General features: G+C 38.9%; 46 protein-coding genes, 1 tRNA gene and 2 pseudogenes. 33 read left to right on the top strand and 16 right to left on the bottom strand.

Annotation, left to right across the window (positions count from 1 at the left end):
- The first annotated feature begins 187 nt into the window (after positions 1–187).
- Positions 188–658 carry a transcription elongation factor GreA gene (gene greA / locus SCALIN_RS17790; protein WP_096895806.1) on the top strand — a complete coding sequence of 157 codons (471 nt, stop codon included), beginning with the start codon at positions 188–190 and terminating at the stop codon, positions 656–658.
- 75 nt (positions 659–733) lie between these two features.
- Here greA and SCALIN_RS17785 read toward each other — a convergent pair whose 3' ends face one another.
- Positions 734–949, bottom strand: a complete 216-nt coding sequence (locus tag SCALIN_RS17785; protein WP_096895805.1) for a hypothetical protein — start codon at positions 947–949, stop codon at positions 734–736.
- A gap of 260 nt (positions 950–1,209) precedes the next feature.
- On the opposite strand from SCALIN_RS17785, the gene SCALIN_RS17780 reads away from it, so the two are divergent.
- The gene (locus SCALIN_RS17780) at positions 1,210–2,826 is read left to right on the top strand and encodes a sodium:solute symporter family transporter (protein ID WP_096895804.1); all 1,617 of its coding nucleotides are present in this window, start codon (positions 1,210–1,212) and stop codon (positions 2,824–2,826) included.
- A gap of 60 nt (positions 2,827–2,886) precedes the next feature.
- Here SCALIN_RS17780 and SCALIN_RS17775 read toward each other — a convergent pair whose 3' ends face one another.
- A complete protein-coding gene (locus SCALIN_RS17775) occupies positions 2,887–4,416 on the bottom strand; it encodes a sodium:solute symporter family transporter (protein ID WP_096895803.1) in 1,530 nt (509 codons plus the stop codon).
- A 464-nt stretch (positions 4,417–4,880) separates the two neighbouring features.
- On the opposite strand from SCALIN_RS17775, the gene thrS reads away from it, so the two are divergent.
- The 6 genes from thrS (at position 4,881) to pheT (ending at position 11,501) form a co-directional block, all read left to right on the top strand.
- A complete protein-coding gene (gene thrS, locus SCALIN_RS17770) occupies positions 4,881–6,803 on the top strand; it encodes a threonine--tRNA ligase (protein WP_096895802.1) in 1,923 nt (640 codons plus the stop codon).
- A gap of 56 nt (positions 6,804–6,859) precedes the next feature.
- Positions 6,860–7,390: a translation initiation factor IF-3 gene (infC, locus tag SCALIN_RS17765; protein WP_320410428.1), complete on the top strand. Its 531-nt coding sequence runs from the start codon at positions 6,860–6,862 to the stop codon at positions 7,388–7,390.
- 38 nt (positions 7,391–7,428) lie between these two features.
- Positions 7,429–7,626, top strand: a complete 198-nt coding sequence (gene rpmI, locus SCALIN_RS17760) for a 50S ribosomal protein L35 (protein WP_096895800.1) — start codon at positions 7,429–7,431, stop codon at positions 7,624–7,626.
- 36 nt (positions 7,627–7,662) lie between these two features.
- Positions 7,663–8,016, top strand: coding sequence for a 50S ribosomal protein L20 (rplT, locus tag SCALIN_RS17755; RefSeq protein WP_096895799.1), 354 nt, complete (start codon positions 7,663–7,665; stop codon positions 8,014–8,016).
- Between the two features lie 289 nt (positions 8,017–8,305).
- Positions 8,306–9,325 carry a phenylalanine--tRNA ligase subunit alpha gene (gene pheS, locus SCALIN_RS17750; protein ID WP_096895798.1) on the top strand — a complete coding sequence of 340 codons (1,020 nt, stop codon included), beginning with the start codon at positions 8,306–8,308 and terminating at the stop codon, positions 9,323–9,325.
- A 160-nt stretch (positions 9,326–9,485) separates the two neighbouring features.
- A complete protein-coding gene (gene pheT / locus SCALIN_RS17745) occupies positions 9,486–11,501 on the top strand; it encodes a phenylalanine--tRNA ligase subunit beta (RefSeq protein ID WP_096895797.1) in 2,016 nt (671 codons plus the stop codon).
- Positions 11,502–11,758: 257 nt separating this feature from the next.
- On the opposite strand, the pseudogene SCALIN_RS17735 reads toward pheT, so the two are convergent.
- Positions 11,759–12,768 (bottom strand): annotated as a pseudogene (locus SCALIN_RS17735) (IS1634 family transposase); the annotation flags it as partial.
- Between the two features lie 322 nt (positions 12,769–13,090).
- On the opposite strand from SCALIN_RS17735, the gene egtD reads away from it, so the two are divergent.
- The 10 genes from egtD to SCALIN_RS17685 all read left to right on the top strand — a co-directional run bounded on the left by egtD (position 13,091) and on the right by SCALIN_RS17685 (position 29,252).
- Entirely contained in the window at positions 13,091–14,092 is a 1,002-nt protein-coding gene (egtD, locus tag SCALIN_RS17730) for an L-histidine N(alpha)-methyltransferase (protein WP_162532390.1), read from the top strand.
- A 67-nt stretch (positions 14,093–14,159) separates the two neighbouring features.
- A complete protein-coding gene (locus SCALIN_RS17725) occupies positions 14,160–17,567 on the top strand; it encodes an IscS subfamily cysteine desulfurase (RefSeq protein WP_096895793.1) in 3,408 nt (1,135 codons plus the stop codon).
- Between the two features lie 15 nt (positions 17,568–17,582).
- Entirely contained in the window at positions 17,583–21,503 is a 3,921-nt protein-coding gene (locus SCALIN_RS17720) for a mechanosensitive ion channel domain-containing protein (protein WP_096895792.1), read from the top strand.
- Positions 21,504–21,825: 322 nt separating this feature from the next.
- The gene (locus SCALIN_RS17715; RefSeq protein WP_096895791.1) at positions 21,826–22,332 is read left to right on the top strand and encodes a hypothetical protein; all 507 of its coding nucleotides are present in this window, start codon (positions 21,826–21,828) and stop codon (positions 22,330–22,332) included.
- Positions 22,333–22,480: 148 nt separating this feature from the next.
- Positions 22,481–24,265, top strand: a complete 1,785-nt coding sequence (gene pepF, locus SCALIN_RS17710) for an oligoendopeptidase F (RefSeq protein WP_096895790.1) — start codon at positions 22,481–22,483, stop codon at positions 24,263–24,265.
- A 230-nt stretch (positions 24,266–24,495) separates the two neighbouring features.
- On the top strand, positions 24,496–25,290 hold the full coding sequence (locus tag SCALIN_RS17705; protein WP_096895789.1) for a ribonuclease H family protein: 795 nt from the start codon (positions 24,496–24,498) through the stop codon (positions 25,288–25,290).
- A gap of 84 nt (positions 25,291–25,374) precedes the next feature.
- The gene (locus SCALIN_RS17700; protein WP_096895788.1) at positions 25,375–26,913 is read left to right on the top strand and encodes an SDR family oxidoreductase; all 1,539 of its coding nucleotides are present in this window, start codon (positions 25,375–25,377) and stop codon (positions 26,911–26,913) included.
- A gap of 52 nt (positions 26,914–26,965) precedes the next feature.
- Positions 26,966–27,250, top strand: coding sequence for a hypothetical protein (locus SCALIN_RS17695; RefSeq protein WP_096895787.1), 285 nt, complete (start codon positions 26,966–26,968; stop codon positions 27,248–27,250).
- 181 nt (positions 27,251–27,431) lie between these two features.
- Positions 27,432–27,677: a hypothetical protein gene (locus SCALIN_RS17690; protein ID WP_096895786.1), complete on the top strand. Its 246-nt coding sequence runs from the start codon at positions 27,432–27,434 to the stop codon at positions 27,675–27,677.
- A 300-nt stretch (positions 27,678–27,977) separates the two neighbouring features.
- Positions 27,978–29,252: a pentapeptide repeat-containing protein gene (locus SCALIN_RS17685; protein WP_096895785.1), complete on the top strand. Its 1,275-nt coding sequence runs from the start codon at positions 27,978–27,980 to the stop codon at positions 29,250–29,252.
- A 569-nt stretch (positions 29,253–29,821) separates the two neighbouring features.
- On the opposite strand, the gene SCALIN_RS17680 is transcribed toward SCALIN_RS17685, so the two are convergent.
- Entirely contained in the window at positions 29,822–30,430 is a 609-nt protein-coding gene (locus SCALIN_RS17680; protein ID WP_096895784.1) for an Lcl C-terminal domain-containing protein, read from the bottom strand.
- A 271-nt stretch (positions 30,431–30,701) separates the two neighbouring features.
- On the opposite strand from SCALIN_RS17680, the gene SCALIN_RS17675 reads away from it, so the two are divergent.
- From SCALIN_RS17675 to SCALIN_RS17660, 6 genes and pseudogenes are all read left to right on the top strand, one after another.
- On the top strand, positions 30,702–31,484 hold the full coding sequence (locus SCALIN_RS17675) for a hypothetical protein (protein ID WP_096895783.1): 783 nt from the start codon (positions 30,702–30,704) through the stop codon (positions 31,482–31,484).
- On the top strand, positions 31,472–31,810 hold the full coding sequence (locus SCALIN_RS17670; protein ID WP_096895782.1) for a hypothetical protein: 339 nt from the start codon (positions 31,472–31,474) through the stop codon (positions 31,808–31,810). Before SCALIN_RS17675 ends, SCALIN_RS17670 begins: the two co-directional genes overlap by 13 nt.
- Positions 31,810–31,878: pseudogene (locus tag SCALIN_RS24140) on the top strand (hypothetical protein); the annotation flags it as partial. The gene SCALIN_RS17670 and the pseudogene SCALIN_RS24140, both read left to right, overlap by 1 nt.
- Positions 31,879–31,923: 45 nt before the next feature.
- A complete protein-coding gene (locus tag SCALIN_RS23495) occupies positions 31,924–32,058 on the top strand; it encodes a hypothetical protein (protein WP_261341041.1) in 135 nt (44 codons plus the stop codon).
- Positions 32,059–32,101: 43 nt separating this feature from the next.
- Complete coding sequence (locus SCALIN_RS24135) at positions 32,102–32,218, top strand: hypothetical protein (RefSeq protein ID WP_420885445.1); 117 nt, start codon at positions 32,102–32,104, stop codon at positions 32,216–32,218.
- 58 nt (positions 32,219–32,276) lie between these two features.
- A complete protein-coding gene (locus tag SCALIN_RS17660; RefSeq protein ID WP_096895780.1) occupies positions 32,277–32,828 on the top strand; it encodes a hypothetical protein in 552 nt (183 codons plus the stop codon).
- A gap of 58 nt (positions 32,829–32,886) precedes the next feature.
- Here SCALIN_RS17660 and SCALIN_RS17655 read toward each other — a convergent pair whose 3' ends face one another.
- Positions 32,887–33,597, bottom strand: coding sequence for a 16S rRNA (uracil(1498)-N(3))-methyltransferase (locus SCALIN_RS17655; protein ID WP_096895779.1), 711 nt, complete (start codon positions 33,595–33,597; stop codon positions 32,887–32,889).
- 733 nt (positions 33,598–34,330) lie between these two features.
- Between SCALIN_RS17655 and prfB the strand changes: the two genes are divergently transcribed.
- From prfB to SCALIN_RS17640, 3 genes are all read left to right on the top strand, one after another.
- Positions 34,331–35,441, top strand: a protein-coding gene (gene prfB, locus SCALIN_RS17650; RefSeq protein ID WP_420885444.1) for a peptide chain release factor 2 whose coding sequence is annotated in 2 segments (ribosomal slippage) — positions 34,331–34,393 and positions 34,395–35,441 — 1,110 coding nt in all. Because the reading frame shifts where the segments join, the coding sequence is not laid out codon by codon here.
- Positions 35,442–35,491: 50 nt separating this feature from the next.
- Positions 35,492–36,748 (top strand): serine hydroxymethyltransferase, encoded by a 1,257-nt coding sequence (locus SCALIN_RS17645; RefSeq protein ID WP_096895777.1) that lies wholly within the window; start codon positions 35,492–35,494, stop codon positions 36,746–36,748.
- Between the two features lie 203 nt (positions 36,749–36,951).
- Positions 36,952–37,971, top strand: coding sequence for an NAD(P)H-dependent glycerol-3-phosphate dehydrogenase (locus SCALIN_RS17640; RefSeq protein ID WP_096895776.1), 1,020 nt, complete (start codon positions 36,952–36,954; stop codon positions 37,969–37,971).
- Positions 37,972–38,156: 185 nt separating this feature from the next.
- Here SCALIN_RS17640 and SCALIN_RS17630 read toward each other — a convergent pair whose 3' ends face one another.
- Entirely contained in the window at positions 38,157–38,831 is a 675-nt protein-coding gene (locus SCALIN_RS17630; RefSeq protein ID WP_133112014.1) for a hypothetical protein, read from the bottom strand.
- 537 nt (positions 38,832–39,368) lie between these two features.
- Between SCALIN_RS17630 and SCALIN_RS17625 the strand changes: the two genes are divergently transcribed.
- Positions 39,369–39,447, top strand: a tRNA-Pro gene (locus SCALIN_RS17625).
- Here SCALIN_RS17625 and SCALIN_RS17620 read toward each other — a convergent pair.
- The 5 genes from SCALIN_RS17620 to SCALIN_RS17600 all read right to left on the bottom strand — a co-directional run bounded on the left by SCALIN_RS17620 (position 39,410) and on the right by SCALIN_RS17600 (position 43,496).
- On the bottom strand, positions 39,410–40,543 hold the full coding sequence (locus SCALIN_RS17620) for a tyrosine-type recombinase/integrase (protein ID WP_096895773.1): 1,134 nt from the start codon (positions 40,541–40,543) through the stop codon (positions 39,410–39,412). The genes SCALIN_RS17625 and SCALIN_RS17620 overlap by 38 nt on opposite strands.
- Complete coding sequence (locus tag SCALIN_RS17615; protein WP_096895772.1) at positions 40,536–40,856, bottom strand: helix-turn-helix domain-containing protein; 321 nt, start codon at positions 40,854–40,856, stop codon at positions 40,536–40,538. Before SCALIN_RS17615 ends, SCALIN_RS17620 begins: the two co-directional genes overlap by 8 nt.
- A 294-nt stretch (positions 40,857–41,150) precedes the next feature.
- Positions 41,151–41,393, bottom strand: coding sequence for a hypothetical protein (locus tag SCALIN_RS17610; RefSeq protein ID WP_096895771.1), 243 nt, complete (start codon positions 41,391–41,393; stop codon positions 41,151–41,153).
- A 23-nt stretch (positions 41,394–41,416) separates the two neighbouring features.
- Positions 41,417–42,421, bottom strand: a complete 1,005-nt coding sequence (locus SCALIN_RS17605) for a protein rep (RefSeq protein ID WP_096895770.1) — start codon at positions 42,419–42,421, stop codon at positions 41,417–41,419.
- Between the two features lie 460 nt (positions 42,422–42,881).
- Positions 42,882–43,496 carry a hypothetical protein gene (locus SCALIN_RS17600; protein ID WP_096895769.1) on the bottom strand — a complete coding sequence of 205 codons (615 nt, stop codon included), beginning with the start codon at positions 43,494–43,496 and terminating at the stop codon, positions 42,882–42,884.
- A 479-nt stretch (positions 43,497–43,975) separates the two neighbouring features.
- Between SCALIN_RS17600 and SCALIN_RS17595 the strand changes: the two genes are divergently transcribed.
- From SCALIN_RS17595 to SCALIN_RS17575, 5 genes are read left to right on the top strand one after another with little or no spacing between them, the layout of a single operon-like run.
- On the top strand, positions 43,976–46,870 hold the full coding sequence (locus SCALIN_RS17595; protein WP_096895768.1) for an SNF2-related protein: 2,895 nt from the start codon (positions 43,976–43,978) through the stop codon (positions 46,868–46,870).
- Positions 46,867–47,064, top strand: a complete 198-nt coding sequence (locus SCALIN_RS17590) for a hypothetical protein (RefSeq protein ID WP_096895767.1) — start codon at positions 46,867–46,869, stop codon at positions 47,062–47,064. The genes SCALIN_RS17595 and SCALIN_RS17590 overlap by 4 nt, the downstream gene beginning before the upstream one ends.
- Positions 47,048–49,417, top strand: a complete 2,370-nt coding sequence (locus SCALIN_RS17585; protein WP_096895766.1) for an AAA family ATPase — start codon at positions 47,048–47,050, stop codon at positions 49,415–49,417. The genes SCALIN_RS17590 and SCALIN_RS17585 overlap by 17 nt, the downstream gene beginning before the upstream one ends.
- A 17-nt stretch (positions 49,418–49,434) precedes the next feature.
- Positions 49,435–50,976, top strand: a complete 1,542-nt coding sequence (locus SCALIN_RS17580; RefSeq protein ID WP_096895765.1) for a site-specific DNA-methyltransferase — start codon at positions 49,435–49,437, stop codon at positions 50,974–50,976.
- On the top strand, positions 50,973–53,564 hold the full coding sequence (locus SCALIN_RS17575; protein WP_096895764.1) for a DEAD/DEAH box helicase family protein: 2,592 nt from the start codon (positions 50,973–50,975) through the stop codon (positions 53,562–53,564). The genes SCALIN_RS17580 and SCALIN_RS17575 overlap by 4 nt, the downstream gene beginning before the upstream one ends.
- Positions 53,565–53,667: 103 nt before the next feature.
- On the opposite strand, the gene SCALIN_RS17570 is transcribed toward SCALIN_RS17575, so the two are convergent.
- The 5 genes from SCALIN_RS17570 to SCALIN_RS17550 all read right to left on the bottom strand — a co-directional run.
- The gene (locus SCALIN_RS17570; protein ID WP_096895763.1) at positions 53,668–54,012 is read right to left on the bottom strand and encodes a type II toxin-antitoxin system PemK/MazF family toxin; all 345 of its coding nucleotides are present in this window, start codon (positions 54,010–54,012) and stop codon (positions 53,668–53,670) included.
- The gene (locus SCALIN_RS17565; protein ID WP_096895762.1) at positions 54,009–54,260 is read right to left on the bottom strand and encodes a hypothetical protein; all 252 of its coding nucleotides are present in this window, start codon (positions 54,258–54,260) and stop codon (positions 54,009–54,011) included. Before SCALIN_RS17565 ends, SCALIN_RS17570 begins: the two co-directional genes overlap by 4 nt.
- Positions 54,257–54,664, bottom strand: a complete 408-nt coding sequence (locus SCALIN_RS17560) for a DUF6941 family protein (RefSeq protein WP_096895761.1) — start codon at positions 54,662–54,664, stop codon at positions 54,257–54,259. The genes SCALIN_RS17565 and SCALIN_RS17560 overlap by 4 nt, the downstream gene beginning before the upstream one ends.
- Positions 54,665–55,171: 507 nt before the next feature.
- Positions 55,172–56,227 (bottom strand): tyrosine-type recombinase/integrase, encoded by a 1,056-nt coding sequence (locus SCALIN_RS17555; protein WP_162532389.1) that lies wholly within the window; start codon positions 56,225–56,227, stop codon positions 55,172–55,174.
- 413 nt (positions 56,228–56,640) lie between these two features.
- On the bottom strand, positions 56,641–57,671 hold a 1,031-nt coding region (locus SCALIN_RS17550), incomplete at its 5' end, for a protein rep (protein ID WP_203415553.1).

The following is a 57,671-nucleotide window of genomic DNA, read 5'->3' as shown; positions in this document are numbered from 1 at the left end:
AAGCTCCTTTCAGCCAGTCCGGCTCAACACTAAGACACGAATTGCCCCGATTGGCACGGATAGATAACTACACTACACAAGATATAAAAATAAATCTACTAAATTAAACAGCATAATCTTATTGACATTATGTTTAAAATTATTTTAAATGATCTTTTTATTACCAAATAAATCCAGGAGATATAAGATGGAAAAAGTTTATATGTCACAAGATGGCTTCGAAAAATTAAAAAAAGAGTTAGATGAAATGAAAAATGTAAAGAGGCCTGAGATCCAGGAAGCGATCGCAACAGCAAGAGCATATGGCGACCTTAAAGAAAATGCAGAATACCACGCCGCCAGAGAAGCGCAGGGGATGCTCGAAGCAAAGATCAGACAACTTGAAGACAAACTTGCAAGGACAGAAATTGTAGACTCCTCCAATATCCCAACTGATGCTGTTCATTTTGGAGCAAAAGTAGAGGTCAAGGACCTGGATACAGGAGATATCGAAAACTACGAATTGGTAGGCGCGGGTGACGATGATCCGATAAATGACAAAATACTGGTCTCTTCACCTTTCGCACAGGCATTCTTAGAGCACAAAGTAAATGATGAAGTTGAGGTAAATGCGCCGGCAGGTGTATTGCGTTATAAAATATTGAAGATTGAATACTAATATAACCTTGCAGAACAAGAAAGAAAGAAATAGTTCATTGCACCCGCTAAACAAGCCGCTGGGTGCAATGAATGATTACTCAGTAGACGGCAAATGGTATTTTTCTTTAAGATTATATTCCCGGCAATGATTTTCTGTATTCCATTTCTTTTCTATCTTTGATATCAGTTGTTCAAACTTTACATGTTCCTCCTGTAGAATCTCGTCAAATACCTTATCTTGCTTCTCTTTGATCTCCTCACCAAAGATCTTAGCATTAAATGGACCCAGAAATAACCTGTTTATTCCCACCTCATTCTCCCCTTTCTGTAATTCAGAGTGTTTTTCGTGTTATTACCTGCCTGTTGGCCGACAGGATGCTTAATACATTAAACAGAGTTAAAACTCTTATGTATTTAGTATCGGATATATCCACAAAAACTTAAGGAATAAATCTCAATAACCACCATCATCTTTTTGCCTTGATTTTAAAGATATGCAAACTCATACTACATGTCAATATAGCAAGTTTGAAGTAACTTTAGTACCTGAAGTAAAACCCGCTATGAAACATGACTAATATAGACTGGGTTGTATTGACAACCTATTTGATTGGTATTATTGGACTTGGCGTCTGGCTGGCAAGACGTCAACAATCCACCGATGACTACTTTCTTGGTGGAAGAAAGATGGGACCCACTGTTATTGCCATATCTCTCGCCGCAAACCAGGTAAGTGCGATAAGCCTGGTCAGCGCCCCCGCGTTTGTAGCGCTCAAGACAGGAGGAGGTATCAAATGGCTGCAATTCGAGTTTGCCGTACCGGTTTCCATGATTGCCATAATGTTTTTACTGGTCCCCGTTTTCCGACAGCTCTCCGGTTCATCGGTATATGAATATGCTGAACGACGATTCGGGAAGAGAACACGGTTCACACTGTCAGCCCTTTTTATGTTTTCACGTGGGCTTTCAACAAGCGTAATCCTCTACACATCAGCACTGGTACTTTCTGTAATAATGGATCTGCCTATTGTTACGACTATGATTATTATGGCCATAGTTTCCATTGCGTACACAACAATTGGTGGAATAATGGCAGACGTATACAGCGACATTCTCCAGCTTATCATCCTGTACGGCGGTGTACTTGTCGCACTAATTGTATCTATAAGTATTTTGGGTAAAGATTTTTCCTCCATCTCAATTGATCCGGCCCGCCTGAATTCAATAGATTTTTCCCATCACGGTTTTGGAGACGGCCAGACCTTTGCCTTCTGGCCCATGATTATCGGGTGTATCTTTCTTTATGTAGGCTATTATGGATGTGACCAGAGCCAGGCCCAGAGATTACTTGCCACACCGGATGTCCGCCAGGCACAGAACGCGCTCATGATTAACGGATTAATCAGGTTTCCGATAGTTCTCACCTATATTATTTTTGGAGTTGTCCTGGCGGCCTTTATTCAAAGTCAACCTGACTTTGCCACTAAGATCCAGGACAAAAATCCGGATTACCTGGTACCTACATTTATGATCAACTATCTGCCGGTTGGCGTGGTAGGCCTGGTAATGGCAGGTCTATTTGCCGCTTCCATGTCGAGCATAGATTCAGCTTTTAATTCATTATCTGCCGTAACTGTTTCAGATTTTGTCCTGAAATTCAGACCTGACATTGCACAAAAACCCCTCAAGATGCTTCGCCTCTCAAAACTCATAACACTGTTCTGGGGTATACTCTGTGCGGGAGGGGCTTACTTTGTAGCAAGATCTTCTTCCACCGTAATAGAAATAGTAAACATGATAGGTTCGGCATTTTCCGGCCCGATTCTGGCTACTTTTTTAGCCGGTATTTTATTCAGGTCGATAACAGGTTCCGCTATCATCACCGGCATAATAGCTGGTACTACACTTAACTTCCTCCTGGGGCAATACGTACCTTCAATCTCATGGCTCTGGTGGGGACCAATCGGGTTCTGTACGACACTATGTATTTCACTTATATATTCAAAAATATCCACAACTGCCTCACCAGTCTCTGTAGACTGGACATTAAAAGGAATTTTAAAGAAACACCCGGAAAAGAAGAGCTGGCTTAGAGACAAGAGAGTCTATGCGCTTTTGGTATATACTTTTGTTATAATCATTATCTCAATAATAGTTTCAAGGGTTTTACATTTAATACCAGGGTAAGTGGCTAAAGTTAAAGGAAGGACAATTTTCTTTTTCAACTTCAGGCGTTTTAGTTCACTTTTAACTTTTTAATGGTTTTCCTGAGAAAATAACACCAATACCAAACGTCCATATCGACCCTATAATAATCGACCATTTCCAGGATATTTTCTCAATTCCCAGTGGAGAAAGAAGGGTTGAACGGATTTCCTGTAGCGGCCCAATTGAATCAGCCGTTAAAAACAGGACCATAAGCACACTCGTAACCATTATTGCAACATTGGCAATGTCATTACCGCGTTTATTTGTGAGGACCGCAATGAGGAAAACCCCAATCATAGCACCGTAGGTATAACCAAAGGCTTTGAACCCAAGCCATAAAACAGATTCGGTTTTACCACACTGCATTGCCACAAACGCCAGAATAGCGGCAAATATAATCACAGAGTATCTGGATAAAGTAACAGCTCCTTTCTCATCTGTTTCAGGTCTTATATATCTTTTGTAAATATCAATATAAAATGTGGAAGAGAGAGCATTAAGAGCTGAATCAAGAGATGACATGGCAGCAGCAAGCAGTGCAGCAATCAGTAACCCCCGCAATCCGGGAGTAAGTACTGTTTTTATGAAATGGGGAAAGATATAATCATTATGTTGTGCCGTAGCAAAAGCATCTACCGCAGCGTCAGGAACAACTTTGTAATAGGCAAAAAGGGCAGCACCCACGCTTAAAAAAAGTAATGTTATGGGGAAATTAAGTGCTGCCGTCCATAGTAAGGCCTTTTGACCTTTTTTTACATGGTCGCATGTCAACATCCGCTGTACGAGGTCCTGATCGGTACCTAACACCGCAAATGTTGTGAAACACCCAAATAGCAGACCTGCAGCAAGGGCATTGGGATTGTTGAAATTCAAAAAAAATTCAGGATGGGACGGCGAAGCAGAGACATGAAAAATCCTGAATTTCTCAAATTCAGACCCAATCTGAAAAAACTCATTAAATCCCCCCGGAATTGCAGACCAGATAACAGATAATGTTACAATTGCTCCACCCAGGAGAAGGAAAAACTGAAGCGCGTCTGTCCATATGACCGCCTTAATTCCTCCCAGGGCAGTGTACACAAGCGCTACAACCGCGATTAATACAATTGCTCCGTTAAGTGGAATCTCAAATACAACAGAAAGCGCTATGGCACACCCTGCCAGGCGAACACCACTTGCCACTATACGGGTAAGTATAAAAAACCCTGTCCCGGCATCACGGCTCCTTGGACCAAAGCGCTTTCCCAGAAACTCATAAATGGTAGTTACCTGGCTCTTGTAGTACGCTGTTAATAGCAGGGTTGAGACGAGAATGCGTCCGGCCAGATCACCGATTGCCAACTGAAGATAAACAAAATCACCTCCAAACGCGGCGCCCGGAACACCTATAAATGTAAGAGCGGAAAGCGAAGTGGCGTAAATGGAAACCATAACAGACAACCATGGCATCTTACGACCACCAAGGAAGTAGTCTTCAGATGTACTCTCCTTTTTACCTGCCAAAAAACCAAAGGTGGTAACTACGCCTGCATAGGCCAGAAGTACGAGCCAGTCAAGTGTGGATATCATTTATAATCAATAAATTACACAAAAGTTGCTACCATCCATTAAATAAATCAGAAAATCTAGGCGAAAGATCGGAGTAACAGGCAATATTTCTTCTTACTCTGATCTTTCGCCTCTTATAATGTTATTATATGCAAGAGATTACAATTTGAAAATTTAGTTGTCAACAGAAGAGTAGGCATCGCTGCAATTACCCGTCATTGATCGGCGGGTTTATTTCAGGGACTATATCCCTGTTCATCTTTAGTGTGTTTTATAAGGCTAAAATAACTGGAGCAAATGTTAAATCTCTGGTTTCCATCAACCCTTTCTTAAGGATTGGGTAAAAATTCATATCTATCATTAATAAGTGGTTTATATATGAAATATATAAAATACTCGACTTATTTGTTGAAATGAAGATAAAAATCGGGTAAATTGACTGTTTCCCATAATGTGCGGAAAAATTACTATTAATTGAGAGAAAAATGGTTAAGATAACTCTACCCGACGGTATTGAAAGAAAATATGAAGATAAGGTCACTGTAAAGGACGTGGCTTGCGATATTGCCGGACAGAGCCGAGGTATGGCAATAGCCGGTAAGGTTAACAGCATGCTTGTCGATCTTGAGAGCCAGATCGAAACAGATACGGCCCTGGACCTTGTGATGGCAGACTCTGAAGATGGACTGGAGATACTCAGGCATAGCACCGCCCACGTTATGGCCCAGGCAGTCACTAATCTATATCCGAATGCCAGGCTCGGGATTGGCCCTTCCATCAAGGACGGTTTCTACTATGACTTTGATCTGGACACAACCCTGACAGAAGAAGATCTTGAGAAGATAGAGGCGGAGATGAAGAGGATTATTGAGTCTGACGAGACATTTGACCGTTTTGAAGAGACCAGTGATATTGCCATAAAAATGATGAAAGAGTCTGGGCAGGATTACAAGGTTGAGTTGATTAAGGGCCTGGAAGATCAAACTATTTCCTTTTACAGACAGGGTGATTTTGTGGACTTGTGCAGAGGCCCGCATTTGGCAAGTACTAAGAAGATTACGGCATTTAAACTGCTAAGTGTTGCCGGAGCATACTGGCGCGGTAAAGAAACCAACCCGATGCTTCAGAGGATATATGGTACGGCGTTTACAAATAAGAAGGATTTAAGGGTACATTTGAAGCTTTTAGAAGAGGCTAAAAAACGCGACCACAGAAAAGTGGGTACCGCGTTAGACCTTTACAGCTTCCATGACCAGGGTGGTCCCGGTCTTGTATTCTGGCACCCAAAAGGAGCAAGAATAAGGAGCATTATAGAAACATTCTGGAGAGAAGAGCATTATAAACGAGGATATGAAATAGTTTATAGTCCTCACATTGCAAAAATAGATCTCTGGAAAACAAGCGGACATCTGCACTTCTATAAAGAGAGTATGTTTTCCCCTATAGAAGTTGACGGGCAGGAGTATATATTGAAACCGATGAATTGTCCTTTTGCAATTCTTATGTACCAGACAAAGGTCCGTAGTTATCGCGATCTGCCGCAAAGGTGGGGTGAACTTGGCACTGTTTATAGATATGAGAGATCTGGTGTTTTGCATGGACTTTTGAGGGTCCGCGGTTTCACTCAGGACGATGCCCATGTCTTCTGCAGGCCGGACCAGTTAAAGGATGAAATAGTTGGAATTATAGATCTGGCGCAATATATGCTGGAAAGTTTCGGGTTTAATGAATATGAAATAGAACTTGCGGTGAGAGGTAAAGGAGAATCCGAAAAGTATATAGGTGAAAATGAAAATTGGGACCTTGCCGAAGAGGCTTTAAAAAACGCCCTCGAACAGAAAGAGTTGGAATATACGAGGGAGGAAGGGGAGGCAAAGTTCTATGGGCCGGCAATAGATATAAAAATTAAGGACGCGCTGGGAAGGGGTTGGCAGGGGCCAACTATTCAGGTAGATTTTAATTTACCTGAAAGGTTTGACGTTAACTATATCGCTTCTGACGGCAAAAAGCATAAAGTGGTGATGGTACATCGTACCGTGCTTGGCGCCATGGAGAGATTTGTCGGGTGCCTGCTGGAACATTATGCCGGTGACTTCCCTTTGTGGCTGGCGCCTACACAGGTAAGAATTTTACCAATAACAGATGCCCATGATGAATATAGTAAAAAAATAAAGGATCGATTATCCGAGACAGGGATCCGAGCTGATTGTGATTTAAGAAACGAGAAGACCGGCTTTAAGATCAGAGAAGGTACATTGGAGAAAATCCCTTATCTACTCATTATAGGTGATAGAGAGGTGGATGAAGAGACTGTGTCAGTCAGGAGCCGTAAGAATGGAGATGAGGGATCTCTGCCGTTGTCAGAATTCCTTGTGCGTGTTGAAAGAGAGGCTAAGAATAGAACTTAAGTGTCTCTTTATATTTGGGAGTTTGCGTTTACCGGGTATTTTTGCACTAAATGTAAATTCTGAACCTTTTAAATGGGGGTGTAGAGATCTCGAAATATCAGAGAATTAATGAAAGAATATATGCTAAAACTGTGAGACTTGTTGCTGAAGATGGTACTCAGTTGGGTGTATTAAAGAAACACGATGCACTCAGCAAGGCAATGGAGCTGGGGCTTGATCTGGTTGAAGTTTCACCGGATACTGATCCGCCAGTGTGCCGTCTTCTGAATTATGGTAAATACAAATATAAACTGAGCAAAAAGTCACATCAGAAAAGCCGAGTTGTTCAATTAAAAGAGATCAGGGTCAGACCAAAAATAGGCGCGCATGATTTGCAGACAAAAATCAAGAATGCCAGGAAATTTCTCGCAAGAAAGGACAGGGTCCTGGTTAACATGATGTTCAGAGGTCGAGAGAGGGCACACAGGGATATGGCTAAAGAAATATTTGATGAAATTATCAGGTCTCTGGAAGATATTGCCAAGGTAGAATCTCAGGCAAAGTCAACGGGGAGAAGTATGGGGATTATCTTAACACCGAAAGTATAATAACAGAGTTAAAGCTTAGAAAGCAAAGGAGTATTGGAATGCCAAAATTAAAAACACATAAAGGTCTTACGAAAAGGGTCAAAGTTTCTCCTAACGGTAAGATTAAGAGAAGGAAAGCTTTTGCCGGCCACTTAATGTCAGGGAAAACCGGTAATCGCAAGAGAGCGCTCAAGAGAACTAGCCTTGTATCTAAGGGATTTATCAGACCGTTGATGCGCGCATTAGGAAAAGCATAGTCATTTTTTAGAATAAGCACAAGAAAGGTTTTTAAGATGCCAAGAGTAAGAAAAGGATCAGCAAGGAAACAAGCAAGGAAAAGACTTCTCAATGAAACAAAAGGGTATTGGGGCGGTAGAGGTAACCTATATAGAAAGGCAAGTGAAACGTATGTGAGGGCAATGGCCTTTGCGTATAGAGACAGGAAGTGTAAAAAGAGAAATTTCAGAAAACTCTGGATAATACGCATAAATGCGGCTGCTAAAATGCGCGGGATAAATTATAGTCGTTTTATCAATGGGTTAACAAAAGCCAATGTTGTAGTTGACAGGAAAATATTAGCAGAAGTAGCAGTAAATGATCCTGCAGCTTTTGATGAATTGGTCGAGTTGTCAAAGCAACATGTTTAAAGTCTGGATGCATATACATGCATTCTGGCTTTTCACTCTTTCTGGATTGTTCTTTTGACTGACAATCCTTAATAACCAATCCACAATTTAGAATATTGTTATAGTAAGACTCTTTCTTTTAGCCTGCCTGAAACAAACTGCTCAGACTTGAAGAAACTGGTATGGTCCATGGAACCCCCGTGAAAGCGGGGTTGACACATGGGTTATGCAGCATAAAATCCCACTTAATATTTAACGATTACGATTGCACATTATAATTCCTCCTTGAAAAAATATTTATCATCTGATTATGCAGGAAAAATTAAGCGAAATACAAAATAAGGCGAAAGAAGACCTGGCGAAAGCCGGATCTCCGGAAGAAGTAGAAAAGATAAAGGCAAGATATCTCGGGAGAAAAGGCGGCATTATTAACGAAATAATCAAATCAATTCCCGGTTTGCCTCCCGAACAGAGATCGTCTACCGGAAAGTCGGCAAATATACTTAAGCAGGAAATCAGTAAATATATTGAAGAGGCAAAAGCGAAGTTTGTTGGCAAAGATCAGGCTTTGGGGTCTAAAGAGATTTTTGATTTGTCTCTGCCTGGCGAATACAAACCCTATGGGCATAAACATCCGCTCACACAGACAATCGATGAAATTAAAGAAATTTTCAGAAAGTTATGTTTTGATATAGAATACGGCCCAGAGGTAGAGCACGAATACTACAACTTTGACGCTCTGAATATCCCCTCGGATCATCCTTCCAGAGAAGATTTTGATACATTTTACCTGGGCAATAAACGCCTCTTGAGAAGCCAGACATCAACTGTCCAGATAAGAGTGATGGAAAAGAAAAAACCTCCGATCAGAATGATTGCCCCGGGAAAGGTTTTCAGACCGGATACCGTTGATGCTCGACACGCTTCGATGTTTCACCAGATTGAAGGGCTGATGGTTGATGAAGGTGTCAGCTTCAGCGATCTGAAATATGTTTTAACCCTGTTTGCCCAGTCGTACTTCGGGCAGGATATAAAGATGAGATTCCGTCCTTCATTCTTCCCCTTTACCGAACCCAGCGCAGAAATAGATATTTCCTGTTCTATCTGTAAAGGAAAAGGATGTAGCGTCTGCTCCAACAGTGGATGGGTTGAGGTTCTGGGCGCGGGAATGGTGGATCCCAATGTATTTGACACTGTTGGCTACGATTCAGAAAAATATACCGGATTTGCATTTGGAATCGGCGTGGAAAGACTTACCATGCTAAAGTATGGAATAGATAATATCAGACTTTTTTTTGAAAATGATTTGAGATTTTTATCACAATTTTGAAATCTAAACATGGCAGTACATTCCTCAGAATGACATGCTGACTTGTCATTCTGAATGCAGGCCTGCCCGAATGGCTAGTCCAGGCGGGCCTGCCCGAATAGGTACAGGCACGGAAGCAGAATGAAGTATCTAACTTAATCAATTGTTTATCTGAAAACTTATGAAAATCAGTTACAACTGGCTAAAGGATTATTGTAAACACGATCTTTCCGTAGAGGAATTGGCAGAATGTTTAACGAATGCTGGACTGGTAGTTGACACTATGGACCCTGTAGATGATGATTATTGCCTGGAGGTAGAGGTGACCTCAAACAGGCCTGACTGCCTGGGCTTTATAGGAGTAGCAAGAGAAGTAGCCACCATCGTTAGCGGAAAACTTGAAATTCCGGATGTGGGTTATGATACAACTAATGAAAATATAAATGATATAACGGGTGTCACAATAGAAGAAAATGAATTGTGTCAGCGATATACGGCACAAATTATAAAAGATGTGAAAATGGGGCCATCTCCGGATTGGCTGAAGAAGAAAATCAGTAGTATCGGGTTGCGTCCTGTAAATAATATAGTAGATATTACAAACTACGTATTGATGGAGAGTGGTCAGCCTTTACATGCCTTTGACTTTGATAAGTTGAGTGAAAACAGGATTGTTGTCAGAAAGGCAAAGATGGGTGAAACTATGGAGGCAATTGATGGCAGCAGGTGTACATTTTCTGATGACATGCTGGTGATTGCGGATTCGCAGAAACCGGTTGCTGTTGCAGGTATAATGGGAGGAAAAGAGACAGAAGTCTCAGAAGCAACAAGGAACATCCTTCTGGAAAGCGGCTTTTTTGATCCGAGAAGTGTGAGAAGAACATCCAGAAAACTTGCCCTGATGTCTGACTCGTCTTATCGTTTTGAGCGACGCGTTGATCCTGAGTGTGTCGACTGGGCATCAAAGAGAGCAGCCAGGATGATATTAGAAATAGCGGGTGGTACTATTGTGGATGGCATAATTGACCAGAACTTCCTGGAAGAAAAAAAGGTGTGTGTTACTTTAAGTATGTCCCGTTTGAACCGACTGTTGGGACTTCAGATAGAAAAAGACACGGCGAAGAATATTCTGGAACACCTTCAGTTTAGAATAAATAGTGAAACGGAAGATGGTTTCAGCGTGGATGTGCCCAGTTTCAGGGGAGACGTTTATCGGGAAATAGACCTGATAGAGGAAGTTGCCAGGATACATGGATACGACAAAATTCCCGTGAAAAGTAGTATAGGTGTGAAGCTGGCACATGATAATAAGTTTGATAAAATCACTGAAAAGACAAAAAATGTTATGGCCGGACTGGGTTTTAATGAAGTTATTACCGACAGCATTGTAGGTGATTCACAGGATAGATATGGTACCATCTGGTCTGAAATGAGCAGTTTGAAGATCCTCAATCCGATACGTCAGGACGAGGACCTTCTAAGGAAGGCACTGGTACATAATCTTCTACGGGTAAAGAAACATAATCAGAACTATGGTGCAGAAAAAACTGATATATATGAATTGTCTAAGGTTTATCTGCCTCGAGAAGATGACCAGTTGCCGGAAGAGAAAGAGTGTTTATGTATTCTCGGAGAGGATGGGTACCTGGCTTTAAAAGGCGTTATAGAGACAATACTCATTCATCTTAATATTGTTGAAAGTCTAGAAAGTAAGTTTTTTGATTTTGCTCTGTTCAGCTCTCAAAAATCTGCAGAGTTGAGGCTTGGAAACACGGTTCTGGGATTTATTGGAGAGTTAAGCAGAGAAGTAATCAGTGACTATGATTTCAGGAGTAAGCCGTGCGTAGCTGAACTTGATTTTAACTTACTGCTAGATAAAACAAACCTTGATAGTTCATACCAAAAAATACCATCATTTCCCATAGTGACAAGAGATCTGGCCATCGTAAGTGATGAGCAGGTCACATGGGCAGATATAGAAAAATGCATTGAGTCCCTCAAGATAGACTATGTTAATGAGATAAAATTCCTTGATGTATACAGGGGCAAACAGGTTGAAAAGGGTAGGAAGAGTATCGCATTCAGAATTGTATTCAGGGCAGATAACAAAACATTGAAGAGCGAAGAAGTAGATATCTTGCAGGAAAAGATTCTTGTAAATCTTAACAATTCTCTTGGTGTAAACCTTCGTGAATAAATTCCGGCTAGACCAGCTGCTAAGGGGACCCCTTTGTGAGTAACTCAAGGTGAGACTCTCTGCCGAATGGTCTCTTCGTTCCAGATGTTTGTCATACTATACCCATCACGAATTGGTTTTCGGTTTTCTTTACCAGATTTCGCAAGAACTTATAGATTTTTCTCAATCACAAAATCCTCGACTTAGCATTGCTATGCAAAGTTCGACAAGCAAAAGTTGTATCTCTAATAATTGCAGGCAACTAAGTTTTCCGCGTCTCAATTTTCGGCACTACATCTTTGGGTCTTAACCGATGATTTCATATGTTTTCTCTCCAAAGAAGTATGTTTAATATGTAGCTTATTGTAAATCATATATTGCTTTTCTGTGGATGTTATGCATGTTCTGACGTCAATAACGTGTCCATCCTCTGTGTTCATAGTGGTTGTTACCCTTACATGTGTTGCAAGAATATTACGAATCGTATTCCAATTATAATGCACATCCGCTGTTCGTAACTTTTTTAATATCCCTGCAAGCATATGATAAGCCAATACCGTGATATGTACATGAGCAATAGTTGGGATATCGTCATGATGAAAGTTTGGACACAAACCCAGATTGCCTTTCATGTTTCTAAAACTACCTTTTTCTTGAGCGTCCTTTTCTTCTTTAATCCCTCTTGTATCGCTGTTAACTCTTGTTCAAATTTCTGCTCACGACGGAAAAGAATTGCACTCTCTTTGGCCTCTTTTGCTTCAGAGTGGCATAAAAGAAACACCTCTTCTTCTGTTCGGGCTAATTTCATACTCAATATTGTTTTCCCCTCCGATAATGCGACCTTCTCCTCTTGCACTCCAGACCAGAGGGCATCATCATACGTTCTCTTGCGTGAGACTGCTATATATTTAAAGCCGTTCTTTTTAATCAATGCAATATTATCTTCCGTAGCAATCCCTGCATCCATAACAATCGTTCTCTGACTCGAAAACAAGCTTTCTTCTTCTTTTAACCCCAACAAAATACCCTCAAGCGTATCCGGCTCTGACACATTGCCTTTCCACACTTTGCTCTGCTTAGGAAATCCCTCTTCATCTATTGTAAGCGATAGTGTAACCATTGGACAATCATTGCGCTTCTCTTTTGATTTGCCATACCCAGCTACTTTACTACCTCTCTTGCTCCCTTCAAAATAGGTGTTCGTTAAATCATCTTTAAGTGCATAGGCTGTCTTTTTGCTCCATCTTTTTTCATTCATTGGATCACCAGCGATATCGTTTTCCATTATTTTCTCATTTATATCTAAAATCTCTTTTTTTTATTATACTCTTCCGCCTCCAATCTCTCTGATTCTCTCCATGCTGCTATGGTTTCAATCTCCTTGATACCACTGGCAATCTTTTTAAAATTTTAAAATAAAGTTAATGCTTGTGTAAAAGTGTTAGCGTTATTGTTCCAGTATTGAATATTTTTAAATTTAAGCAAATTTAATACCAAATTCTTTTGTCATAACTGAGGCTAGTTTTATTGTGAGTTTTCTTGATTTTCAAGTGGAGTATATTGTAATATAAATACTTTATAATAGTGATTTTAGATATGGAGTAAATAAAGTGACAATTTCAGGAATTGAAGGACGATTTTCACTAGTAACAATCGATAGGAAGAATTTCATAAACAACTTCTCCAGAGATGTTAAAAGCGGTCTTACTTCTGAATCAAAGCACCTCCCCTTTGTCTATTTCTATGATCATGCCGGATCACAGTTATTTGAGAAAATCTGTGGACTTCCGGAATATTACCTGACACGTACGGAAACAGATATCCTTGAAGCAAACGCAGATGATATTGTTTCCCTATTTACGGGAGAAACAGTCCTCGTCGAATTAGGTAGTGGTAGTTCTACAAAAACAAGGATACTGATAGAGGCGTTTCTTGAACGTCAGCGCCTTGCTCATTATACACCTATTGATGTCTCCCATAAGATACTTGAGGAGAGCGCTTATTCCCTGCTCGAAGCATATCCGGATCTGGTAATAAACGCCATTGCTGCCAGGTATAATGAAGGAATTGATCACCTGAACATCCTGAAAGAGCAACAGAACCTGATTACATGGTTAGGATCAAGTATAGGCAATTTTAATAGATCTGAGGTAACTGATTTTTTACGACATCTACAGAAAATAATGCTTCCCAATGACAGGTTTCTGGTAGGTATTGATTTGAAAAAAGAGAAAACTATTTTGGAAAATGCCTACAATGATACACAGGGTGTTACTGCAGAGTTCAACTTAAACCTCCTTACACATGTAAATAGAGAACTGGGGGGCAATTTTGACGTAGATAAATTTTTTCACAAGGCAATTTATAATGAAGAAATTGGACGAATTGAGATGTACCTGATCAGTCATATAGATCAGAAGGTTTTTATCAGTGAACTTGATTTAGAGGTTTCATTTATGGCTGATGAAACTATTCACACGGAACACTCATTCAAGTATTCTCCAGACGATATTAATGCTCTGGCAGAAGAGACAGGTCTTTATGTGGAACAACAATGGTTTGATACTGAACAACTTTTCAGCCTGAACCTTTTCGCACCAGCTGCTGATTAAAATTTTAACAGGGCGCACCTTTTACCGTAGTGCATACTGTTACGACAAACTTTAAAAGGAATATTTAATGGGATCAAAGAACAGTAGTAATGAAAAACATGCAATCTGCGGTATTTGTCCTGCTGGGTGCTGGGTTACCGTCAGCTATGATAAGGAGGGAAGGATTGCGGAGGTAAGACCTGATGAAAGCTCTCATCTAGGAATGATTTGCAAACTCGGTGAACACTCTTCTGAAATTGTATATTCCAAAGACCGGCTTCGCTATCCGCTGAGGAGAAAGGGCCCAAAAGGTACCTATGAGTTTGAGAGAATTTCCTGGGACAGTGCCTATGAAATTATCGTTGAAAACTTAAATACTATTAAGGAGGAGTCGGGCCCGGAGGCTACTGCTATATACACAGGGAGGGGAAGCTTTGAGCTTTCCATGTGTGATGTGTTTCAGCCAAAGGATGTGGCCGTATCTTCTGCGTCAAGTGTTTTGTTTCCATTTGGTTCTCCAAATACTCTGGGAGTAGGTGCTCTCTGCTACGTCTCGTTTGCTATGATTGCGCCTCATATCACTATGGGGGGGATGTTGATTAATATGTTTTCCGATATCGAGAATGCCCAGATGATAGTGGTATGGGGGACAAATCCTGCAACCGATTGTCCACCGCTGGATCTTAACAGGATTATCAGTGCACAAAAACAAGGAGCACAGGTTGTTGTTATAGATCCGCGGAAAACCATGACGGCAAAGCTTACTGATGCAGAGTGGATTCCAATACGTCCTGGTACTGATGGCGCCCTGGCTCTCGGTATGTGCAATATTCTTATAGAAGAAGAACTCTATGACGAGGACTTTGTAAAAAACTGGTCAGTTGGGTTCGATGACCTTGCAAGATATGTACAACACTTCAGGCCGGATGCTGTTGAAAACATTACGGGGGTTCCTGCTGACACAATCAGGTCTCTTGCCAGAAGAATTGCAGAAGTAAATGGTGCATCTCCGGTTATGTACAGCGGGCTTGAGTATAGTGACAGCGGTGTGCAGGCAATACGAGCGACAATGGTCCTCTGGGCACTTGGGGGACAGCTTGATGTGCCGGGAGGGCGTTGTTTTACGATGAAAGAAAACAATTTTCCTTTAAACCGTGAAGGTCATATTCCCAATCCTGATGTACGAAAAGCACTGGGCAGAGATCGCTTTCCTGTTTACAGTCAATATCGGGGGGAATCCCATGCAATTGCATTACCGGAGTCTGTCCTGGAAGGAAAACCCTATCCTATTCGTTCTCTTATCATACTTGGAGGATCAATTATTACTTCCTGGCCTCAACCGGCTATCTGGCGCAAGACATTGAATAATCTTGATTTTCTTGTAAGTATTGATCGTCAATTGACAGCAGATGCAGCGTATGCAGATATAGTCCTTCCCGCAACTACCATGTATGAAATTGAATCATATATGACGTATGGACCGATCTTTCGAATCAGAGAGAAAATTGCTGAGCCGGTAGGTGAGGCGCGGAATGATTTCTTTATTTTGACAGAACTTGCTGAACGTCTTGGCTACGGGCATCTTTATCCGGCAGATGAGGAAGAACTCCTTCGACACGTGCTAAAAGGGTCCGGTTTTTCCCTTGAAGATGTTCGGGGTTCAAATGGAACAGTACAGGTGCCATCAGTCTTAACGCAGTACAAGAAATGGGAGAAGGGATTACTGCGTACTGATGGTAAGCCCGGGTTCGAAACTCCGACAGGAAAGTTTGAAATAGCTTCCACAATACTTGAAGAGCATGGGTATGACCCTCTACCAGTCTATACAGAACCTGGTGAAGGACCTCACTCTCAGCCAGATCTTGCAGAGGAATTTCCCCTGATATTCAATTCGGGATCACGTGTAACTACAGATTTCCGTTCACAGCATCATGGCGTCTCAGGGCTTCTGAAAGAGAGGCCTGAGCCAACGGTAACAATCAATACCCTGGATGCGGAAGCTCGTAGTATCAAAAGCGGAGACCTTGTGGACATTATGACTAAGCGTGGTAAGGTTACCATGTGTGCACTGGTCACCGATGATATTGTTCAGGGTGCCATTGATGCCAATATGGGTGGCGGCGGACCCGTTGGGCCGGAGAAGTGGCAGAATTGCAATGTAAATGATTTGACTGATCTCCAGCGGTATGACCCAATATCTGGCTTTCCTGTATATAAAACTCTCTTGTGTGAAGTAGTTAAAGTAACAGAGAGAGACAAGGCACTTGCGGTAGATTCAGGTGAATACAATGATACTACCGGGATGATAGAGTCAGACTCAGAGTCTCAGCATATTGAGAAGCGTATTTATCTTGATCACAATGCCACAACTCCTTTAGACCCGGAAGTCAGGAAGATCATGCTCCAGTTTGCTGAAAATGGTCATGGAAATCCATCCAGTATCTATACCGAAGGAAAGGAAGCGAGGTTTGCTGTTGAGGCGGCGAGGCGAAGTGTTGCCCAGTTACTCAATTGTACTGCAAGGCGGATAACCTTTACCGGTAGCGGTTCCGAGGCCAACAATCTCGCTATAAAAGGAGTTGCTTTCGCAAACTGGAACACAAGGAACCATATTATAACCACTTCCATAGAACATCCTTCTGTTATTGATACATGTCAGTGGCTTGAAAGGCACGGGTTTACCGTAACATACCTCAACATTGATAAAACAAAGAAGATTAACCAGGAAGAGTTGAAATCTGCAATTACAGATAAAACATGCCTGGTGAGTGTGATGATGGCAAACAACGAGACCGGTTCAATTAATCCGATAGCAGATCTGGTCACGATAGCGAAAGAACGGAACATTCTGTTTCATACTGATTGTGTACAGGCGATTGGAAAAATTCCAATAGATGTAGAAGCCCTCGGTGTGGATTTGCTCACAATGTCTGGGCATAAAATATATGGCCCGAAAGGTATTGGGGCTCTTTATATTCGAAAAGATGTTGTAATGGAGCCACTGGTGAGTGGTGGGAAGCAGGAGAATGGAATGCGTGCGGGTACAGAAAATGTATTAGGGATTGTCGGGCTGGGCAAGGCAGCAGAGCTGGCGGTTCAACGAATCCATGAAATGGTCAGGATCAAAAGGATGCGTGACAAACTGGAAAAAGGGATACGCGAATTAATGAAAGATGCGAAGTTGAACGGAAATCCGGAGGCACTGTTGCCAAACACATTGAATATGACTTTTCCCGGAATACGTGGAGAGTCGGTAGTTCTCGCCCTGGACCAGAAAGGTGTTTCTCTCTCTTCCGGGTCGGCATGCCGGGCCGGTTCACCGAAGCCTTCACACGCATTACTGGCAATGGGACTTTCCGAAGAAGAGGCGCATTGTGCTCTGCGTTTTTCGCTTGGACTTGGTAATACGATGGAAGAAATCGATCGCACTATTGATCTTCTTGGAGAAGTCATCAGAGACAAGAAGACCATGGTACGATTCATACCCTGCCGATAATGGAGACCAATCTAAATGAACAACTCATTTATTCCTCGACATGCCTGCCTTCATAGACATTTCTATGGGGTAAAACTACCGATATTCAAAGGATGTCTAGTAGCTCTATCGATTACAATCATCATCTCTTTTTCTTCTCTGTCTGCGTTTTCAGATGTTGCACATAAAAAAGAGAAAAAATTACAAACACCGACCCTCCATAATCTAAGTAATAGTGAATTACTTAAACAGGCTCAGACCATAATTAATGAAGCATCCGGCAGGTTTCTGGCACAGTTACGCAGGGTAAACAAAGGCGGAATATTGCTTGATCATGGAATGGAGGAAACCGGATCTTTAAAGATACCTGAAGAAAAACCTAAGATTCCATCAGACGGCATCCTCCCTGTAGAAGTTGCCAGAATTACTCTGGGTCATACAAAGAAAAGGCTTGATGCTTATAAAAACCGACTTGAGTTGATTCACGCAGAAAAGATGCTTTTAAATCAGCAGATTACTCATATAGAATCAGCTCAGTCAGCCGCCAATGCTTTTGTTGAATCACTTGAAAGCATGATGCCATTTCTGTTTGAAATCAATTTACGAGTCAATGATGGAACGCTGGCATCTGAAGAGATCCCCGACTTGTTTAACCCACAAAGGATGGAGATACAAAAGCAGAAATTTAAGAGTCAACAAAACAAGTTGAAGAAGGAGGCAGCGACTACTCAACAGAGACTTGGTAAAATTGCTCCACGTATCGAAGAAACCAGAAAAGAAATTTTCAAGGCAGAAGCCCAACACTCTTCTGCTAGGGAAATATATTTCCAGGAACTTCACCGGCAGGACCTGGAACAGGAATATCTGAGACAGACACTTGAGAGACTACAGGAAAAAATTTTAGAGTTACAGAAAGAACGGGTATGGCTAACTGAAAATTTTAATCTCTCGCTCAATAAATTCAGAAGCAGTCAAGAGAATGTAGTCCGGGTACAGAAGGAACTTGAAGAACTTTCAAAGCCGAAAAAAACAAGGTATCATGAAAAGCATGTTGAAAAAGACCACCACTCTATTAAAAAAAATCATCACGCAAGTGAGAAAGATCACCATACAACAGCAGAAAAAGATCATCATAAAACCATTGTTACTAAAGAAAAAATCTCTCAACAACATGGCACAAGAACAAAAAAACTGAGAAGACTCCGGTTGGAGCTGCAGTCTTTGATAGAGAATGGAGAATCTCTTAAAGGAGATGCTGTAATTCTCAGTGAACATCTTTTCAAAATGCAGGTTATTGTTGAAATTCATGAAAATTCTGTTGTTGAGGGGGAAAGTGTACCAGATTTAATTTCGGAAGGCAACCAATCCGATACTATCATAGCTGCAGGAAATAGTGTTTCAGAGTATATATCAGAAGCTTTGCTTGCAGTTCAGAAGGCCAGGGATCAGCTTGTTCTGGTTGACGAACAGATAGCAGAATACGAGGCAGCCCGGAAAGAAGAGGCAGATAGCCTGGCAAGTCTGAAAGAAATTCAGGAGTCAGCTTTACATGCCAAGCAATGGGAGTCAACGCTTAAAGAAATGTCAATTCAACAGCTTGTTCAAAGTTTTAAGAAGAGTTCAGAAAAACTTAGGGAAAATAGCATTACTTTGCAAAAGTTTCGTGATAAATTTAAAAAAACTCAAATGGGAGTTGAAGAGGCAAAGCAAAAACTTGGATATTTAAAAGACCCATTATTGCGTTTAATACAACATGAATTCCTGGAGGAAAAGCAAAATATTTTAAAAAAACTCTTTAAACTTGCCGGATTAAATTTACCGGAGGAATTAACACGAGCTTCGTTTAGATCAGAATCATCCACTGCTGCTGATAAAGTAAATAAAAACCCCTTAATCAAATATTCGAATAATAACACCCTTACTTCTCAGACAGTGCAATACCAGAACCTGCTATCAACCAGAATCAGAATTATTGAAGAACAGCAGAAACAACGCACAAAACTCCTGAATGTTATTAAATCTCTGAATCAACATGTTGAACAATATGTAGTCATGCTGTCTGAAACCCTGGAACTGGCAATGAAGCATCATGCAAATGCCAAGGAAATAAAGAAGCGTATGGGTCGTGGTCAACTGAGTAGTAATGAAATTCCGGATGGTATTACTGAGGCTTTATCACACGATCTGATAATTCAACCTGAAACAGAGATAACAGAATTGCTGAACTATCAGACGAACGTCAAGCGACAGATAGAAGAACTTCACCAGCCGGATGTAGCACTCAGAGAAACCCTGCCCTTGTTAAAGGAAATGCGGAGTCTGGTCAGCAAACGACTTGATATACTCCGGGAATTACAGAAACAGGACCAGGACTTTCAACAAAAAAGGGAGGATCTTCCTGAGACAGCATTGAAAAGTCTCGAACAAACAGCTCTTCGCCATATGGAGTCTGAAGATAAAATCATAGAATATTTTCTCAGTTTTGTGCCGTCAGAGCAGACGAAAGAACTGAGTGATCTTTTGCGTGCCTATTATGTGGAACTGGCGGAACTGGGCATGAAACGGGAGAATCTGAAGGAGCAGAAAGGAAATACCGAACACTTGATACAGCTCGCAGAAGAGGAAGAATCAATTAGTCAAAAACTGTTACTGATTCTTAATAAGCAGGCAGTGCAATTAATACATGAAGAAGAAGAGGAATGGATAAAGATCAGAGAACAATTTGGGCCCCATAAAGCAGAGCCAGGTCACCATTCATCTAGAGCAAAAACAGGGCACCATGCACATTCACAGGTGCCGGTTTTGGAAAAGAATAAGGCCGCTCTGATTAAAGAGCTGGCTCCGCTTCTTTTCTTTCGTCACATGAAAATCATGGCAGTAAATAAGTGGACCCGTTTCTTCGAACAGAAGCTTTCTCCTTCAGGCATTGAGGTAGAAATCGATACATATCATGAAGGACTGGGAGCGTTGAATGCTAAAGCCTCCAGCATTCAACGCCGAATTCAATATATTGCAGGTCATTCTCCGGATGAGTTGACAAAACTGGAACCTGATGAAAAACCCGAAACTGCAATTGACATGCTTCAATTTCTGCAAGGTGAGATTGGCGTATTACGGCCGGAACGTTACAAAATACGAAGACAGGAGATAATCCTTATTTTAATAAAGCTGGTAAGCATTGTTCTGATTGCCATATTTCTGGTATGGTTAGTCAAACGCGTGATCACCCGGTTCATGACATCAGATATTGAAAAAAAACCACAAACTAAATTTGTACTTTCCTTCTTAAAGACCTTTTTAAAGATCAGTATCTGGATTATTGCTATTGTTATGTTAATGAGCAATCTCGGCTTTAAAGTAGGCGCTTTTCTTGCGGGTCTGGGAATAGGCGGTTTAGCAATTGCCCTGGCGGCAAAAGAGACTCTTGCCAATATATTGGGTGGGATTATGATTTTCATTGAGCGTCCTTTTACTATTGGTGATACAATACAAATTGGATCTATGCAGGCGGGTAAGGTAGTAGATATGACATGGCGTACAACAAGACTGATTAATCCATTCGATTATCATTTTAGCGTACCAAACAGCCAGGTAGCAGAGTCAACTATACTGAATTATACAAAAGCACTTCCGGGTGGTGATTACATTAGCGTTTATGTAGCACCTGACAATGATCCACAGAAAGTAATTCAGTTGATAAACCAGGCTTTATCAGAATGTACATTAATTAAGCAGGATATGGCAAAAGGTACCATGCTGGCAGGTATGCAGGTTTTTGAGAATGCAAGTATGATGCAATATTGGCCCTGGTGGTATGCGGATGATTATCACAAACGATATATGATACGTGATGAAGTATGGAACCGCATCTGGAAGCATCTTCACGAAGCAGATATCGAACTCAAAATCAGACCTTTTGAGTTGGCGAAGAGGGATAATGTAACAAGTCAGAAATAGCACCTGTTACTACTATGTTGAGGGCAGTAGAACTCAATTGAGTATCTCATTACAATGTTTCTCCTTTGTACATCACGGAGAAGAATGTTTTATATTGCAAAACACACCCATGCTAATATAATTAGACTTTGTTGTAGAAATACGTTTTTGTCATCCTCAACGCGTTTCAGGATCTCTTAACATATTAACTACATATAGATTTTGAAATAGATTCAGATTGAGATTTTTGGACCTTGGATTTCCTTTAACAGATACAAATTGCTGTCTGTATGAAGATGTTACTGGTTTCAGGTCGCTTCTCTATTAAAATAAAGGAACATTTATGATTATTAAAATGGTATCAATAATAAGTGCTGTGCTTCTTGTCGGACTGTTTATAACATTAAAAGCATTTGCGAGTGAATTGAAAGAACCTGACCCTTCGTTCAAACTGGCCGCCACTCTTTCTCCTATTGATGGTGGGCAGCTTTATGTTGGAGATATTGACAGAAAAAAAAAGACATTCCGCCTACATCTTCGTCATATAGGTAAGGATAGCAACTGGGTTTACTATTATGAGAACGCCAGTGCTTTCGTGAACGAGGACGGCTATGTAGAACTTGATAATGCACAGGCATCTATAGTATATCCCCAGTATACATTCAGTATTATCGGTAATACTTTTCGTAAAGCAACAGTTAGAATTCTCTTCAACCCTCGTGATGATGGAAAAGGTTTTTTCAAAGAAGCCGGACAAGTTATCTACCAGCAATGTGCTACAAATACGTTTGAAGCAAAAAATTGGAAATGTACAGGTTGGGAATATCTGGGAACACTGCCAGGATTTTAACTGGCATTAATAATTTTTAGGGGCACGATGTACATCGTACCATTATTTTTCAATTAGATAGGGTTTTTATTTTAAACCTTTTAACCGAAATAAAGACACACTTGTTGTGCTCTTCATGTCTTTGTGTGAGGATAAATAATTTAATAATATGAGTAAAAATAAAACCAGAGATGAGATAGAAGATAAATACAAATGGGACCTGTCTGTTTTGTACGAATCAGACGAATGTTGGGAAGGTGATTACAAAAAGTTGGAAACTCAGCTTTCCCAACTTCTGGAGTTCAAAGGTTTTCTGTCTGAATCCCGTAAACTCGATCAGTTCATGCGGACATATATTGACTTTTCTATCGTTAAAGAAAATTTATATGTATACGCGAACGTACGTTTTTTTGAAGATACCGGTAATACAACATATGAAGAGATGAAGGGTAGAATTGAACTGCTGGTTTCAAAGATTTCATCAGAAACTGTTTTTATAAAAAAAGAGCTATCCTCTCTATCAGAAGAAGATATCGAGAAAATAATTAATGAAAACTCTCAATTGTCAGGGTATCGATTTTTTCTGGATGGCTATGCCAGGTACCGACCCCATATCCTTTCTGAAGAGTCAGAAAAGGTTTTGGCAGAACTGGGGATTGCTCTGGGAAAACCTGATGATATTTTCTCGGCCTTTAATGATAACAATATTTCATTCGAGCTATTTGAACATAATGGAAAAGAGGTCCACCTTTCTCACGCTAAGTATGCCCAGATATTAGAATCACCTGATCGGGAACTTCGTCAAAAGGCATTCGAATACTATTACAAGCCTTTCCTGCAGAATATAGATGTGCTGGCAAATACCTATGCCACAACAGTACTCACAAATATCAAACTGACTAAGATCCGTCACTACAAGTCGATGCTGGAAAGTGCTCTCTTTCCCGATTATCTTCCAACCACGGTCTTCACAAATCTGGTTGAGGTTGCGAAAGAGAATATCGATGTGATCAGTGATTTCAATTCTCTGAAACGGGAAGCGCTTGGAGTTAAGGAACTGCACTTCTATGATAATTATATTCCCCTGGTTCCTGATGTTGATAAGGAGTATTCCTATGAAGAGACAATTGATCTGGTCCGTACGGCACTACAACCCCTTGGCTCAGAATATATAGAGAAGTACGATGCTACAGTTAACGCACGGGTAATTGATGTTTTTGAATCGGTGGGTAAAAGATCGGGGGCGTTTTCATGGGGGAGTTACGCGAGTCGAGGGCTGGTTTTTCTGAATCACACGGGAAAGTTTTCTGATGTTTCAACATTTGCGCATGAGTTTGGTCATTGCCTGCATCGGGATTACTCTATTCAAAATCAACCATTTATCTATTACCAGAACCCGATCTTTCTGGCAGAGATAGCCTCAACATTTAACGAGGCTCTATTATTTGATCATATGTCAAAGATTGCTGATTCACTAGAGGAGAAAAAGTTCTTTCTCTATCACAACATGAAAAGGATTGAAGCCACTTTCTTCAGACAGACCATGTTCGCAAGTTTTGAGAAAGAGATTCATGTGATGGCTGAATCAGGCCAGGTATTAATCGCGAAGAGTATCACTGATATCTACCGCAAGAATCTTGAAGCTTATCTTGGAGAAGGAATGGTTATCGATGAACAGTTGCATTGCGAGTGGGCACGGATACCCCATTTCTACAATGCTTTTTATGTCTACAAATACGCTACCAGTTTGTCCGCCGCAATAGCCCTGGCTGAACGTGTAAGCTCATTTGAGGAAGGTGCGGTGGAAGATTATCTGAAATTTCTGGGAGCAGGTTCACACAAAGAACCACTTGAAATACTGAAAGATGCCGGAGTCGACTTGACGGGAAAAAAGGTGTATGAAGTGACGATAAATAAATTCAGGAAATTATTAGAAGAATATAAATCCTTATAGGGGCCTTTCTTCTCTGCTATATAGTAATAAACTGCAGGTTTGCTGCATAATATTTCATGATTAGACATTAAACCTTTCTCAGACGTTTCACCTTAAAGCTCTTGACAACCAGATTTGCTGTCGTACAATTGGCAACACAATTTATTTAAGGAAGTAAGAACTTGAAACTTTGAATCCTGCCAGGGAGAAAAGAACTGAATATTGTTCTTTCTGAACTATAGGAAAAAAGCATGCCGAAAAAATATTATGTCGTATGGGTCGGTCGTGAAACCGGTGTGTTCACCAGTTGGGCTTATACCAGAAAGCTGATTGATAAGTTTCCACAAGCAAAGTACAAATCGTTCAAAACGCGTGATGAGGCAGACACTGCTTATACCACAGGACGCTATACTTATGGCAAAAACATGGTGAAAGGGGAGGCAAAAGCGTCCACGATAAAGACGCAAACGGCCGTGAAGAGTGCAGCTGCAAAACCGCCAGATATGCCTATTGCATCATCGAAAAGCTTTAGTGTTAATATTTACTGTGATGGCGCCTGTGATCCAAACCCGGGAGAAGCAGGATCGGGTTTGTCCGTTTATCGTGATGGAAAGCTGTCAGAACTATGGTATGGTCTATATAATTCACAGGGGACAAACAACTCAGCAGAACTTAACGCTTTACATCAAGCATTAACCATTGCAAAAGGAGAAATAGAAAATGGCAAAGATGTTCAAATATTATGTGATTCACGATACGCGATTGATTGTATAACTAATTGGGCATTTAGCTGGAAGAAAAAGGGGTGGAAGAGAAAGAAGGATGGAGACATAAAAAATCTTGAAATTATTCAGCAGGCTCATGAATTATATAACAGGATAAGAAACAATGTTCTTGTTTTACATGTTCAAGCTCATATTGGGATCGAAGGTAATGAGTTGGCAGATCGTATGTCTGTTTTTGGTATAGACCAGCAAGCTCAGTCTTTCTGCAGATATTCTGATATAATCGATAAACAGAAAATACTAGCTTTTCGGACTGGGTGATTTTTCCCATCAATGTCCAAATCAACAAACACATAAAATCCACTGCATCAGGAACCGCGAAAAGGCAATTTTACAAGCTGAATTATGAAAAACAGAAAATATACATTACAAAACATACAAGAATGTATTGTAACCCTTGAAACTTTGGTTAAAGACAGCAAACAGCTTGCCTCTTTAAGCAGTCATGAAAAAAAAAGATTATTTACGGCAGCGGGTAAAATTGCAAGGCCATCGACTGAAGAGAGGAAAAAGCGCCGTAAAGATGAAAAGATTGCAAAAAAACAGGGACTAAAAAAAGCGGACCGAATTGCCAGACGCAATACCGGAATACGTGATGCCAGACGAAAAGAGGTATTCAGTGCTCCGAAAGAATTGCCGATGGACCGTATCGAATTGGAGCTTAAACCTGAAGAACTGAGTTCAGGGCGTAATTGTTACGTCTGTAAAGCTGAGTTTACAACGCTTCATCATTTTTATGATTCTATGTGTAAATCCTGTGGTGATCTGAATTATAGAAAACGGTTTCAAACAGCATCACTTAACGGGAAAGTTGCGTTAATTACCGGATCACGGCTCAAGATTGGTTATCATGCGACATTGAAGCTGCTTCGTGCTGGTGCTACGGTGATTGCCACCACTCGTTTCCCTGTTGATTCTGCAGAGAGATTTGAAAAGGAAGAAGATTTTGTTGATTGGAAAGGGCGTCTGCATATTCATGGACTTGATTTGCGTCATACTCCAAGTGTAGAAATTTTTGCCAGCTATATAGAGCAGAGCTATGATCGCCTTGACATACTGATTAATAATGCTGCTCAGACTGTTCGACGTCCTCCAGGATTTTACGCGCATTTAATAGAAAATGAATCAAAACAATTAGACGGCTTATCGGAAGATGTACAGTGCCTTCTTGGTGACTTTGAAGCCTGCAAAAGTCAGTTGACAGTGCTTTGCCGGAACGGAACAGAACAAAGCGCCTCTCTTCCTGTTACATGGCACGGACAAGGTCCTGGGATTGGGTTGCGTGCATCCGCAAGTCTTTCGCAAATTCCGTATAAATTTGACAATTCTATAGTTGCCGCTGATGTATTTCCAAAAGGCAAATTCGATGTTGATCTTCAGCAGGTTGATTTACGAAAAACAAATAGTTGGCGCCTGAAGCTTGGTGAGATTGAAACCCCGGAAATGTTGGAAGTACAATTGGTGAATGCTGTCGCTCCATTTGTTTTGTGTAATCGCCTGGCGAATTTGATGAAACGCAATAATACCGGACAAAAACACATTGTGAACGTAACAGCAGTGGAAGGAAAGTTTTACCGATTTAAAAAGTCAGATCGCCATCCCCATACAAATATGGCAAAGGCCGCATTAAATATGTTGACCCATACCTCCGCAGGCGATTTTGCAAAATATGGTATTTTTATGAATGCAGTAGATACCGGTTGGGTGACTGATGAAGACCCGACCGAACTTTCACAATTTAAACAAAAAGTACATGACTTTGAACCCCCCTTGGATATTGTGGATGGTGCGGCGAGAGTTTGTGATCCGTTCTTTGATGGAATTCTTACGGGTAAGCATTGGGTCGGGAAATTTCTGAAGGACTACTTCCCAATCGACTGGTAACTTTTCCTTTTTTCATTGCTATTTTTACCATTACTTTTACAATCGTACAGTCATGATTAGGAAAGAAAAGAAGGGTAACTTTATTCAAAGCGGTACTTTCTCTACAAAATATCAGTTCAGTGTCGGCAAGAAAATAAGCCAGACTAAACTGTCTAAATCCAAATATAACTCTTTGCTTCAAATACAACGCCTTGATCCTGTAAAGATTATGACTGACCAGCAAAAAAACAGGTCCTGGTGGATATTTCAGGATGGGTTTTACATAGAGAATGAAGGTATGACAGAAAGTAATGTAAAAGCCTTTGCCTTAGGAAACCGCGGGAAGAAGACGAAATAAATTGTGATATTCGAATTGAAATTTCAGGTTTCTATCAATAATTATTTTGGAACTAAGCTTTAAATATTTTGATATGTAGTCAAATTATTCTTAGCATTATTTGCTGCTTCTTGTCCTCGCCGCCTTTTGCCATACGAGCGGTGGATGAAGTTATTATTACAAACTAAAAATAAAATTAATTATGGAAGAATTTCCCAGGAAATTAACTGCGTATTTAAATACACTCAACGAGGAGGAGAAGGATGAAAAGGCCAGACTGTTTCACTCATTAATCGAAGAAGCTCAAGCCCATAAATTCCAGAGCCCTCGATTCTGGGCTATGAGGCAGATTCTCTCAGGTAGATCTCTGGAGCAAATAAAAAGAAACATTAAAAAGAGAGTCACAAAGAAGACAGATAGATTCGGGGAAAGAAATGACACAGGTTAACAGAAAAAAAGAGAACTATTATTTATTAAAAAGTGAAAAATATGGTGTGCGCGACTATTCTTTCAAACTAACATCTCATCACTACTAACAAAATCAGAAAAAACAATAAAGTTAAAATTTCTAAAATGCTAATAAAATAAAATTAAAATCAAAAAGATAGAATAATAAATACTCACACAAAGTCACGCACACCACGGACGAAATTGTATAAACAAATCAGAGAAAAAGCAAGCGAAAAACTAACGGCTTGAATAATTGTGTTATTGGTTTGGATGACTGAAAATTACTGTCTGGTAAATAATGGCAGATATCACCCGAGAAAAAATTATAAAGAGAATTAAGAGAGGCCAGAGTCTCGAAAGAGCAGACCTGAGTAAACTGGATTTCAGCTGTGCCGATCTCAGCGATGCAAAATTTCGAGGCGTCAGGTTCACCGGTGCTTTTCTCGGCTATGTCAACCTGAGTAGAGCAGACCTCAGTGGAGCAGACCTCAGCAATGCCAAACTTCACGATGCTATTCTTGAAAATGCAAATCTTAATAATGCGAATCTGGATGGTGTCAATCTCAAGGACGCTAACCTCAAAAATTCGGATCTCAAGAATGCCAATCTTCAAAATTCAAACTTAAAAAATGCCAATTTGAGAAATTCATGTCTTGTGTCGGCAGATTTCGAGAACGCTGATCTGACAAATGCGGATATCTCCGGTGCAAATATTTTTCACTATAAAACATATGGATGGAAAATTGATGGAATTAAATGTACACATATTTATAATTATCCATTTTTTGCATCTGAAGTAGAACGGGTAGGGAGCAGGGTAGAATTTGCAAAAAAACAGTTTGAAGAGAAGTATAAAATGATACCGACTATTAAACTTTTACTGAGCGGAGGTTTACTCATACCGGATCTCTATAAGATATGCAGAATAATTGGAAAAATAAACAAAATGTATAAGGTAGAGATAGGTATTGTTGGGATGGAATTGGAAATGAACAGAATCATTTTCACGTTAAAAGATGATAGTAACAGCGATCTGGAGAAAATTGGGGGTATGATTGTGCAAGAATATGAAAATCGTGATCTTGACAACAATCTTTTAGAAATAATCAAAAAGAATAAACAGTTGTGTGTCGGTCTAAAAAATCTTGATATTTATGAACCTCACCTGGAGGCGCCTAATGTATTCAGTCAGCCTTTCCAGGTGACGGTGGATATTGTGAATAAAGGTCTGATTGATCGTCCTGGAATGGTGATGAGGCCTGACTCAGCCTCGGTTCAAGAGATCAAAATGTCTGTTATAGACAACTATATCAACAACGAAAAAGAAATTAACAAGGTCCTGATTGATTTCGATACCATGGTGTCAAAAGAAATGCAAAATCAGGTTAAAGGGTTAAAGAACGCTCTAAAGAAGAAAAAAGTGGATGATGTATTAGTGGCATGGAAGATGATTAAGAAGATGTTTGACAGAACTGAAGAGATAACAGAAACTGATAACAAAGCTTCCCCGTTACCTTATAGAGCTATTGAACTGTATCATAAGTTAGATGGTTGGTTTGGTGAAGTGAGGTGAAGAGTCTTTAATTGAGAAGTAACCTATAGTGACAGATATATAAAATCGAAAGAGAGGAGCTCTTTTGTTGCAAAAACCCAGGAATGGAGTGAAAGACTGTTTCAATATTATACAAATGAGAAGCAATGTACCAAACGAACCCTTATTATTTCAACGATGGTTCTCTATGGCTAAATCATATAACTCTATACCAGAATAAGCCTTGTAGCTACCAAGACTGTTTTTTTGTTTATAGCACTTGTTTAGGAATGCTTTTTGCTTCTTATTTTTGAGTAGTTATAAATAAATTTCTACTGTAAATATTGAACGATTTTTCACCTGTCCGTTACGGTAGTTTGTCGGCCTCCTTTCCTGCCGTTACGGACAGGTAACCTACTCAACTCATATTTTGTATAAAAACTAGTTTTCGTGACAAAATTTATATAGAACATCTTATTGATGGTCAATAAACTGGTTAATGAGAAGCTTGTGGGAAATGATAACGGTTTTCTCAATGTGGAAGAATTTTTTTCATGTTGGTGCCCTGATTGTAATTTTCGCAATCGGGGCACACCCTCCTCCTATTGTACTTAGTCAACTGAGCGGACCGGTCGCACATAGTTGCTGGCATTATCATATACCCAGCACGCGTTACCACCGCCGTAACCACCAACGAAGCGCACACACCACGCTCCATCCAGATAACTGGCGCTATCGTTTTCATCGCCTGTCCAGATACCGGTTTGCTTTGCATCGAAAAGAGGATCAATGTAAAGGTTACTGGTATTTATAACTGGCTCCAGCAGTGATATTGCTTCTTCCACAGTAGGTAATCTCCAGTCAGAATACCCCGCATATCCTGTGTCGTTTAAATCCTTTACCCATTGCTTCGCTTTAGCCCAATCCATTTCACTTTCAGAGCCGGATTGAAGCCAACTTAAGCCTGTGGTATGATCTATTACCACGCTATCTCCATCAACAGACTTGCTTTCAAAATTATTATTGATTGTACTATGTCCGTAAAACCCATAATTATGTTTATTGACGATAAAAGTGTTCATGATTACCTGCACCTGAAAAGTAATTAAATCTCTATAAGTTGAACGCAGGGTTATCTGCGATTCTTCTTCTGCCTGTGTTACAGGAACTGAAAGAAGTGCAAATGATACGATCAGAATAGGTAGTAGATATTTTTTCATTTTATAACATTGGTTGAGAAATTAAAAATATAAGAGAAAATTTTGAAAGAATTGATTATAGACTCAGGAGGGAATTAGGCAAGTTTTTTTTGAGCAGGCCATTAGATAAATAATAATTAAGGAGGAGATAGCAGGTACTTTTCAATAAAGTAAGAAATGTAAAGAAAAGAAGTGGACATTCTTCAGAAAAACATGGAAAATAGATGCAAGTAGATTATATGGACAGGACAACACGAAGAGTTTATGGTCAATTATCAGAAAGGGGCTGTAGATGAGTACGGTAGATAAGATTTCAGAAAAAAACCAGACCATTAAGGAAAAGTTTGTAGACAGAGAGGTCTTTGGATGTATCAGTTCATTAATGGAAAGGATCATTAAGTGTGAAAAAAAAGAGGTATCTATTGAAAGAGATATCCTGAGATCCATGACTATATTAATGGAAGATATTATCAAAAGCGGCCGCAAGGATGGTTCTGCTGAGAGAGAGATTCTTGAGCGTACTGGTGCATTAATGGAATCAATTAATGTAGACAAGAACTGTGAGATACTCCGTGAGATAGAGAACCTTTACAAATATCGCATTGATATTCCTGAAACCAGAAACCTGAAAGTCCATAAAAAGGTAAAGCTGTCCCGGAGTGATGTACTGCAAACAGAAAGAGAAAGTGTTGTTAAAGAGATAATGGAAAAGATCGCTGAATTAAAAGGGGAAGAGAATTTCAGTGAAATGATATTGGCAGATGGAGAGATAACCGAGGAGACAAATAAAACAAACCAGGCAGATATAGATGAAAGAATAATAGAACTGGAGAACTGCTTATCGGACATTGAAAACACGTTAGGCCAAATGCAGGAGATTGGCGAATGGATTCATGTTTCTAACTCACTGCATGACAGGTTGCGGGAAAAGGGACATCCTGTCTGGAACGATGGAAAAGTGTATATCTGGGGGAGGATGGCAACAGGACAGGCCGTTTCTTCCGATGATGTGATATATGAAATCTGCAATGATATGGAGATCCTTGAAGGCCAGAAGAACGAATGGAAGATATAAGAGAATGGCTGGAGTTTTTAAACGTTATTACCTGTATTGCACCTGATAAAATTACCTCCATAATCCATCTGGCTTATCCTTTAACAAAACATCAGGTTGTGCAGATAGATATTACTGATAACAGAGCTACTGTTATCAGTGTTGAATCAGCGAGTTGCCTCAGAAATGGATATTCATTAAAGTCGATGGATAGATTTATGTCTAAACCATACAGACGTTCCTTTGAATTTGTACCACGATTTAAATTTCGTGAAGAGCTGAACAGCTTTCTTCCTCCTGGCAACAGCAACGATTCTTTTCATACCATTTTAATGGAAACCCATTAATCAAAGATCCTATAGAAGCAATCGGAGTAGCTCATACAAAGGAAGACATCATCGTTGTTAATGGGCATTCTATTGGTCTTGGATACCGATCACATCAAGGTGACAGTGTACTTGTGTACCCTATTGCTTCAGGCATTACGTTAAAACCAGTTGTAAAGCTCAGGGACAAGCCTATGAGAAAGGACGCCTTCATCCTTGATGTTCATTTGGGGAAATTTTGTCCGGATGCTCAGGATGCTGCGTTTTGACACCGTGTACAAGATTGATTATGATGGTCCTTAGATTATCAAGATGGCCTTACAGGAAAACCGTATTATCATAACCAGAGACCGTCTGCTTCTGAATTCAAAGATCATTATTCATCTATTCTGTGTTCGAACAACAAAGTCAGAGGAACAACTCCGTTGAAAAAGAAAAATCATCATCTGAAATATTTTGAAAAAAGAAAGGTTAAATAAGGAAAGCAATGATAGAGCAACAGAATCAAACGTTTATCTATAGAATTGACCGTGATAATAAAATCACCTATGTTAGTAAAAGTTGGGATATATTTGCGCGTGAAAATGGCACACCTGAGCTGTGTGAAGAAAATGTCAAAGGCCAACCGCTTTTAGACTTTTTTTCAGGAATGGAAGTTAAGCATCTATACAGATTAATATTTGAGAAATCACGAAACACAAAACAATCCATGGAGTTTCCTTTTCGTTGCGACAGTCCAAAATTACGCCGTTATATGTTTATGAAAATACTATATGTTGACGAAGATGCAATTGAATTTGAAACACGCATTCTCCGTGAGGTGCCACGTCCTGAAATAGAACTGCTTGATATAGATGCAAAACGTGGGACAGAGTTCATAGTAATGTGCGCTTGGTGTAAGTGTGTAAAAACCAACGGAGTCTGGCTGGAAGTGGAGCAGGCAGTGAATAAAATGAGGCTATTTGATCAACCTGTGCTCCCCAGGATTTCACATGGTATGTGCAAAAAATGTGAACTCAGGCTCAAAAACAAACTATAAGAAGTTAGAATTAAAATCCATTTCTCTATTAGTTAGTGTATGGCGGGCATTGCCCAGCCTACATCAATCTTAATACAAGGCCGGAAATCACACTCTCTACATGCAGGGTCCTTTCTCCCAGATGGACAGCAGTAAATCCGCACTCAATTAGTTTTTCGACTTCATACGGGATGAATCCCCCTTCAGGACCTATTGCAAGCGTTACTGGACTTCCAATATTGTATGGGCATGGTTCTGACGTGTATGGGTGGGCGACGAATGGCTCTGTGCCTTTTATAATATCAGGCAGTTCATCTTCCACAAAAGGCTTAAACAATGGACGAACCAAAACATCCGGAACAATAGTGTCCTGCCCCTGCTCAAGTCCGGTAATCAGATATTTGTTTAAACTTTTTTTCCCCAACACAGGACTTTTCCAGAAACTTTTCTCTACACGATATGAGTTAATAACTATGATTTTTTTGATTCCCATCGCACTGACCTGCGTGATGACACGTTTAAAAACTCTGGGCCTTACCATAGCAAAGATAAGTGTGAGTTGAAGTGGTGCAGGTGGTTTCCTGTCCAGGACCACATTCATTTCAACCTTGTTCTCTTCAATACGTGTAATCATGCCGTTTCCAATATTTCCGTTTACCAAACCCACACGCAGACCATCTCCAACTGATGACTTATTTACGTTAATGATATGTTCAAGTCGGTAGTCCTGAATACTGACCTGTTCTGTACCTTCTATAAAATCATTTTTAGACAGAATGATAAGGTTCATAATACGTTACTTTCGATAAAAACAGGACATGTACTTTTGTACCTACCTGCTTTGGAGTGCAGTAACCGTGATACTGCTTTAATACGCATCATCACGCCCACCCTGCCAGGCCCTTTGCACGGGGAAAATGCAATCCATATTTTCCCATTGATATAATGGCCTCGCCGACGGCAGGCGGAAAGTCGGTAATAATTATTTCTGTGGCCATGACGTGTCGCAATTGTCATCCCAAACTGGTTTCGGGATCTCTAAGGTTGCTAAGTTTTTGAAAATATTTTACAAATAACTGTTTTTATTACAAGGTTTTATTGTATCCGTCTACCTGTACGGAAGTTTCCCCGAATCAGGTGAATTTATGTAAACTGTACTACCTGATGCATACCTTAGTATTTACAAGATAATAAGAATGGAAAATGACATACCAGGATCTATTTCAGATGAAATTGATAATATTGATACAAGAATGATTAAAAATACGCGTCTGACAAAATCAATAGATACGGAACTTACCTAACCATACTAAGGAGAGAAAACTATGCGAATGAGGATTTTTGTGCAAACCCTTCGAGTTTGTCAATAATCTCTGTGTAAACTATCCTGAAATGCTTCGTTTATAACTTTTGAATTAATATATGTTTTAACTGTCAAGTCAAAAACAATTTGACTTTAATATTTCCATAAACTATAATTCTGGATCAAATTCAGGAAACCATTTGATAACAAGAGGTTGAAAATGATCAATAGTATTGAAAAGCAGCTAAATCCGTTAGAAAACAGGCTAGTACATTTAAGGGACTCTCTTTGACCTGACTTCCAAGGAAAAAGAGCAGGAAGAGATAGAGACGCAGCTTGCAGATGCTGATTTCTGGAACGACAAGGAAAAAGCACAATCTACGATAAAAAGGCTCAAGGAATTAAAAGAACTGACCGTTCCTTTTCACGAATTACAAAAAACGCTAAATGATGTTGTTGATTTATCAGAACTTGCAGAAGAAGAGAGCGAGGACGGCGATGCAGAGCTTGAAGCGGAAATAGCGAAAGACCTGCAGTCATTTACCCAGCAGCTTGAAAAACTTGAGTTACGTATGATGCTGAACGGGCCAAATGATAGTTGTAACGCATTTCTTAATATACATGCCGGTGCTGGAGGTACTGAATCATGCGATTGGGCCTCTATGCTTTTAAGAATGTATAGCATGTGGGCCGAAAGAAACAATTTTTCCATGGAAACAATTGATCTTTTGCCCGGTGAAGAGGCGGGGATTAAAAGAGTAACTACAATGATTAAAGGTAGTTACGCCTTTGGTTATCTAAAATCAGAGATTGGTGTCCACCGTCTGGTCCGTATATCGCCATTCGATTCTAATAGCAGGCGCCATACCTCATTTGTAGCAATTGATGTCATCCCTGAAATTGATGCTGACATAGATATAGAAATTAACGAAAAAGATTTAAAAACCGATACTTACCGTTCTTCCGGCGCAGGAGGCCAGCACGTCAACAAAACATCTTCTGCTGTTAGAATTACACATATACCAACAGGCATTATTGTACAATGCCAGAACGACAGATCTCAGCATAAAAACAGAGCTACGGCCATGAAAATGTTGAAATCAAAGCTATATCAAATAAAAGAAAAAGAACGCGAGAAAGAGTTTTCGAATGCATATGATGAAAAGGGTGAAATTGCGTGGGGTCATCAGATCAGGTCGTATGTACTGCAACCCTATACAATGATAAAGGACTTACGAACTGGAGAAGAAACCGGTAAAGCACAGGCGTTCCTTGACGGTGAAATTGATGGTTTTCTTACATCATATTTAAAATGGAAGATCGGCAAATAAATTTATCTGAATTTACTTAATATTTTAAACGAATACACTCAAAAACTATTATGAATACGCTAAAAAAAGTTGATCCTGAAATTTACGCGGCAATCCGCGATGAAGTAAAACGACAGCAGACTCACATTGAATTGATTGCTTCTGAAAATTATTGCAGTACCGCGGTAATGCAGGCACAAGGTTCAATAATGACTAATAAGTATGCCGAAGGATATCCTGACAAACGCTGGTATGCCGGTTGTGGGACGATTGACATAGCTGAAAAACTTGCAGTTCAGAGAGCAAAGGATATATTTGGAGCAGAGCATGTTAATGTCCAACCACATTCAGGTTCGTCGGCAAATATGGCAGTATTGTTCTCCTCATTAACTCCGGGAAATAAAATCCTGAGTATGGACCTTTCACATGGCGGACATCTTACGCATGGCTTTAAAAAGAACTTTTCAGGGCAGTTATACGAGAAAATTACTTATGGAGTAAGTAAAAAGACAGGATTTATAGATTATGATGAATTAAGGAAAATTGCAAAAGAGAGTAATCCACACATGATAATTGCGGGGGCAAGCGCTTACCCAAGAGAGCTGGATTTTGCGGAATTCAAAAAGATTGCGGATGAGGTAGGAGCGTTGTTATTAGCAGATGTTGCTCATATAGCAGGATTGATCGTAGCAGGACTACACCAGGATCCCGTACCACTCGCGGATTTTGTAACAACCTCAACACATAAAACCCTGAGAGGCCCGAGGGGGGGGATAATACTCTGCAAATCTAAATACGCTTCTAAAATAGATCAGCATATATTTCCGGGCATCCAGGGCGGACCACTGATGCACGTTATAGCGGCAAAAGCTGTAGCATTCAAAGAGGCAAATACTCAGGAATTTAAAGACGCGCAGGCCCAGACACTTAAAAACACAAATAAGCTATGTAGTGAGTTACAAAACAAGGACTATACAATCGTTTCAGGCGGCACAGACAACCACCTTTTCCTCATTGACCTTTCAAACAAAAATATCACAGGAACCGAAGCACAGGTAGCCTTGGAAAAAGCGGGTATTATTCTTAACAGAAATATGATCCCATTTGACAAAAGGAGCGCAAACGACCCAAGTGGAATAAGAATGGGTACCCCTTCGGTTACAACACGCGGGATGAAAGAGCCGGAAATGCCAAAAATTGCCAACTGGATTGATCTCGCACTAAAAGCCAGTAATGATGACAACAAATTAAAAGAGATTAAAAGTGAGGTTGTAGCGTTTTGCGCTACTTACCCTCTCTACAAAGATATCACGGATTTTGAAGACTAATTACTTTCAGTAGTATCCTGTTAGATTTAGGCGTGTTCAAATTAATGCTAAAAGACTGTCATTCCGGCTAGGCTGTTCTGGCGGTGACTGGTACCTATTCAGGCGGGCGGGTATGACGGTACACGCAAAAACCTAATACGGCGACTCTTGATTTTTTTCAAACTATTTTCCATCCTGAACCGAGACGGCCAGACTGAAATCCCATGGAAAAACCAAAAACAACTAAAAAAATAGCAGTCCTTGGTACAGGTGGTTGGGGCACTGCGCTTTCACTTGTGCTACACAGCAAAGGACACGATGTTACTCTCTGGGGCTCATCACCCGGCTATGTTGAATTATTAAAAAAACAGAGAGAAAATACCAAATACCTGAAGGGTATCGAAATTCCCACTGACTTGAAAATAACATCAGATATTGAAAGATCACAAAAAGACACCGATTTAATAGTAGTTGCCATACCAACTCCTTATGCGAGAAAAACCCTTCAACCATTTACAAACTATTATACTCCCGGAACACCAATTGTAAGCGTAATCAAGGGTATTGAAAACGAAACACTCATGCGCGGAAGCGAAATACTTAGTGAGGTATTTAATGGACCACCAATAGCCCTACTCCTGGGACCAAGTCACGCGGAGGAAGTGGCGAGAAGACTACCGACTACCGTTGTAGTTACATCTGAAGATATTAAACTGGCAACGAAAATCCAGGAGATATTTATTACTGAACACTTTCGTGTTTACACAAACAGCGATGTAACTGGTGTCGAGATTGGAACATCAGTTAAGAATGTCATAGCAATCGCGGCAGGAATATGTGACGGTCTCGGATTTGGGGACAATTCCAAAGCGGCTCTGATAACAAGAGGGCTGGCAGAAACAACACGTTTAGGTGTCGCAATGGGAGGGCAAAGAGAAACATTTTCAGGGCTTGCTGGACTGGGAGATCTAATAACCACCTGTGTCAGTCCCTACGGTAGAAATCGTAAGGTAGGTGAGTTTATTGCAAAAGGCAAAAAGCTGTCCCAGGTATTGGAAGAGATGGACCAGATTGCGGAAGGAATATTAACCACAAAGTCGGTCTGCAAATTAGCAAAAAAATATAATGTTGAAATGCCAATTACAAACGAAATCTTTAACGTACTTTATGAAGATAAAGATCCAATGAAAGCGGTAAAAGAGCTAATGCTCCGTGAACCAAAACCAGAAATAGACGTCACTTAATATAAATAAGAATTTCATACCAGGTGTGATACAGAGCATAAGACAATCTCAAGTCAGTTAAACTCGTTTCATCACTTTTCAGATTCCGGGTTTTCTTCAGAAGGAAGATCTCCCAATTCTTCCAGTAACTCTTTAATATAATATCAAAACCGGCAGAGTCGCCTTCATCCATTGCTAAAACATTTTCATCTATTATTCAAAAAACTCCGGAAATCTTTCTTTCCCACATCCGCACTATCAATTTTTTCATCGAACACCTCTTCTTTACGTAAAGAATCAACGAGTTTTTCCAAGACCGAAACCGTTGAATTTTTTTGAGTTTTAAGCGCCTCACTAATCCTGCCACTCATCTCAGATAAATTTTCTTGTACTTTTGCATCGATAATATTTTCTATTATATCTACAACCTCTTTCTCTCTCTCCTCTATCTTTGAAATTAATCCTTTAATTTTTGCAGTGAATTCTCCTCTTATAGTGTCTAATTCTGTAGTAAACTTTGCAGTAAGTTCCACCTCTCTATTCTTTACATTTTCTTCAATTGTTTCAAGATCAATAACCGGTTTCTCCTCTATTCCTACTTCCGATCCTGAGGCCCTCTTACCACACTTCTCTTTTATCTCATCTTCTATACTCAATAAATCATCTACTATACCGGCAAGACGTTTGCCCTCTTTACTGCTACTATCATGTGAATTAGTTGCCTGCATATATTTCCTATTCGTTTGTCTCCCACTTTTCGAAAATCTAAAGTATAAAAGCACAACAATGATACCAATAAAAATAGCGACGATAACAATCAAACGCAAATTATCCATTACACTAAAGCTTCCAATACCTACAATCTGATTGAGAATAAACATTTCCAAAAACCCATTTAAAATCTTATCAGAAATAAACGAGCAACTTCAATACTATTTCCCTTGAAATCTATTCTGCGATACTGATCCTGATACATTGTAGCCAGAATATTTTTTGATACAATAAATAATATTATTTGTCAGCATTGTCAGGTTAAGTTTTTACGAACAATGCTTTTGTCAAACCCGCATTTCTTATCGGGTATCCAGATGGCTCGTTTACTCTAGATTCCGGCTTAAGCGGAGAGCATACCTGACCGAATACTACGGAGTATTTACCTGAACCATATAACTTCGAACTTCAGTTTCATAAAATCTAAAAACAACTCTTTAGACCATATAATATTGAGAAAAAAGTTCATAGTTTTGTAGTGTAAATACCATAAAGGGCCGGGGAATGTAATCTCAAACTTTCACACGAAAGCTTATAAGCTTTTATATAAAGGGCAGTTGTGGTAAGATGAAATGTGCGAAAGTACTTGAAGAAAAAGAGATATTTGATATAATTTCCTGCTCAAATACTACAATACATTTTCTTGTCGGGGCGTAGCGCAGCTTGGCTTAGCGCACTTGAATGGGGTTCAAGAGGTCGCTGGTTCGAATCCAGTCGCCCCGACCATTTCCTCCAAGGACTTAGGACAATCACCATTTTGGTTTTTCTCTAAAATTGTGTCCAAATTGTGCCCATTATTTAAGACCATATCTTCATCCTTCTCCATGATCCTATCGAGTACTTGAACCGCTTTTCTTTTATGCCCTGGGGCAAGGTGTGAATACCTTAACGTCATTGTTATATCCTTGTGGCCCAGAAGTTCTTTAACACTGGTTAAATCTACACCAGCCATGACTAGATGACTTGCAAAGGTATGTCGGAGGTCATGGAATCTAAAATCAAGTATTCCAGCGTTTTTTAGTGCTGCGTGAAAGCTATTCTTTATGTCGGTTAATGGGTTTCCATTTTTGCCGGCAAATACATACATACTTTCAACACTACGTGGTATTTCTTTAAAAAGATATTCGAGCGTTGTGTTAATCGGGATTTCCCTTCTTTCACCGTTCTTGCTGATATCAAGCAAAATAAAACCATGCTTTAAATCCACCTGTTCCCATTTTAAGCCCAGGATTTCTCCCCGCCTCATACCTGTATGAAGGGCAATGGTGACAATAGGTTTTAAGTGCTCCTGACAACAATCTATCAGCCTATGGCACTCTTCAAGGGTTAAGAATCGCAGTCTCTTATTATCTTCCTTCAGTAGTTTCACACTTTTAACACGCTTTGCTGTTTCTTCGTCCACCATTTCCCATTTTTGCCCTTGAGTAATCATATGCCTTAAACAACTTGTAATCCGGTTTATAGTGGCGGGCTTACGGCGTTCCAGTCGCATGGTTTGCCATTGTTCAACGATTCTGGCATTAAGGTCTCTTACTCTTAAATTTCCAAATGTCTCTACAATGTGCTTGATAAAAAATCGCTTACTACCGTAAGACTTTTGAAATTTTACCCATTTTGAATATTCAGCAGCCAGAACAGTTACTGTGCAATCCTTAATCTTTTTTGTACCTGCACATTCTCCCGTCTTTGCCTTCTCTCTCTCGTCATGTAAAAAATCCTCTGCATCCCTTCTTTTTGTTTGACCAGTACTTTGTCTATATCTTATGCCATTGATTCGAAAATCAAACCAATATACATTCCCTCGCTTATAGAGCCTACTCATTATACATGCCCTCCTTCCTTTTTGAGCGGCCTATAGACACATAAAGGGAAGAGTAAGGATTTTCAAGCCATTTGTCAATATTCTTCTTTCTGAACCGAGGGAATCTACCTGCTTTTTGAAATGGTATTTGCTTTGTGTGTATTTTCTCATACACCCATGATTCTTTAACCTTGAGATACTTAGCTAATCCCTTTACATCCATTAGCTCATCATCTACGGAGTTATGAGAGTTATTAAGCATTGGTTTTAACTGCACAACGACCCTTTTAACGATCTCATCTATAAGTGAATTGTCATCAATTTCAATTTTCATAATTCAGACTGGTTGAACGCTTAACATCGCCATTTCAACATTCTTTGTTTTAGCCGTATTTGTAAAAAGTTTTTTCTAGTTTCTTTATTAAGAGATCATCCCGGAGCAAAAAACATATTACAAATACTAAGACACTGTCTTTTTGAATATTTCCAGGACTTTCCTTTTTCCATTTTGAAATTTCTGTAAGTAAAAAAAATCATGCCATAAAAAAGCTCTTATCATGCTTTTATATACTTCCAGAAACGTCTCGTTTAAAAACACTAGCCACACTCCAAACATTTGGAAATCAAATCACTTTGTATCATTATCGAGAGTAACGCTCTTTACTTCCATCCGAACTTCATTTCCAAACGGAAAGAACTCGTTGAAATCAACCTTGACAAAATCTCCCATATTTAATAACTGTTCACCATTCACTTTATCCATGGGAATAAAAACTCTAAACGTATCTCTAAGCTCTTTACACATTACCTGAAACCCGACACCTTTATCAGAGACGTTTACAACGCTTGCAATCATGCAATCTACTATCATCACTTGTCACCTTTCTAAAAGATTCAAGATGAATCTACTTCCTCATCTTGAAATAGTTTATTGTCAGCAGAACATATCTTTATGAGCCCTATCTTTACTGCTCCCAAAGCATAACCTACCAGAGCACTATCAATCCCAGTTTCATTAAAACACTTATAAACAACCTCCTTAATGGTTCCCAAGGTTATGTACTCTTTTTCGTCTTTCGGTGAAAGCGTTACCATGTTCTCTCCATCAGTACCGTCTATATCTTTGCGTCCATAACAATTCCCAAACCTTGACACCATTCTTTTACCTTTCATATTAACTATAATCTCTTTAAGCCTGTCATCATCAATATCAAGACCAAACTTCATAGAGTACTTTGAAATCTCTTTTCCGTATCCTTCAGTTACCGGTCTGATATCTGAAATAGTGCCAAGGCCAACTTTTAAGAGAACATGTTCAAGGTCTTTTTTTAGTGGGTCTAGGAAATAGCCATTGTCTGTAAGCTGCATATTCTCAACCTTACGACCAACAGCCAGATCAACGAGCATATGAGAGTGAACATGCCAGCCGGTACCCTCATTGTATGTGACCTCTATGTGTTCAACCCCTCCCCTGATATACTTTTTCCACCAAGTTTTCTCACGCTTTAATTGTCTTATTGATTCCTTATAGCATTTGAAAGCAATTTTTAAGCTTGATCTATTCTGATCATTTGCAGTAACGGTTAAAAGATGAGGATTTGTCATATCTTTACCAAGTTCTTCTACCTTTCTGGAAAGAATAGATGCACGGTATGAATTACACACAGGACAGACTCTATCTTTACAACGTAGTTGCGGATCGTACAAAACATTGGATGGGTCTCCTTTCTTAACTTTTACAAAAATAGTATTTCCACATATACCCATCCTCTTAGCTCTTGATTTTTGGCCGATTTCCTTGATAAGGCCCTCAATACGGAAAAGAGCTCTAAGTCTCCAGCTATTTTTAACGGTTACAACTCTAGATTTTTCCTCTTTTTTCACTGCGCATTTACACATAATTTTTCTCCTGAAAAGGTTATAAAAATGGCCAAAAAAGGCCACATTGTAAATTCTGTCATTTCAATAACTTAAAAATCCGGGTGTCAATTACTTCTTAGTATCAAGTCTATAGCCTCTTTCCCAAAAACAGGCCAAAAGAAAGCCAAAAAAAAACCAGTGTTTGCGTGCGCTTGGTGGGCGTACTCAACACTGGTTTTTTAGTTGATATATTAAATTTTTTAACTACTATGAACAGTCTATTATTCTTTTTCATTGGTGAATGGGAATAATTATCCGGAAGGCATAAGTTGCCGCTTATGTCTTCCTATTTTTTTCTAATAATAAAACTAAAAACAGAAAGTTAAAATGAGTAAATAGGTATTTCACCTGCTTTTCATGTCAAATAAAATCTGCATCAATTTTTATTCCTGTTTTACATCTCGGACACCTACGATTAATAAGAAGTTTACTAGTCATCTTATTTTTCTTTCAATTCTTTAACTAGTTTCTCACGGACTTTTTCAAGTTCCCTCTTTATTGTGTTATACGATTCCTTTTCAAAGGCCAACGCAGTAAAATGGTAGCTTGCCTTTTCAGCAAGTTCTTTTTTCATATCTATTATGTGTTCTTGCGTTTCTTTATCTTCGGATTCTACGTATGTAAATCCATCAATAAGTGTTTTTCCTGCCATTATTATATAATCAGCAGCCATTTTTTTATTTTCTTCAGGAATTGAATCAAAATACTTAATGGTTACCTCTAAAAGCTGTTTAATCCATCCCAATAGTACAACTGGCTGACTCCAAGGATTTCTTGATATTGGATTTACAAATTCGGTAAAAAGAGACACGATATAATTTTCAAATCCCCTTGCTATTGGTGATTCATCTAATGTTTTCCAGTATGTAGGTCTTTCTTCTTTTCTTTTGTTAATGAAATCTAAAATTTGTTCTTTATCACTTTTAAAAGTATCATGAAGACTTTCTTCAATTAGTTTTGATAAGGAGACACCCATTTCCTTCGCCTTTTTTTGAAGGAAAGCTTTATGTTCCTTTCCAATCCGCATTACTATTATATCTTCTTTTTTTGACATATAGAAACTATTATTGTATATACATTATTATTTGTACTGTTCATTTACTTTGCTATTGTTACGCTTAACATTGCTATTAATGTATATACATAATAAGCAATGTATTGTCAAGCCCTTTTCTTAGTAAAATCTTTAAATACTCTTCTTTGCCTAATTTTGCAAAGAGTGAAGGATGCTCTTCTTTTTGAATGGTCTTTCCATACAGCTATGTGACTATTAAGAATACACTTGAAACAACTCAGATATACTATAAAATTCGTTACTACCCATAAAATGTAAAAAAACTTGTTATTATCCATTAAGGACGGAAGTACAAACTTCAAGATTACATTAATAATATGAACAAATATAAAGTTGATCATAATTATCAAAGACGTGATGACGCATGGTCAACAGAGATAATATGTTAAAAAACATGCTCGTTTATAAAAATCCGTCGTCCATGCCGGATTAATCAAAAGAAAAAATAAAGGCGGTGAATGAGCACCCAATACCATACAAAATATTACGCATACGAATTGACTAAAAAATGCTCTTCTCATCAGTTGGAGAAGCTCAGTAAGTCTATATTCAATGCCACTGTCGATTTAAATCCACACCAGTTGGATGCAGCTCTTTTTGCCTTTCGATCTCCATTATCCAGAGGTGCAATTCTTGCCGATGAAGTTGGATTAGGAAAAACCATCGAAGCAGGACTCATAGTAAGCCAACTATGGGCGGAAAGAAAAAGGAAAATACTCTGTATCACTCCAGCTTCATTAAGAAAACAGTGGGAACGAGAATTATCGGAGAAATTTTTTATCGAATCCACTATTCTTGAATCAAGGAATTTTAATCGTTCCATCAGAGATGAAGATATAAACCCTTTTGACTTGAGTAATAGAATAGTAATCTGCTCGTACCATTTTGCCAGAAGTAAATCAGATAATATAATGGCTATTCCATGGGATTTAGTGATTATTGATGAAGCGCATCGTTTGAGAAATGTATATAAAAAAAGCAATAAGATCGCAAAAGCGATTCAAGCTGCAATTGGAAACAGTCCCAAAATATTGTTAACGGCAACACCACTTCAAAACAGCTTAATGGAATTATATGGTCTTGTAAGTTTTATTGATTCACATATTTTTGGAAGTACACAGTCTTTCAGAGAACAATATGTGAGATCAGGAGTTGCACAAGAAGCCTTTTATGAGAATTTACGTGACCGTATTAGCCCTGTTTGCCAAAGAACACTTAGAAGACAAGTTCTGGAATATATCCAGTACACAAACAGAATTTCCATTACACAAGATTTTACACCGACAGATAAAGAATTTGAGCTTTATGAGTATGTTTCTGCTTATTTGCAACGTAATTCTACATATGCCCTGCCGAACAGTCAAAGAACACTGATAACTCTGGTTGTCCGTAAAATTCTCGCTTCTTCAACTTTTGCGATCTGCTCAACATTGGATAAATTAGTAAATCGCCTTGAAAACAGTATATCTGAAAGTAATACATATGATGCAGACATCTTAAATGATGAATACGAAACTATTGATGAATTAAAAGAAGAATGGCAGGGTGATGAAAATAACATTGATGAAGCAAGAAGTTTAAGCGATGAAGAAGAAAAAACTATTATAAGAAAAGCTATTCAACAGGAAGTTGTAGAACTTAAAAACTATCAGGCATTAGCAAGGGCAATAACTGTTAACGCAAAAGGAGAAGCCCTGCTTAAAGCCCTTGAAAATGGATTTAAAAAACTTGGTGAGCTTAATGCCCCTCAAAAAGCACTTATCTTTACCGAATCTCGAAGAACACAACAATATTTATTCAATCACCTCAAAGAAAATGGCTATGACAGACAACTTGTTTTATTAAATGGCACTAACACTGAAAAAGAGTCAACAGAAATATATAAAAGCTGGTTAAAAGAGAATGAAGGAAGAGACTGTATTTCCGGCTCAAAAAGTGTTGATATGCGAGCGGCATTAGTTGATGAATTCAGAAACCATAAATCAATCATGATAGCGACTGAAAGCGGGGCCGAAGGATTAAATCTGCAATTCTGCAACCTTGTTGTAAATTATGATTTGCCGTGGAACCCTCAAAGAATTGAACAGAGGATTGGGCGTTGCCATAGATACGGACAGGAATTCGATGTTGTTGTTATAAACTTCCTTAATCGTAAGAACGAAGCAGACCAGCGAGTTTTTGAACTTTTATCACAAAAATTGCGCTTGTTTGATGGTGTTTTCGGAGCATCTGATGATATTTTGGGAGCTTTAGAATCCGGTGTAGACTTTGAGAAGCGTATAAATGCGATATATCAAACATGCAGGACTTCTGAAGAAATAAAACAAGCTTTTGATGAACTCCAGACAGAATTAGATGCAGGCATCCAAAACAGAATGGAAGATGCACACATAAAACTCATGGAACATTTTGACGAGGACGTACATAAGCGCTTAAAGCTCAATCAAGATGAAACAAAAATCCAAATAGATAATTTTGAAAAATGGCTTTGGGAGTTAACCCGTTATGAACTATCAGATCATGCTGAATTTGATGATGCACAATACATGTTTCACTTAAAAGATATCCCCACTGATATTAACTCTTCTTTAATCTCAAAAGGAAATTACAGCCTTGTTACTCAAAAAAATAGTAATACCGAACACTTTTATAGACTTGGGCATCCTCTGGCAGAACAATTGATAGAAAAATCTAAATTAAAAGAACTACCGTGCAGAGAAATATCTTTTAATTGCAGTAATCATCCCAAAAGAATATCAGTAATTGAGCAACTGTTAAATCAGAGCGGATGGTTGAAACTGTCTGTTTTAAAAGTATCAGCAATTGAGGCAGAAGAGCGTTTACTTTTTTCCGGCATTACCGATGATGTAACTATTCTCGATCCTGATACTTGCAAGAAACTATTCAATGTTCCAGGAAAAACCGGCCTGGAAACATCCATACCTGATAATATCGAAGATAAACTGACTTCCATAACAGAAACGTTGACTAACGTTATTACAATGGAAATTACAGAGCGTAATGGTCACTATTTTGAGTCCGAGATGGAAAAGCTGGATAAATGGGCTGATGATTTAAAATTTCAGCTTGAGCAGGAATTAAAAAATCTGGACAGAGAAATAAAAGAGACAAAAAAAGAAGCGAGAAAAGAAGCCGAACTCGATAAGAAAGTTGCCTTGCATAAAGATGCCAAGGATTTAGAGAAGAAGCGTAAAGATAAAAGGCGCAGTCTCTTTGAAACTCAAGATGAAGTTGACAACAGAAAAGAAAATTTGATTTCAGAAATTGAAGCAAAACTGAAACAATCAGTAGAATTGGATGAGATTTTTATTATTCGATGGAGAGTTACATGATTGAAAAACCGGATAAAATCGTAGCCGAGTCGATTCACAAGAAACTTAAAGAAGCAAACCTTCTTAAAGACAGATATTTGTCTGACATTGTCGATAAATTATCATCAGGCAATATTTCAGAAGAAGACTGGAAATTAATGGCAGAACTTTCAATTGAAAGTAATGAAGGAGTGAGTAATGTCAAAAAGGATTGAAAAGCTAACAATTAAAGACTTTCGTGGTGCAACTACACCCTTGGAACTTGATTTTGATAAATCCAAACCAATGGTAATGATTTTTGGTGAAAATGGAACAGGTAAATCATCAATTGTTGACGCATTAGACTTTATTTGTAATCAGAAATACGGAAGCATTGAAGAGAAGAGTTCTATAAAGAAAAAATTACACCTCCCGGCCATAGGTAAAACTAAAGGTGATGTCTCCGTTACTCTAAAATTTAATGGAAAAGAATGGATAGCCCAACATCAGGGAGCCGAACCAGAAACTGAACCTTCCGGCTTTCCGGTAGCTAATATTTTAAGACGCAGTAATATTTTAAAGTTGATAGATGCTCCACCAAGTAAGCGATATGAAACTCTTTCCCAATTTCTTTCAGTTCCATACATAGAAAAATGTGAAAATGCGTTACGAGATGCAATTCGTAATCAGGAGAGTGAATATAGCGAAAGCACACGCTCCGTAACACAAGCAAAGGAAGCACTGGAAAAATTACAACAGGAACTAAATGAAAGCAATAAATCAGCAGAAGAATGGGCTAAAGAAGTAACGGAAATAAAGGAAGACGAACTCAAAAAAATTATTAAAAATGCAGAAGAAATACAAACATTACAAGAAAAATATACAACTACAAAGATAGCATTAGAAAAAGCAAAACAAGTCTTTGCAGAACAATCTGAAAAAGAAAAACTTGCCGTTACAGAACTGGATAAATTCCAGGAAAAAGAGACTTCAAAAGAAGATTTACAAAAGCTTCTCAATACAGCAAAAGATTATTTCACTAATAACGAACAAATTGATATTTGCCCTGTTTGTGAAAAGAAAATTAGTAGTGGTGATATTTTAAATAGGCTAATACAAAGACTATCTGATATGACAGGTTTGACAACGCTTATAGGTATTTTAGGAAATGCACAAAAGGAAAAAGAGTCTGCTAACAGATTAGTAAAAACGAGAGAAGAGGATTATAAGAAATGTACTTCTGACTTAGTTCTAAAAATTGAAGCCACCCAAAAAAAAGGAGCTGTAGAAGACGAAAGTAAAATAGATTATGATAAATTAATTTTTGAATTGACTGATACTGATACTGATACTGATACTGATACTGATACTGATACTGATACTGATAATAAACCAGATGTAGAGAAAGCAAAAAAAGAATTAGAAAAGTATGGCAAATATAAAGCATTCCTGGAAGAGCAGAAAGATAGAGCTGGGAAAAAACAACATCAAAAAGCAACAGTAAAATCCTTGCTTGAATCCATAAAAGAAAAAGAAGCGAAAAGCAAAAAGGATGCTGCCATTCTTGAACGGTTAAAAAAATTTGAAAGAATAGTTCCCACAGTAAGAAAGCAATATGTCGATAATATCCTTACAGCAGTCTCAAGTGAAGTAGAGCGGCTTTATCAGACAATACATCCAGAAGAAGGATTGGGAGGTATACGCTTATACTTAAAGGCAAATGTACGAGGTTCGTTAGAATATGATTGTGTTTTTCAGGGTTCTACCGGTATACCACCGCAAGCATTTTATAGTGATGCACATCTTGACACTTTGGGAATTTGTACGTTTCTTGCATTGGCAAAATACTTCAATGATGACAACACAATTATTGTTCTTGATGATGTTGTAACATCCGCAGATGAAGCACATAGAGAACGCTTCCTGAATATACTGCATGATGAATCTGATAATTTTTCCCATATGGTTGTTACCACACATTATAGGCCGTGGCGGGATTTTTATCGTATCGGTGGTGGACCGGCTAACAAAGTACAATTTATTGATTTACAACTTTGGACTAAACAAGCAGGAATAAGACACTCAAAATCGAAGTTGTTAATTGATGAACTAAAAACATTAAAAGAGAATATTACCGTTGATAATCGACAGAATATTGCATCTAAAGCAGGAATTCTTTTGGAGGGTATTCTTGACCAACTTGCTCTGAGATACAGGTTATTAGTGCCACGACAACCATTACAGCAGTTTGGATTAGGGATTCTTTTTGATAGTTTATCAAAGCATAGAAAACACCTGAAAACTATACAACATAATGATGATGGAACAAAAATTGAGCTTGAAATAAAACCTCTTATCGAAAAACTTGAAAATATGTCTTTTATTAGAAATCAAGTAGGAAGTCATTGGAATATATCAGGTTCATTACTCTCAGATACCCAGGTGAAAGATTTTGCAGAGCATACAATTTTATTATGTGAAACTCTGACTTGCAGTATTTGTGGAAACTTGCCGAATAGAAATAAAAGCGGTAGTTACTGGCAATGTCAATGCGGAAAAATGCAATTATATCCGTTGGAAATGCCATAATGGAAACAAATTAAAAAATGGCAAAGAAACAGAAATTAGAACTCACTTGGGTAGGTAAAGATGAGCGGGTAAAACTGGAACCCCGTGTACTGATAGAAGAGTCGAAAAAAAGCTACGGTGACCCGAATAGTGAAAACATGCTTATCTTTGGGGATAATCTACTTTCCTTAAAAGCATTGGAGCAGGATTTTGCAAGGAAGATAAAGTGTATATATATTGACCCTCCCTATAATACAGGCAGTGCTTTTGAACATTATGATGATGGGGTGGAACACTCTCTTTGGCTGGGACTCATGCGAGATAGAATTGAAATACTTTGGAAGTTATTGCGCTCTGATGGGGCCATCTGGATCAGCATTGACGACAATGAGGGGCATTATCTGAAGGTATTATGTGACGAAATCTGTGGGAGAAAGGCATTCGTTTCTACTGTTGTTTGGGAGAACTTCTATGGACGTAGCAATGCTGCTGCCATTTCACCTGGGCACAATTATCTACTTGTGTACTCGCCTCTTGGTTTGGACTGGCGGCACAAACGAAATTTGCTTGAAAGAGATGCGAAAAGCTCTAAGAACTATAAGAATCCGGATAACGATCCCAAGGGATCATGGCGTCTTGGTCCAATTTTTGCCGCTGAAGAACGACACGCTGGTCTTATGTATACCGTTGTTACACCATCCGGTCGAGAAGTCAGCCCTCCCAAAGGGAGCCATTGGCGCATGATTGAAAGTGATTTTTGGCGCATGGTTAAAGATGGTAGAATAAGCTTCGGGAAGAAAGGAAACAACATACCTGCAATCAAACTCTATCTTAATGAAGTTCAGAGTGGTCTTGTCCCCCGCACTTGGTGGCCACATGATGAAGTGGGGCATACGCAAGAGGCGAAAAGAGAGGTTCAAGCGCTATTTCCAGAGGTGATACCTTTTGACACACCAAAGCCTGAAAGAATTTTGCAGAGAATAATTCATATTTCCACAAATCTCGGCGACCTTGTTCTTGACTCTTTCGCAGGTTCCGGTACTACCGGAGCTGTAGCGCACAAAATGGGGCGCAAATGGATAATGTGCGAGTTGGGAGAACATTGCCATACCCATATTATCCCCAGAATGCAGAAAGTAATAGACGGCACAGACCAAGGCGGAATATCCGAAGCAGTCAACTGGAAAGGCGGCGGCAGTTTTAAATATTACCGTCTTGCGGAATCTTTGCTTGTAAAAGACAAAGACCTCTCCACGGACAAACATCCTGTATATATTATCAATCCAAAATATGACGAGACCTTACTTATAAAATCAATTTGCAAAATTGAAAATTTCCGTTATCGAAAAGATGGCCGTTTACACGGAATCAGCAGCGAACAGCGTTTTTTGCATGTAACAACCCGCCTGCTCACACAAGCTTATATGGAATCACTATCGGAAGATATTGGCAAAGACCAGTCATTGTTAATTTACTGCACCAGGAAATCCAGAAATCTTAAAATACCTGATAATGTTGAGATTAAAAAGATACCCAGGAACTTATTGGAAAAATGTGATTTTGATGAGGATAAAAGATGAACTTACCTTATTTAATAAAACAATATATGAGTTTGAGAGAGCCGCAGGAAAAAGCTCTGGAATTACTGGATACCATAAGCAATGGACTTGATTATAAAACCGCAACACTTGAAACTGTTGAAGCCAGGGCCAGTGAAAAGAGCAAAGCGACAACACCGATTAAATTTGATACGGACTTTCCCTCTTTCTGCTTTGCCCTTGCAACGGGAGTTGGAAAAACACGGCTTATGGGCGCGTCTATCTATTATTTGTGGAAAACCAGGGGATATAAAAACTTCTTTATTCTCTCTCCAAATATCACCATTTACGATAAGCTGAGAGCAGAACTTCATGCATCACACCCAAAATATATGTTTGTCGGGCTTTCTGATTTTCCACAGCCATCAATATGGGATGGTGATAATTATTTACGATTTAACCCTGACCAGTTAACAATTTATGACGAAGCCAATATTTTCATTTTTAATATCAGTAAGATATTTAAGCGTGGTGATGCGGATTTCCGATTTCACCGCTTTCATGAACAACTGGGGGATTCATTTTCAGCGATTTTACGGGAAATGGGTGACCTTGTTATTTTAATGGATGAAAGCCACAGATACAGAGCACCTGCATCTTTAAAAGCGATTAATCATTTAAAGCCTGTTTTAGGACTTGAATATACCGCTACCCCTAAGACCAAAGATAATGTAATTTATTCTTTTACTCTAGCGGAATCAATAGGCCGATTTATAAAAACACCAACTGTTGTAACAAGAAGCAATCTTACAACTTCAGATGCCGAAGAGATAGAGACATTAAAACTCATGGATGGTATGACGCTTCATGAAATAAAAAAAGGACGGCTTCTTGAATATTGCGCCGCTAACAATTTGCCGCCTGTTAAACCATTTGTACTTATCTCAACAAAAGACACAACACATGCAAGTGAAGTGAGAAAAAGAATAGAATCTGATTCTTTCTTTGAAGGGCAATACAAAGGAAAGGTTATAGAGGTTCATTCAGGTAAAACAGGCGTAGAAAGTGATGAAAACATAAAACAATTGCTTTCTGTTGAAAGCTATAGAAGTTCTGTTGAAATTGTGATTCACGTTAATATGCTTAAGGAAGGATGGGACGTTAAAAATCTTTATACGATTATCCCGCTAAGGGCATCAATAAGCGAAATTCTGACCGAACAGACAATCGGCAGAGGTTTGCGATTGCCTTTTGGAACCATAACCGATGATGTTGATTTAGACTCGTTAGAGATTATCAGCCACGATAATTACGCAAAACTGATTGATGCGTCTAAAAACAGCCCTCTCTTTAAGATTAGACAAATAGATGAATCAGATACAACACCGAGAAAAACAGTAAAAGTACAGCGAAAATTTATTGATACCGAAAAAGTACTCGACAAAATGCAGGAATTGGATTTAAGCCTATTTGCTTCACACTATACACAGCAAGAAAAAATTGACGAAGTTGTTGAGCAGCTTGTAAATAGAGACATAAAGGCGTTTGAGGAGAAAAAAGAAAAATTAGAATCTAACATTCATCCAGACTCAAAAGAAAAGGATAACTCCGCTCAGTTAACTCTATTTGATGATGAAAAAGAGGCGCTTCCTGAAATCAATCCTGAAGAAATAAAGCGAAAATACAAAGAGATACTTGTCAATTATGCTAAATTAACAATTGATGTCCCTCATATTTTTTTAGATATCTATCCTAAGCGTGACATTGCTACTTTTGAAGTACAAGTGCAAACTGGTCCCTTTGAGTTGGTTTCGCAAAGAATTATAGAGCATGACTTAGCTTCCGGTCTTGAGCGGCAAAGCCAGGAGGTAGATCTGTTAGAAGTAGAAAATCCGGTCGTTTTTATTGCAGGCCGTCTTATTGATGAGGTTGAGGAACTGGCTGCGGAAAATGACAAAGAAGTGGCACTTGATTTGGCAAAGAAATACATAGAAAGGATGAATGTGGATGAAAAGGATATAAAAAAGATAGTTCATTTATATCGTAAAGCAATTATTAATGATTTAAGAAATCAGATTGAAGCTAATATTCACGAAGAAAATGAAGTTGAGGTTTCTATCAGAAAAAATCCCTTAAGATTTCCAAAAGAATATTCCAAAACAGTTTATCTTGAAAAGGGAGTATTACACTATAATGACAATGTTGAAGCCTCTCGTATCAAAAGCTATCTGTTTGAGGGATTCGAGAAGACAATTTACCCATTAATACCTTTTGATTCTGTGCCCGAAAAGGAATTTTCTGCGATCCTTGAAAAAGACAATGCCGTTATTAAATGGATAAGGCCACCAGAGGGCAAAATTCCTATTTATCATCGAGGGCATTCCTATACACCAGATTTTATAGCGGAAACAGAGAACAAAAAATATCTCATTGAAATAAAAGGCATGAGGGATTTACAACCTACTATAAAGGAGGATGTAAAAGAAAAAGCAAGGGTCGCAATAAAATGGGCAGAAGTCGCAACAAAAGAGCTGAAAGATAAACCTTGGGAATACAAATTGATTCCAGAAACAGCAGTAACAAATACATCTGATTTGAAATTTATTTTAGGACATGGAATTAATATTTAAATAGAAAATTATCTTAACCTTCGTAGTTTCAGCATTGAAAACGGGCAAGCTTTAAAAGCTATAATTTTTCAATTACTTTTTTTCGTACTTGTAAATATTAATATCAAAGCTGTAACAAGTTACGTAACCGGTCTTCTATTTCCTTTAAAATACCAGAACCCACAAAGCCCAGTTTACTACGTAAAAGTGTTTTTTTTAATGTATGTATTTTTCCCACTCTAAAAACTGAAGGGTTTTTTAGTCCTGTATTCGCAAATTCAGGATTTTCTGATTCAAGAAGGTAGTCATCAGGTGATAACCTTGTAATATTAGAGGTTATTAAAAGCAATACGGTATCATCCTGGATTTCATTGTAGCTATCATTGGAAATGACAAGTGCTGGCCTTACTTTGACAGATGATAAATCAGTAAAAGGAAAAGTAATTAATACAACATCACCTTTTTTCATATTGGAGTACCATCTGAAGGGCTGTAAATGTCCTCCTCTGGTTCATAAAGGAAATCAAAAGAACCTGATTTTTCTGCAAGGGTCACAATCTCTTCATCTGTTAATTCTTGACATGGGACTATCACAGGGTGTAAGTCAACAGTGAAGTGGTAAAAATAACATTTCAACTCTGGGCCATCTTTAGAAGTTTCCACTTCCGCATTGCCTTTCTTAAAAACTTTCATTTCCTGTTCAGCAACTAAGCTCATGAATTTTTCCTTTCTATAACTTGAAATTTCCTAGAAATTATAGGTATATCGTTACATGAAAATTCAAAGCGGTATATACCTGCATCCGGAAAAGATGCCCCTCCTATGGTAAAATTTGATTCCACAATCGCTAAGGGGTTTTCAAATTTAATTGGACCTGATAGTTTAAGAATTTCATTGCTTCCATCGTCTTTCATGCAAGACAATGAACATTGATATTCGCCATGTCCTCCCGTTAAACTAACAAAAACATTGATTACTGGTAACGTGCATGGGAAATGGGTTGCATTAACATTACTAAATAAGCCTATTAGACTTTTTTTATTTGTTAACTTATCTTCAACCACAGTATCACAAATAATAAAGGCAAGTACCGTAGGTTCTGGGAGTGTTTTTTTATTCATCCGCTTTATTATGAGAATTATTAAAAAATTGTCAACTCCGTTTATTGATATATTCGCGTATCAAGCCCACAACAGTTTGAAATTCGCAAAATGAATGCCATTGGCTTGCATAAGTTAGATATATTTTTGCAGTAAAGATATCCACATAACTATCCATTCACAGCATATTTTCACCTAGTAACGGTATTTTTGCCTTGTTAAAAATACTAAGCACTTGAATACAAAATTGTTATCATAGCCGAAACAGGGATTCGCCCCCAGTCTCTTGAGTGCCAAAAAAGAGGTTTACTGTGCCCAAATTGTACCCAAAATATCTCAAAACACCCTGAAATAGACTAAAATTAGATTGTGGAAATGTGCCTATAAGCCAAATAAACTAAAACAGTTAGAATTAAAATAAAAAACAATTTATACCAATGGAACTGAATGGGGTTCAAGAGGTCGCTGGTTCGAATCCAGTCGCCCCGACCATTTCCTGCAAAAGGGTTATGACTAATTCTGTCATGCTTAAAATCCTCTTTTTTCTTCCATTGTAGTCAGATTGTAGTCAACTTCTAAAGCTTCGACTCCATCTCTCAAACTTTCCGGGCAATGGTGAGAGTATCTTTGAGTCATCCGAATGTCTTCATGTCCGGCCAGCTTAGCAATTTTGTATATATCTACTCCTCTTTGTGCCAGCTTGGTACAGAAGCAATGTCTCAGATCATGGAACCTGAAATCTTCAATCTCAGCCCTTCTTACAGCATTATTAAAGGCCCTTCTGAGATTATGCCGATCAATCTTTGTTCCATGACTGCTGACAAATACAAAATCGTTTTTAAGTATCCTTACCTTTTCCTCGGACTTCCGCTCAATCACCTCCATTGCGTTTCGATTCAATGGAACAGTCTTAGGTTTTCCATTCTTTGTTTTCTTGATAAGAATGGTTTTACGGAAAAGATTTGTTCTGTTCCATTCAAGGGAAAGTAATTCATCCTGTCTTAAGCCGGTATTCAATGCAAAGTTAATTATCTCACGCAACCACCCAGGACTACTTTCAAGAAGCCTCTTTTCTTCCTCTTCTGTCAGCCATCTGTCACGCACGTTGTTCTCCTTCTCGTATGACATTTTGGAAAAAGGCTTGTCATTGCCATCAATCCATTCCCAATCCTCAAGGGCTAATGTAAAAGCCTTAGATACCATTGCCAACTCACGATTGATAGTAGCTGGCCTGGCTCCTTCATCCTTTCTTAAGACCTTATAACCGGATATCTTTTTACGGGATACTAACAATAAAGTTGAATCCCCAAAATAAGGAATAAGATGCTTTAAATATGAAGCATAACTTCTCTGCATACTGTCTGACACCTTTGGTGCATGTTCCTTCATAAACTTATCCATCAACTGCGCGAAGGTCTTATCACGTTCTATAGGCTTTTCATAATACTTTCCTTCAACAATTGCTGTTCGAATCTTTGCTTCAATTGCTTTCGCCAGCTTTTTATCAGAGGTTTCAAGGCTCTTCTGAATCTTCCTACCATTGTGCCTTATACACGCCCACCAGACACCGCTTCGTTTAAACATATACTCCTCCCTTCCCGAAGCCTGATCGCGTCTGCATGTCGCTATCGGCTGCATTATATACAATTGCCATGAAGGTCTCCAATATTTTATTAACTGTTTTCAGCACCTTTTGTTATAGCCGTATTTGTAAAAAGTTTTTTTTGGTTTCGTTTTAAAAGCAATCATCCTGGAGTAAAAAACATATTACAAATACTAAGTATCACTGCATTACTAACTTTTATGTAAATCCCTTTTTAATATTGAAATTTCTTACAGTATGAAAAATCACGCCAAAGATAAGGCGTTTTGTCATGCCTTTACATACTTCCAGAAACCTTTAGTTTAAAAGCATTATAAAAAAAGTGTAAATGAAAAGGATTTTGTGATTTCCCTTTCCGTTTTTTTACTAAAGGATCAGGGAAGTAGAAATCATGTTAGGATGAATCATTTTTCACGCCTTGAAAAGGTTCAGGTTCATAGCTAGCTGACCATAACTCTATGAGTCCGATCTTTACCGCTCCGAGTGCAAACCCGACCAGCTCACTATCAACACCCGTCTCTTTAAAGCACTTATCAACAACTTCCTTAATAGTTCCAAGTGTTTCATATTGTTCTTCCTCTTTCGGTGTAAGTTCTTCCATCTCTTTCTGGCCATAACAGTTACCAAACCTTAACACCATCCTTTTACCCTTCATATCAACAATTATCTCCTTAAGTCGAGCTTCTTCAATATCAAGATCAAACTTCATGGAATACTTTGAGATTTCCTTTCCATATCCTTCGGTTACCGGCCTGATATCTGAAATAGTGCCAAGACCAACTTTTAAAAGAACATGCTCAAGGTCTTTCTTCAGTGGGTCTAGAAAATAACCATTGTCTGTAAGCTGCATATTCTCAACTTTACGATCAACGGCCAGATCAACTAACATGTGTGAGTGAACATGCCAGCCGGTTCCTTCTTTGTATGTAATTTCAATATGTTCCACGCCTCCCCGGATATATCTTTTCCACCATGAACGCTCTTTTTTAAGTAAACTTGTTGATTTCTTAAAATAATTAACAGCAGTTTTTAAACTATCCCTGTTTAATGTATTAGCAGTTATTGTCAGTAAATGAGGGTTTTCCATATCTTTACCAAGTTTTTCTACCTTTCGAGATAGAATAGAAGCACGATATGAATTACACACTGGACAAACCCTGTCTTTACAACGTAGTTGCGGTTCATATAAAACATTGGATGGGTCTCCTTTTTTAACCTTCACGAAAATAGTATTTCCACAATAACCCATTCGTTTTGCTCTTGCTTCCTGGCCAACTTCCCGGATAAGCTTTTCAATACGAAATAAAGCCCTTAACCGCCAGCTATTTTTAACGGTCATAACTCTAGATTTTTTCTCTTTTTTCACTGCACATTTACACATGATTTCACTCCTGAAAAGGCTATAAAAACGGTTAAAAACTGCCA

It is taken from the genome of Candidatus Scalindua japonica, assembly GCF_002443295.1.
In the GTDB taxonomy this organism is placed as follows: domain Bacteria; phylum Planctomycetota; class Brocadiia; order Brocadiales; family Scalinduaceae; genus Scalindua; species Scalindua japonica.
This window is presented reverse-complemented; position numbering and strand designations above follow the sequence as displayed.

Coding starts and splice junctions, on each gene's coding strand:
- greA (WP_096895806.1), top strand. CDS start 188: ATGGAAAAAGTTTATATGTCACAAGATGGCTTCGAAAAATTAAAAAAA.
- SCALIN_RS17780 (WP_096895804.1), top strand. CDS start 1,210: ATGACTAATATAGACTGGGTTGTATTGACAACCTATTTGATTGGTATT.
- SCALIN_RS17775 (WP_096895803.1), bottom strand. CDS start 4,416: ATGATATCCACACTTGACTGGCTCGTACTTCTGGCCTATGCAGGCGTA.
- thrS (WP_096895802.1), top strand. CDS start 4,881: ATGGTTAAGATAACTCTACCCGACGGTATTGAAAGAAAATATGAAGAT.
- rpmI (WP_096895800.1), top strand. CDS start 7,429: ATGCCAAAATTAAAAACACATAAAGGTCTTACGAAAAGGGTCAAAGTT.
- rplT (WP_096895799.1), top strand. CDS start 7,663: ATGCCAAGAGTAAGAAAAGGATCAGCAAGGAAACAAGCAAGGAAAAGA.
- pheS (WP_096895798.1), top strand. CDS start 8,306: ATGCAGGAAAAATTAAGCGAAATACAAAATAAGGCGAAAGAAGACCTG.
- pheT (WP_096895797.1), top strand. CDS start 9,486: ATGAAAATCAGTTACAACTGGCTAAAGGATTATTGTAAACACGATCTT.
- SCALIN_RS17725 (WP_096895793.1), top strand. CDS start 14,160: ATGGGATCAAAGAACAGTAGTAATGAAAAACATGCAATCTGCGGTATT.
- SCALIN_RS17720 (WP_096895792.1), top strand. CDS start 17,583: ATGAACAACTCATTTATTCCTCGACATGCCTGCCTTCATAGACATTTC.
- SCALIN_RS17715 (WP_096895791.1), top strand. CDS start 21,826: ATGATTATTAAAATGGTATCAATAATAAGTGCTGTGCTTCTTGTCGGA.
- pepF (WP_096895790.1), top strand. CDS start 22,481: ATGAGTAAAAATAAAACCAGAGATGAGATAGAAGATAAATACAAATGG.
- SCALIN_RS17705 (WP_096895789.1), top strand. CDS start 24,496: ATGCCGAAAAAATATTATGTCGTATGGGTCGGTCGTGAAACCGGTGTG.
- SCALIN_RS17700 (WP_096895788.1), top strand. CDS start 25,375: ATGAAAAACAGAAAATATACATTACAAAACATACAAGAATGTATTGTA.
- SCALIN_RS17695 (WP_096895787.1), top strand. CDS start 26,966: ATGATTAGGAAAGAAAAGAAGGGTAACTTTATTCAAAGCGGTACTTTC.
- SCALIN_RS17690 (WP_096895786.1), top strand. CDS start 27,432: ATGGAAGAATTTCCCAGGAAATTAACTGCGTATTTAAATACACTCAAC.
- SCALIN_RS17685 (WP_096895785.1), top strand. CDS start 27,978: ATGGCAGATATCACCCGAGAAAAAATTATAAAGAGAATTAAGAGAGGC.
- SCALIN_RS17680 (WP_096895784.1), bottom strand. CDS start 30,430: ATGAAAAAATATCTACTACCTATTCTGATCGTATCATTTGCACTTCTT.
- SCALIN_RS17675 (WP_096895783.1), top strand. CDS start 30,702: ATGAGTACGGTAGATAAGATTTCAGAAAAAAACCAGACCATTAAGGAA.
- SCALIN_RS17670 (WP_096895782.1), top strand. CDS start 31,472: ATGGAAGATATAAGAGAATGGCTGGAGTTTTTAAACGTTATTACCTGT.
- SCALIN_RS24135 (WP_420885445.1), top strand. CDS start 32,102: ATGGCCTTACAGGAAAACCGTATTATCATAACCAGAGACCGTCTGCTT.
- SCALIN_RS17660 (WP_096895780.1), top strand. CDS start 32,277: ATGATAGAGCAACAGAATCAAACGTTTATCTATAGAATTGACCGTGAT.
- SCALIN_RS17655 (WP_096895779.1), bottom strand. CDS start 33,597: ATGAACCTTATCATTCTGTCTAAAAATGATTTTATAGAAGGTACAGAA.
- SCALIN_RS17645 (WP_096895777.1), top strand. CDS start 35,492: ATGAATACGCTAAAAAAAGTTGATCCTGAAATTTACGCGGCAATCCGC.
- SCALIN_RS17640 (WP_096895776.1), top strand. CDS start 36,952: ATGGAAAAACCAAAAACAACTAAAAAAATAGCAGTCCTTGGTACAGGT.
- SCALIN_RS17630 (WP_133112014.1), bottom strand. CDS start 38,831: ATGTTTATTCTCAATCAGATTGTAGGTATTGGAAGCTTTAGTGTAATG.
- SCALIN_RS17620 (WP_096895773.1), bottom strand. CDS start 40,543: ATGAGTAGGCTCTATAAGCGAGGGAATGTATATTGGTTTGATTTTCGA.
- SCALIN_RS17615 (WP_096895772.1), bottom strand. CDS start 40,856: ATGAAAATTGAAATTGATGACAATTCACTTATAGATGAGATCGTTAAA.
- SCALIN_RS17610 (WP_096895771.1), bottom strand. CDS start 41,393: ATGATAGTAGATTGCATGATTGCAAGCGTTGTAAACGTCTCTGATAAA.
- SCALIN_RS17605 (WP_096895770.1), bottom strand. CDS start 42,421: ATGTGTAAATGCGCAGTGAAAAAAGAGGAAAAATCTAGAGTTGTAACC.
- SCALIN_RS17600 (WP_096895769.1), bottom strand. CDS start 43,496: ATGTCAAAAAAAGAAGATATAATAGTAATGCGGATTGGAAAGGAACAT.
- SCALIN_RS17595 (WP_096895768.1), top strand. CDS start 43,976: ATGAGCACCCAATACCATACAAAATATTACGCATACGAATTGACTAAA.
- SCALIN_RS17590 (WP_096895767.1), top strand. CDS start 46,867: ATGATTGAAAAACCGGATAAAATCGTAGCCGAGTCGATTCACAAGAAA.
- SCALIN_RS17585 (WP_096895766.1), top strand. CDS start 47,048: ATGTCAAAAAGGATTGAAAAGCTAACAATTAAAGACTTTCGTGGTGCA.
- SCALIN_RS17580 (WP_096895765.1), top strand. CDS start 49,435: ATGGCAAAGAAACAGAAATTAGAACTCACTTGGGTAGGTAAAGATGAG.
- SCALIN_RS17575 (WP_096895764.1), top strand. CDS start 50,973: ATGAACTTACCTTATTTAATAAAACAATATATGAGTTTGAGAGAGCCG.
- SCALIN_RS17570 (WP_096895763.1), bottom strand. CDS start 54,012: ATGAAAAAAGGTGATGTTGTATTAATTACTTTTCCTTTTACTGATTTA.
- SCALIN_RS17565 (WP_096895762.1), bottom strand. CDS start 54,260: ATGAGCTTAGTTGCTGAACAGGAAATGAAAGTTTTTAAGAAAGGCAAT.
- SCALIN_RS17560 (WP_096895761.1), bottom strand. CDS start 54,664: ATGAATAAAAAAACACTCCCAGAACCTACGGTACTTGCCTTTATTATT.
- SCALIN_RS17555 (WP_162532389.1), bottom strand. CDS start 56,227: ATGTTTAAACGAAGCGGTGTCTGGTGGGCGTGTATAAGGCACAATGGT.